This window comes from Streptomyces mesophilus, assembly GCF_040300965.1.
Classification (GTDB): domain Bacteria; phylum Actinomycetota; class Actinomycetes; order Streptomycetales; family Streptomycetaceae; genus Streptomyces; species Streptomyces mesophilus_A.
This window is the reverse complement of the sequence record NZ_JBEPEW010000024.1, coordinates 15637-72244: the sequence shown is the minus strand read 5'-3', so window position 1 is coordinate 72244 and position 56608 is coordinate 15637. Positions and strand designations below refer to the sequence as shown.

Sequence of the window (56608 nt, the reverse complement as noted above, 5' to 3'; positions counted from 1 at the left end):
CCATTTAGAAGACCGGCGAATCCCCCTTGTCCGGAACCGCCCACACCTCTACGCTGTATTTTGTGCCGACAATGAACAAACTCACGTCCGGATCTGCCGACACCACCAAGCCATCGGACCTCACGCGCCTGCGCATCGTCCTGACCGTCTTCTTCGCCCTCGACGGATTCATCTTCGCGGGCTGGGTCGTACGCATCCCTGCGATCAAGGAGCAGACCGGCGCCTCGTCGAGCGCGCTCGGACTCGCGCTGCTCGGTGTGTCGGTCGGCGCCGTCATCACGATGGTGTTCACGGGCCGGCTCTGCCGCCGCTACGGCAGCCATCCGGTGACGGTCGTCTGCGCGGTGCTGCTCTCGCTGAGCGTCGCACTGCCGCCGCTGACGCACTCGGTGGCGGCGCTGGCCGCGGTGCTGCTGGTCTTCGGTGCGGCGTACGGAGGCATCAACGTCGCCTTCAACAGCGCGGCCGTCGACCTCGTGGCCGCCATGCGGCGCCCGATCATGCCCAGCTTCCACGCGGCGTTCAGCCTGGGCGGCATGGTCGGCGCCGGAGTCGGCGGGCTGATCGCCGGCTCCCTCTCCCCCACCCGCCACCTGCTCGGCCTCACCCTGATCGGCCTGCTCGTCACGGCCATCGCGGGGCCCGCCCTCCTGCGGCTGTCACCCCCGGCGGCCCCAACTGATCAACCGGACAAGGGCAACGCCCCGCGCCGCCTCGACGCCCGCACCCGCCGACTCGTCCTGATCTTCGGCTTCATCGCCCTGTGCACCGCATTCGGCGAAGGGGCACTCGCCGACTGGGGCGCCCTCCACCTCGAACAGGACCTCAACGCCCACCCCGGAATGGCAGCCGCCGGCTACTCCCTCTTCGCCGGCGCCATGACGCTCGGCCGCCTCAGCGGAACCACCCTCCTCGAACGCCTCGGCCAGACCCGGGTGATCGTCGTGGGCGGGGCCACCGCCGCCGCCGGCATGCTCCTGGGCGCCCTCGCCCCCACCACCTGGCTCGCCCTCATCGGCTTCGCCATCACCGGCATCGGCCTCGCCAACCTCTTCCCCGTCGCAGTCGAACGCGCCGGCGCAGCAGCCGGCCCCAACGGCGTCGCCACCGCCTCCACCCTCGGCTACGGCGGCATGCTCCTCGGACCGCCCGCCATCGGGTTCATGGCGGACTGGTTCACGCTGCCGATCGCGCTGACCAGCGTCGCCGCCCTTGCCGGCGTCGCCGCAGTCATCGGCTACACGACTCGGCGGTGATTGCACGGAAAGCAACAACGCTTGAGGTGTGTCCCGCAAATGGTCTACGAGTCACTAGTCGGGACGCTCCTCGTCCGCTCGACGCCCGCCATCCGATGCGGATCCCGTCGCCGTCCTGACACGGCGGCCCTGAAGTGGCAGTTCAGCCTTCCCAGGACCACTCGGTAATCTCCGGCAGGTCCACGCCATGCACACGGATCCACTCACGATGGCGCAGCCGGGCATCCTCCATCTTCTGCCGTACGGATGCCGCGCGCACCGCCAGTCCGGGGACGCGGTCGATGACGTCCATGACCAGGCGGAAGCGGTCGAGGTCGTTGCCGACGACCATGTCGAACGGTGTGGTCGTCGTCCCGATCTCCTTGTAGCCGCGCACATGGAGGTTCTTGTGACCCGAGCGCCGGTAGGCGAGGCGGTGGATGAGCCACGGGTAGCCGTGATAGGCGAAGATCACCGGCTTGTCCCCGGTGAACAGGCCGTCGTATTCGAAGTCGCTCATGCCGTGCGGATGTTCCTCGCTGGGCAGCAACCGGGCGATGTCGACCACGTTCACCACGCGGACGGCCAGGTCCGGCAAGTGGCGGCGTAGGAGCTGCGCCGCGGCGAGCACCTCCTGGGTGGGCACGTCACCGGCGCAGGCCAGCACGACATCCGGTTCGCGGCCGTTCTCCGTGCCGGCCCACTCCCAGATCCCCGCGCCACGCGCGCAATGCACCTTCGCCTGCTCCATCGGCAGCCAGTCGAAGCAGGGCTGCTTCCCGGCCACGATCACGTTCACGTAGTCCCTGCTGCGCAGTGCGTGATCGGCGACCGAGAGCAAGGTGTTGGCGTCCGGCGGCAGGTAGACCCGGACGGCCTCCGGGCTCTTGTTCATGATGTGGTCGATGAACCCGGGGTCCTGGTGGGAGAAGCCGTTGTGGTCCTGGCGCCATACATGTGAGGTGAGCAGGTAGTTGAGGGACGCGATCGGGGCGCGCCAGGGCAGGCGGCGCGTGACGCGAAGCCACTTGATGTGCTGGTTGACCATCGAGTCGACGATGTGCACGAACGCCTCGTAGCAGGAGAACAGCCCGTGCCGTCCGGTCAGCAGATAGCCCTCCAGCCAGCCCTGGCAGGTGTGTTCGGACAGGATCTCCATGACGCGGCCGTGCCGGTCCAGGTGCTCGTCCACCGGGAGGGTCTGTGCCTGCCATGCCTTGCCGCTGGCGCCGAAGACGGCCTGAAGCCGGTTGGAGGCCGTCTCGTCCGGTCCCACCAGACGGAAGTCGCGCCGCTCGCGCGTGGCGTGCATGACGTGCTCCAGCAGATCGCCGAGCACACGGGTCGGCTCGTGCAGCGTCGCACCGGGCTTGTCCACGGGCACGGCGAAGCGCTCCAGCGGAGGGAGCGGCAGTTCGCGGACCAGCAATCCGCCGTTGGCGTGCGGGGTGGCGCCCAAGCGGCGGGCACCGCCGGGGACGCAGGCCAGCACACGTTCGCGGGGCCTGCCGTCCTCGTCGAACAGTTCCTCGGGTTTGTACGAGCGCAGCCATGTCTCCAACTGCCTCAGGTGCTCTGGGTTGTCCCGCACGCCGGACAAGGGCACTTGGTGGGAGCGCCAGGTCCCCTCCACGGGCAGCCCGTCCACCTCTGCCGGTCCGGTCCAGCCCTTCGGGGTGCGGAGCACGATCATCGGCCAGGGTGCCCGCTCGGACACACCGTCCTCCCTCGCGCCGCGTTGCCGGGCGGCGATGAGATCCAGTGCTTCGTCCATCGCGGCGGCCATGGCCCGGTGCACCGTCAGGGGCTCGTCGCCGCTGACGTAGATCGGTTGGTGGCCGTATCCCTTGAGCAGGGCGTCGAGTTCGGCCTCGGGCAGGCGGGACAGGACCGTGGGGTTGGCGATCTTGTAGCCGTTGAGGTGCAGGATCGGCAGGACCGCGCCGTCGTGCACGGGGTCGAGGAACTTCGTGGAGTGCCACGAGGCGGCCAGCGGTCCGGTCTCCGCCTCGCCGTCGCCGATCACGCAGGCGACGAGGAGCTCCGGGTTGTCGAAGGCGGCTCCGTAGGCGTGGGACAGCGCGTAGCCCAGTTCGCCACCCTCGTGGATCGAGCCGGGGGTCTCGGGTGCCACGTGGCTGGGCACACCCCCGGGGAAGGAGAACTGGCAAAACAGCCTCTCCATGCCGGCGGCGTCCCGGGAGATGTCGGGATAGGTCTCGCTGTAGGTGCCCTCCAGCCAGGAGTTGGCAAGGACCGCGGGGCCGCCGTGGCCCGGTCCCCAGATGCACAGGGCGTCCTGGCGGCGTGCCTTGACGACGCGGTTGAGGTGCGTGTGGACCAGGTTGAGCCCGGGCGAAGTGCCCCAGTGGCCGAGCAGCCGCGGTTTGACGTGCTCGGCGCGCAGCGGCTCGGACAGCAGCGGGTTCGCCATGAGGTAGATCTGGCCGACGGCAAGGTAGTTCGCGGCGCGCCAGTGAGCGTCCAGCGTCCCCAGCTCTTCATCGGTGAGCGGCGCGGACGGCTGCGGAGTGTCGACGGACATCGGTGTTCCCTTCGGTCGGGTCGGTCCGAGGTGCATGCGGGTCCGTACGTACTTCCCACACTTCCCGACCCATCCGGCAGCCGACAGGGCCGACTGGGCCATCCGTAGGCCACGTCGGCCCGCCTTCATGTCGTCGGCACCAACACCACGGGGCAGTGTGCGTGTTGGAGCAGGGCGTGTCCGACGGAGCCGATCTGCGGACCGAGCCGACGGGAACGCCGCCGCATTCCGATGACCACAACATCGGCATCGCGACTGCCTGAGAGCAAGGCGTCGGCGGGGCGCGTGCGAACCGTCTGACAGTCCACCTCCACTCCGGGGAACTGCTCCCTCAGTTGAGCCGTACCGAACTGCGGCACAGCGGCCTCCGTCGGCTCCGTCCGCACCTGGCGCGCCTGTCCGGCACTGGTTGTGGCCAGCAGCGGTGGCAGTTCAGGCGTGGTGTGGCGGTGTATCGGCACGTGCAGGATGCGCAACCGGGCCCCGCGTCGTGCAGCCTCCTGGAAGGCAAACCTGGCCGCGGGCGCGTCAGCCTGGTCCTCGAGCCCGAGCAGGACGGAACCACCCTGGCCTTCCGGGTGTGCCCCACGGACAACCAGCAGAGGACCGCGCACGCTCGCGGTCAGGCGCCAACTCACCGATCCGGCGAGCAAACCGCTGACAGCACCGAACCCGCGGGTGCCCACCACGGTCAATACCGCGGTCCAGCTCTCGCGTGCCAGCACCTTGACGGCACCGCCTTCCACGCCCTTGAGCACCATCGGCAGACGGGGATGACGCGCGCGAACCCGGGAGGCGGCCGAAGCCAGCACCGGTTCCGCCTCGGCGAGATCGGCGACGGCACAGACGATTCGTAACTCTGCGCCTCGCCGCACCGCTTCCTCAGCGGCCCTGTCCAAGGCTCTTACAGCGACCAGTGAGCCGTCCACTCCGATCAGTACCTGATGGTGAGGCATCGTCTTCCTCTTCTCGTCCATGCACACGGGTTGCGCCTCGCAGGGGGGTCGCGCTGTAGGCGACTCGCTGACGTGACCGCTGGGCGCACCTTCAAGCGCGGCTCCATGGCAGATGCTCGTCGTCCTCGCGCGGCACGAGCAGGGGCCGACGGGACCTGTTGTCACGCCGAACGGCCCTACGCCATCGGGGCGTCCGGAGCCGGTCCAAGCGCGACGAGATGGAGCGGGACAGGCGGGCGGCGCAAAGCGCTCAGGCGCTGAGGCCCACCCCGTGCATGGGTCCCCCGCCCACCAGCTCCCGACCGCTGACCACTTCGGGCTCGATGCGTATGAAGACTTCCTGCGCACAGGGAACCCAAGAAACCGGCATGTTGCGGACCAGGCGCTCGTGCTCTTCTGGATCCCTCATGACAGCGGCAGTGCCCGTGACGACAACGCTCCAGCCGGCGTGCCGGACCGTATCGAACTGATCGGTCTCGAAGGCAACCACGGCCCCGTTGACCGCGCGCACAAGGTCCGAGCTCGCCGAGGTACGCAGCACCACCGCCCCGTCGGCATCCAGACCGAAATTGACCGGCAGCACAGCAGGCAGGGCATACCGCGTATAGACGATGCGACCAACCGGCACCGTGGCCATCAGCCGTAAGCACTCCCGCAGCCCTAGTTCGCGGAATCCATCATTGGCGTACATGGGCCGGCCCCTCCTTCGCCCGGTGCGGAGGGACAGCCGTCCCCCACCCTCACCTTGAGTCGGTCGATGACCGCGAATCAGGGGCCAAAGGGCCCCGGCGCATCGGAGAGCGGCCCCGCTCCCAGTCCACTCGGGCAAGGCTCGCCGTCGACTGCCGGCGGGGAAGCTTCACCCACCGAGTCCGGCCGAATGATCCGGCACATACGTCTGCAGGTCACGCGGCGGCCGCTCGTACCCCGTGGCGGCCGGCCGTCGCGGCAGCTCCGTCGCCGGGCGCGGGGTCACCTGGTACGGCACGCTCGCCAGCAGGTGGGCGATCATGTTGATCCGGGCCCGGCGCTTGTCGTCGCTCTCGACGACGTACCAAGGCGCCTCGGCGATGTCGGTGTGCACCAGCATCTCGTCCTTGGCCCGGGAGTACGCCTCCCACCGGGTGTACGACTCCAGGTCCATCGGAGACAGTTTCCAGCGCCGGGTGGGGTCCGTCATCCGCTTTCGGAAGCGTTCCTCCTGTACGGCGTCGCTCACCGAGAACCAGTACTTGCGCAGCAGGATCCCGTCCTCGATGAGCATCCGCTCGAAGATCGGACACTGATGCAGAAAGCGCTGGTGCTCCTCCTTGGTGCAGAAGCCCATGACGTGCTCGACGCCGGCCCGGTTGTACCAGCTGCGGTCGAACAGCACGATCTCGCCGGCGGCGGGCAGCTGCTCGACGTAGCGCTGGAAGTACCACTGCGTTCGCTCGCGTTCGGTGGGCTTCGACAGCGCGACGATCCGGGCGATGCGGGGGTTGAGGTGCTCGGCGACGCGCTTGATCGTGCCGCCCTTGCCCGCCGCGTCCCGGCCCTCGAAGACGACGACCAAGCGGATTCCCTCGGCCTGTACCCAATCCTGCAGGTCCACCAGTTGGATCTGCAGCCGCAGCAACTCCCGTTCGTACACGGCACGGGACAACGTCGAGACACCCGACGTCCGGACCTTCTTACCTGCCATCGCACGTCTCCCTGATGCGCGCGACTCCTCGCAGCGCCACGCCCAAGTACCGCACTACTAGCCCCATTTCGAAACACGGGTGCGCCCCGCACCGTCGACGCTACGGGACGCGAGTCACCGAGTCAGCGGGCTTCACCTACCGAGAGCGCGGTTCGCCTAGAGCCGCCCTGCCCGCTTCGAGCCGGGCCGCCGGGATCCGGAACGGCGAGCAGGAGACGTAGTCGAGGCCTGCCCGGTGGAAGAAGTGGATGGAGTCCGGGTCGCCACCGTGTTCGCCGCATACTCCGAGCGCCAGACGGGAGTTGGCCGCGCGGCCTTCCTCGACCGCCAGGGTGATCAGACGGCCGACACCCTCTTCGTCGAGTGACTCGAACGGCGAGATCGCGAAGATGCCCTTGTCCAGATAGGCAGGGAAGAACGAGGCTTCGGCGTCGTCGCGGGACAGGCCCCAGGTCGTCTGGGTGAGGTCGTTGGTGCCGAACGAGAAGAAGTCCGCGGCGCGGGCGATACGGCCCGCGGTCAGGGCTGCGCGCGGCAGTTCGATCATCGTGCCGATGGGGCACGTGACTTCGGTGCCGGTCCGAGCGAACACCTCGCTCAGGACGCTCTCCGCCTCTGTACGGACCAGGCGGAGTTCTTCCACGGTGCCGACGAGCGGGATCATGATCTCGGCACGGGGGTCGCCGCCGTCCCGGATACGGTCCGCGACGGCTTCCGCGATGGCGCGCACCTGCATGGCGACCAGGCCGGGTACGGCGAGGCCGAGCCGCACCCCGCGCAGTCCCAGCATGGGGTTGCGCTCGTGCAGACGCTCCACGGCAGCGAGCAGGTGGACGTCACGGGGGTCGGGGTCGGCCGATGTGGCGATACGGACGGCCAATCCGGTGCGGTCCGGCAGGAACTCGTGCAGCGGCGGGTCAAGGAGCCTGATGGTGACGGGCAGTCCGTCCATGGCGGCGAGGATCCCGGTGAAGTCCGCGCGCTGCAGCGGCAGCAGGGCGGCGAGCGCCTGCTCGCGTGCCGTGCCGTCGACCGCCAGGATCATGGCCTCGACCAGGTGTTTGCGCTCACCGAGGAACATGTGCTCCGTTCGGCACAGGCCGATTCCCTGGGCGCCGAACCGGCGGGCGCAGGCCGCGTCTTCGGGGGTGTCCGCGTTCGCCCGTACTTCGAGTCGGCGTACCGCGTCGGCATGCGACAGCGCCCGGTCCACGGCGACGCTCAAGGGGTCCGACTGTTCGCCGCTCTCCAGGGACTGCCGTACGGCGGAGTCGGTGAGCGGAAGCGCGCCGAGATGGACGGTGCCGCTGGTGCCGTCGACGGAGATGACGTCACCCTCGCGGACCACCACCCCCTCCGGCGTGGTGAGCCGGCGCGCGGTGGGGTCGACGGTGAGGGATTCGGCGCCGCAGACGCACACCTTGCCCATGCCGCGGGCGACGACCGCGGCATGGCTGGTCTTGCCGCCGCGGCTGGTGAGCACTGCCTCGGCGGCGATCATGCCGGGCAGATCGTCCGGGGTGGTTTCGCGGCGTACGAGCACGGTCCGCTCGCCGGCGGCCGCCCTGCGTACGGCTTCGGCGGAGTCGAAGACGACCGCGCCCACGGCGGCGCCGGGCGACGCGGCGATGCCGCGGGCCAGCGGGACGTCCGAGGGGCGGGTGGCGAAGCGGGGGAACATGAGCCGGGCCAGCTGATCGCCGTCGACCCGGGAGAGAGCCGCCCTGCGTCCGATGACACCTTCCTCGAGGAGGTCGGAGGCGATACGGAAGGCAGCCTCGGCGGTGCGCTTGCCGACACGGGTCTGCAGGATCCACAGCCGGCCGCGCTCGATGGTGAACTCCACGTCGCACAGGTCCTGGTAGTGCGCTTCCAGCGTGCGCAGGTGCTCGACCAGCGCGAGATACGAGTGCGGGTCGAGGCGCTCGAGCTCCTGCAGGGGCACGGCATTGCGGACGCCTGCCACCACATCCTCCCCCTGGGCGTACGGCAGGTAGTCGCCGTAGATGCCGCGGGCGCCGGTGGCCGGGTCGCGGGTGAACGCCACCCCGGTGCCGGAGTCCGGGCTGAGGTTGCCGAAGACCATGGCCTGGATGTTCACGGCGGTGCCCAGGTCGTCGGCTATGTGCTCGCGCCGGCGATAGACGTGGGCACGTTCGCCATGCCAAGAGGAGAAGACCGCGCGCAGGGCTCTGTGCAGCTGCTCCACCGGGTCCTGTGGGAACTCCTCGCCGGTGGTGCGGTGGATGATCTCCTTGAACTCCGCGGTGAGCAGGGCGAGATCCTGCGCGTCCAGGTCGCGGTCATCGGCGGCGCCGCGCAGGGTCCTGCGCTCTTCGAGCGCGCGCTCGAAGAGGCCGGCGTCCACACCGAGCACGGTGTGTCCGAACATCTGCACAAGGCGCCGGTAGGAGTCCCAGGCGAAGCGCTCCTGTCCGGAGATCTTCGCAAGTCCCTGGACGGAGGCGTCGCTCAGGCCGATGTCGAGAACCGTCTCCATCATCCCGGGCATGGAGTAGCGGCTCCCGGAGCGGACCGAGACGAGGAGCGGGTCGGCCGAGTCGCCGAGCGTGCGGCCTGCCGCGCGTTCCAGAGCGGCCAGCGCACGGGCCACCTCGAAACCCAGCTCGTCGGGTTCCGTGCCGGTCTCCAGAAACACCCGGCAGGCCTTGGTGGTCACGGTGAAGCCGGGTGGCACGGGCAGGCCGAGTCGGGTCATCTCGGCAAGGTTCGCGCCCTTGCCGCCGAGGAGGTCGGCCATCTCACGTCGGCCCTCGGCGAATCCGTACACGTACTGGGTCATCGCAATGCCTCTCCTGCAGTTTCCGGCTGTGGCGTCACGTCGGGCGCGGGGCACGGCACGCGGCAATTCGCGGGCCGCTTCCACCCTCGTGCCGTCGCGCGCCGTTGGCAGGGGGCCGGACGGCCCCATCGGGGTCCGCGCGGCCCCTGTCCGCCCGGCGGCCGGGTATCGACGATGGGACCGGGAGACAACGGCCCCTGGATCCGAGTGGAAAGAGGTGGTCCCGATGCGCCGTTCGGTCATCGCAGGAGTGGACGGCTCTGCCCGCGGCAACGCGGCAGCCGACTGGGCGGCCAGGGAGGCACTGCGACGAGGAGTGGTGCTGCGGGTCGTGTACGCGGCTTCACAGGCCGAGGACAGGGCGGAGGACTTCTGGCCCTACCGTCACGTGCCGATGCCCGAGCGCTCCGTGACAGAACTGACAGCCCGGCACCCGGAATTGGAGATCGAGAGCGTACGCCTGTCCGGCCCCGGGGCCCCCTCACTGCCGGAGTTCGCCGGCACCGCCGAACTGCTCGTGGTCGGCACCCGCGGCTCCGGCGGATTCGCCGGTCTCGCCCTCGGGTCCACAGCCCTGGCCGTCGCACAACAGGCGTCCACGCCCGTGGTCCTGGTCCCGAGCGGCCTCGCCTGTGGGCAGCAGAGGCCTCGTCCCGACAAGGTCAGCCTCGGTGTCGACGCCCGTGAACCGGACGACGCGGCCTGCGACTTCGCCTTCGACGAGGCGCAGCAGCGCGGCGTCCGGCTGCACGCGATCCATGCCTGGGCCCTGCCGTCGGCCGCCGCTCCCTGGATGCCGTACCCGCCGCCGTCGAGGGACCGGGCCGAATGGGAGAACCACGAGGTGCAACTGCTCGCCGACGCGCTGCGGCCCTGGCGGGACAAGTACCCCGCGGTGCCCGTCCTGCCGGATGTCGTCCTGCACACGCCCGCACAGGCGCTGGTCAGCGCCTCCCGCTGGGCGGAGCTGATCGTGGTGGGCCGCCGCGGCAACGCCCTCGGCCCCGCAGTGGACGCGCTGGTGCGGCACACCAAGTGCCCGGTGGCCGTGGTGCCTTCCTGAGCACGCGGCCACGTGCGCGAGGGCCGGTCGGTCCCGCATCTGGGCTGCTCGGACACCAGGAGGACCCACACGGACCAGGTGGCAAAGACCGCGTCGACGGCAGGCTCGTATCAAGGCATCGCGTTCACCCAAGGAGGCAGCCGTCATGACCACGCTCGTTCTGGTAGCCGCAGCCGTGCTCGGCGCCGTTCTCATCTTCGGGGCGACGGCGGCCGTCGTGGGCTGGGCCCTGCTGATCGCCGGGGTCTTCGGCCTCATGGCCTCCATCGACCGTCAGCGCCGCTACCACTGAGCCCGCCCTACGGAACGACCCACAGAGGAAGGGGTACGCCATGATCGGCGAAACCGTCGAGAACCCCCGTCTGGAACACGAGCCCGGCCACCCGGCCCGGCTCACCGCCACGCTCGATCACCCGCTGTCCCGGTGGCTGTGGCTGGTGAAGTGGCTGCTCGCGGTGCCGCACGTCGTCGTCCTGGCGTTCCTGTGGGTGGCGTTCGTCGCGCTGAGCGTGGTGGCGTTCTTCGCCGTGCTCTTCACCGGGCGCTATCCGCGTGTCCTGTTCGACTTCAACGTCGGTGTTCTGCGCTGGAGTTGGCGGGTCTCCTATTACGCCTACGGAGCCCTCGCCACCGATCGCTATCCGCCGTTCACCCTGGCTGACGTACCGGACTATCCGGCTCACTGGGAGCTGGAGTATCCCGAGCGCCTTTCGCGCGGAAACGTCCTGGTGAAGTGGTGGCTGCTCGCCGTCCCGCACTATCTGGTGCTCGGCTTCCTACTCGGCGGCGTCCGCGTCCCCTGGGCCGCTGGCGGGCTCATCGGCCTGCTCGTGCTGTTCGCCGGAGTCTCGCTCGCCTTCACCGGACGCTATCCGAACGGCCTGTTCGACCTCGTGACGGGCTTGAACCGATGGGTCCTTCGGGTGGCCGCCTACGCCGCGCTGCTCACGGACGTCTATCCGCCGTTCCGGCTCGTCCAGGGCGGATCCGAATCCGGCCGAGCCGACCTGGGGAAGGAGTTCACGTCATGATCACGGCCCTCTTCGCGGCCTTCCTCATCGCTCACGGCCTGATCCACCTGCCGGTGTGGGCCCCGCCCGGCCCCGCACACGAGGGCAGCAGGCCGCCGTTCGACGCGCGGCACTCCTGGGCGCTCGCGGTCGCGGGGCTGCCGCAGGCTCGGGCGGGACGGGTCTCCATCGGGCTGGCCTCGGTCGCCGCGATGCTGTACGTCATCGCCGGTGCGGCCGCGGCGTCCGGAGCGGCGGACTGGCCGACAGCGGCGGTCAGCGCCGCCGTAGTGGGGCTCGCGCTCAAGATCCTCTGGTTCCACCCCTGGTTGTCCCTGGGCGTACTTTTGGACGCTGGCGTACTGCTCGCGGTGTACGCGTACTGGCCCGCCTCCCTGTACTGAGGCACCTGGCGCCGGAGGGCGCCACACCGCCGAACGGACCGGCGGTACGTGCCATCCGGCCACCCAACGGGCACCACGCGGCACTTGGCCCGCGGGTCGCCTACGGCGTTTGCTTGAGGTGTCCCAGGAGGATGCCATGAGCACCGAGGCCCGCATCACGCCCGAACGCTTCCGCCGACTGCACCGGACGGCCTTCGCCACTCTGTTGTTGCTGCCGCTCGCCCTTACAGGCTGCGCCGGCGGGGGCGAGTCCGCGAACCCGTCGCAGGGAACTCCCGGTTCGGACACGGCCGCCGCAGGCGGCGCCACCGGAAGCACGGCTCCCGGTGCGAGCGCATCCCCGGGGGCGACAACCCCCGGCAACAGCGCTGCTCCTTCGGCACCGCCCTCGTCCGCGCCACCGTCCGCATCGCCGCAGGCCCCGGGCCGGCGCCTGGTCCGTACGGCCGTGTACTTCCTCCACGGCGAGCAGGTGTCGCCCGTGACGCGCACGGTGCGGGCCCCCGCGACCGCCGCCGAAGCGCTGCGGGCCCTCCTGGCCGGGCCCAGCCGGACGGAACGTGCGCAAGGACGTACGACGGCCATACCCTCCGGCACGGTGCTGCGCTCCGTCGCGGTCGAGGGCCGCGTCGCCACCGTGGATCTCTCCAGCCGGTACGACGACGGGGGCGGCAGTCTGTCCATGCGCGCCCGGGTCGCCCAGGTCGTCTTCACCGCCACCGTCCACAAAGTCCGCTTCGAGCTCGACGGCAAGCCGGTGACGACGCTCGGCGGTGAGGGGATCGTCCTCAACCGCCCCGTCTCGCGCGCCGACTTCGAAGATCTGGCGCCTGAGATCCTGGTCGAGTCGCCGATGACAGGTGACACCGTGCGAAGCCCGGTCCGGGTGTGGGGCAGTGCCAACACGTTCGAGGCCACGTTCCGGCTGAAGGTCACGGATGCCGCGGGGCGCAGGGCCGCCGACGTGCTCGTCACCGCGTCCTCGGGCAGCGGTGTGCGCGGAACGTTCGACGTGACCGTCCCGTTCAAGGCCACACGCTCGGGTCCTGGCGTCCTGACCGCGTACTACTACTCGCCCCAAAACGGCCGGGCGGTGGTCGTCGACACCGTGCCGCTGACCGTGCAGAAGTGAGACCGGTTCGCGACACGCATCCCCGGCGCACGGCGGTCGCGCCGGGGATGGTCCATGAGGACGGAGCTCAGTTCTGGCGGGTCAGCAGGAAGTTCGTGACGTCGGCGAGCGTCGTCAGCGCGGGATAGTCTTCCTCGTCGATCCGCACGCCGGTGCGCTCCGAGAGGAGCTCCACCAGGCCGACGAAGTCCAGCGAGTCGAGTTCCAGAGCGTCACGGAACTTGTCGTCCGGCCCGACGTCGGTGAAGTCGGCGTCCGGCACGATCTCGGTGATGGAGTCCTTGACCAGGACCATGGTTTCGGTGCGGTTCATCACAACTCCTCGGGGTGCTGCAGCAGTCGGTCGACGGCGGTCAGGAAGCGGGCTCCGATCGCGCCGTCGGTGGCGCGATGGTCGGCACAGAGGGTGGCCGTGACGACGGGACGCACGCCGAGCAAACCGTCCACGGCCCACGGGCGTTCGACGACGGCGCCGAAACCGACCAGCGCCACTTGCGGCGGATGGATCACGCCGTAGACGGACTCGGTTCCCCGGTCACCCAGGTTGGTCACGGTGAGCGTCGCCCCCGAAACCTCCGATGCCCTGAGCCGCCCCTTGCGGGCGCGCCGCACCAAGTCCTTGAGCCTGTCCATGAGTTCCCCGGGCGGGAGGGTGTCGGCGTTCTTGATCACGGGAGTGAGTAGACCGCCGCCCCGCAGCGATACGGCCACTGCGAGGTGCGCTCCTTCGCCGGGTGCGAAGGAGTCGTTCTGCCAGTACCCGTTGAGTTCCGGGACACGACGGGCCGCGAGGGCCGTGGCCTTGAGCAGCAGGGCCGCCGGGACGAGACGCCGGCTCGGGGAGAGGGCGCGGTTGCGGGTGTGCAGCCACTGCGTGGCCGCGGCCAGGTCGATGGTGGTGGCGAGGTAGTAGTGCGGAATCTCGCGCTTGGAGCGGGCCATGAGCTCGGCGATGGCACGACGCATGGCTGCGGACCGGCGGTCGGCGGACGTGTCGGCGGGCGGCTCTCGGGTCCGGGCCGGGCCAGGGTCGCGAATCCGGTCCGGTGCCGGTTCCTGTACGACGGACACGGGCACCGGAGCTGCGGTCCATGCCGCATGCGCGGCTTTGACGTCGTCGGCACGAACCGCTCCGCTCTCCCCGCTGCCCCGCAACCCGGCGAGATCCAGGTGCAGTTCATCAGCAAGGCGCCGGGCGTACGGAGTGGCCCGCACCCTGACGGCTTTGTCTTGAGGCGGCTGCTCGACCGGTTTGTCTTGAGGCGGCTGCTCGACCGGCCGGGCGTGCTCGATGTCGGCCCGGGTGACACGGCCGCCACGCCCTGTGCCGTGGACCGCCGCAAGGTCGATGCCCCGCTCGGTGGCGAGGTGCCGGACCAGCGGCCCGGCCTCGATGTGCAGCGGGCCTGCGCCCTCGGCGCCCGTGTGCGGCGCGGCCCTGGTTTCGGACGGTCCGGGTACGGGCTGCGGTTCGGCAGCGCTCTGCCACCCGGATACCGAGGCGTTGTGGGGCGACTCGATCTCCGGCATCACCTCGGCCGGAGCTTGCGGCGGCGCGGGATCCGGTGCCGCCGCCCTCACGACCGCCGCGTCACCTGCCCCGATGATCGCTAGGGGCGCACCGACCGGCAACACCGCGCCGGGTTCCGCCAACAACTCGACCACCGTGCCGGATTCGAAGCACTCGATCTCGATATCGGACTTGGCCGTCTCGATGACGGCGATCACCTGGCCCTTGGCCACCGTGTCGCCGGGCGCCACCAGCCACTCGGTGAGCGTTCCCTCGTCCATGTCGGCGCCGAGGGAGGGCATCGTGAACTCACCCATGGCGGCCCACCGCCTCCCGAGCCGCCGCCGCGATCCCGGCCGCCTGCGGCAGAGCCGCTTCCTCGAGTTGACGGGCGTACGGGATAGGCACTTCGGCACTGCACACCCGCCCCACGACCGCGTCGAGTTCGAAGAAGGCCTGCTCGGTGATGCGAGCCGAGATCTCGGCGGCCAGGCTGCCGGTGCGCCAGGCTTCGTCGATGACGACAGCCCGGTGGGTGCGGGCCACGGACGCCATGACGGTCGCGTCGTCCAGAGGCCGCAGCGAGCGCAGATCGATCACCTCGGCGCTGATGCCGTCCTGTTCGGCGAGCAGATCGGCGGCGGCGAGGGTCTTGGGCAGGCTGCCTCCGTACGTGATGAGGGTGACGTCGTCCCCCGAACGCCGGACCGCCGCGGTGGTCAGGTCCGCGGGGGCGCGAGGGGAGGCAAGCTCGCCCGAGAGGTTGTACAGCGAACCGTGCTCGAAGATCACCACGGGGTCGGGATCCGCAAGGGCCGCGGCGAGCATCCCGCGAGCGTCCTCAAGGGTTGCCGGTGCCAGGACACGAATGCCCGGGATGTGCGCGTACCAGCCCTCCAGGCTGTGCGAGTGCTGGGCGGCGAGCTGCCGGCCCGCACCTGTCGTCATACGGATCACGACGGGCACGGAGAGCTGTCCGCCGGTCATGTGGCGCAGGGTGGCGGCGTTGTTGAGGATCTGGTCAAGGGCGAGCAGACTGAAGTTGACCGTCATGATCTCGACGATCGGGCGAAGGCCGGCGATCGCCGCCCCGATGCCCATGCCGGTGAACGCGGACTCGGACAGCGGGGTGTCGCGTATCCGCTCGGGCCCGAACTCCTCGAGCAGACCGAGACTCACGCCGAAGGCGCCGCCGTACTTGCCGACGTCCTCGCCCATCAGGAAGACCCGTTCGTCGGCCGACAGGGCCTCGCGCATCGCCTCGCGCATCGCCTCGCGGTAGGTGGTCTTCTGCGTGGGGCCCGCCTTGGACTCGGTCCTCGGCTTCGTCTTCGCCTTCGTCTTCGTGGGGCTCATGACCGTGCCTCCGCCTTCGTCTTCGTGGGCCTCATGACCGTGCCTCCGCCGGGTCGGTGTGCACATGACGGAGCAGCTGCTCCACGGGCTCTGCGGGCGCGGTCTCGGCAGCCGTTTCCGCGTCGGCGACCTCGGCTTTCGCCTCGCGGTCGAGTGCCTCGAAGGCGGCGTCGTCCAACTCGCCGTCCGCCCGCATCCGTTCGGTGAGCGCCTCGATCGGGTCGTGGGCACGCCACTGGTCGATCTCGGTCCTGTCGCGGTAACGGTCCGGGTCGTACATGGAGTGGGCGCGGTAGCGGAACGTCTTCAGCTCCAGGAAGTGCGGGCCATGGCCTGCGCGGATGCCGTCCACGGCACGGCGGGCGGCCGACTCGACGGCCAGGACGTCCATGCCGTCCACGGCCCAGGCCGGCATCCCGTACGACGCCGCGCGCATCGCCAGATCGGTCTGGGCGTGCTCCACGGCGATCGGGGTCCCCATGGCGTACAGGTTGTTCTCACAGGCGAGCAGGAGCGGAAGGTCCCAGAGGGCGGCGAGGTTGGCGGTCTCGTGGAACTCGCCTTCGGCGAAGGCCCCGTCCCCGAAGTAGCAGCAGACCACGCCCGGTCCGCCGCGCATCTTCTCGGCCAGCGCGATCCCCGCGGCGAGCGGGATGCCGCCGCCGACGATCGCGTTGCCGCCGTAGAAGCGGCGGGCCACGTCGAAGAGGTGCATGGAACCGCCACGGCCACCGCTGCAGCCGGTGGACTTGCCGTACATCTCGGCCATCACCGCGGCGACGGGCACTCCTCGCGCGAGGGCGTGGCCGTGTTCGCGGTACGTCGAGACGACGGCGTCCTCGGAATCGAGCGCCGCCCCCACCCCGGTCGCGACGGCCTCCTCACCGATGTAGAGGTGGACGAACCCTCGGATCTTCGCGGCGCTGTAGAGCTCGACGCAGCGCTCCTCGAAGCGGCGTATCAGCAGCATGGTGGCGAGGAGGTCGCGGCGGTGCTTGGCGGCGGCGTCCACGCCCCCACGGGCCTGGGCACCGGGTACCGCGAGTCCTGCGGTGCTGTCGGCGAGCTGCTTCCTGCGGGCTGCGGTCATGACGTCTTCTCCGGTTCCTGAGGCGTCTCCAGCGTGGAGATGTCCCCTTCGGGGAGGCCCAGTTCACGGGCGCGCAGCAGGCGCCGCATGACCTTGCCACTGCGGGTGTGCGGCAGGTTCTGGTCGAACGCGAGCTCGCGGGGCGCCACAGCGGGTCCCAGGCGCCGGCGGGCGAAGGCCAGCAGCGTGCGGCGCACCTCGTCGCTCGGTTCGGTCCCGGGACTGAGGGAGACATAGGCCTTGACGATGGCGCCCGCGGTGTCGTCGGGGCGGCCTATCACTCCGGCCTCGGCGACCAGGGGGTGTTCGAGCAGGGCGCTCTCCACCTCGAAGGGGCTGATGAGATGGCCCGCGGATTTGATCACGTCGTCGGCACGGCCGACGAACCAGAAGTAGCCGTCGGCGTCGCGGCGCACCACATCACCGGTCAGGTACCAGCCGTCGGCGAAAGCGGCCGCGTAGCGGTCCTTGGCGTGCAGATAGCCGCGGAACATGGAGGGCCAGCCCGGCCGCAGCGCCAACTCGCCTTCCTCATCGGGCCCTTCGAGCACGCGCAAGGGATCACGGAGTGCGCGCCCGTCGGCCCCGCGAGCCAGTACGGCCACCTCGACTCCGGGCAAGGGGCGCCCCATGGAGCCGGGCTTCACCGGACAGGCCGCGAAGTTGGCGATCATGATGCAGCCCGTCTCGGTCTGCCACCAGTTGTCGTGGATGGGCAGACCGAGTACGTCCTGTCCCCAGACCACCGCCTCCGGGTTGAGCGGCTCCCCGACGGAAGCGATGAACCGCAGCGCCGAAAGGTCGTAGGAGCGCGGCAGGTCGTACGACCCCTCACGGGGCGTGGCGCGCATCAGCATGCGTACGGCCGTGGGGGCGGTGTACCAGACGGTGACCCGCTGCTCGGCGAGAATCCGGTACCAGCGCCTCGTGTCGAAGTCGCCCTCGTCCACGACCACGGTCACGCCGTGGGTGAGCGGAGCGATGATCCCGTACGACATGCCGGTGACCCAGCCGGGGTCGGCCGTGCACCAGTACACGTCCTCGGGGTGCAGATCGAGGGCGTAGGCAGCGGTGACGTGGTGGGCGACCACGGCATCGTGGACATGGACCGCGCCTTTGGGCACGTCGGTCGTACCGCTCGTGAAGTGCAGCAACGCCATCTCATCGGGGTCGGTGTGCAGCGGCGTGAACTTCTCGGACGCGTCGGCCATCAGTTCGTCGAAGGACTCCGTACCCGGCAGCGCGCCGCTCCGCTCTCCGACGATCAGTACGTGTTCCAGCTCGGGCAGGCGTTCACGGGCGGGCGCGACCTTGCGCCGGTACAGCGCCTCCGTGGTGACCAGGACCCGGGCGTTGCCGAGCCCCATCCGCTGGGCGACCGGGTCAGGGCCGAAGGCGGAGAACAGCGGGCACAGCACGCTCGTGTTCTTGAGCGTGCCGAGCACGGCCGTGAACAGTTCCGGGCAGCGGCCGAGCAGCGTGAAGACCCGGTCGCCGCACCCAACTCCGAGGGTGCGCAGCACCTGTGCGAACCGGTTCGTGAGCAAGGCGAGTTGGAGGTACGACACGGACTCGACCGAGCCGTCACGGCGCACGCAGCGCAGGGCGGTGTGACGGCCGCGCCCCTCGGTGACGTGGCGGTCGACGGCCTCGTACGCGATATTGAGCCCGCCGCCGGGCAGGCCCGACATGTGTGCGCGCGCACGATCCCAGGTGAACTCCGCGCGTGCCTGGGCGTAGTCGGTGAGCCGGGGAGTGACGCCCGTCCCTGTCGGCTTGGTGATGACCTCTCGAGCCATGGCGTTGCCCTCCTCGCACGGTATGCCTGTGCTCCCACCGTTCTGCGAAGAACCAATGCCGCTAAGGGGCCGAAGGTCCCTTGCTCGGACCGACCGGACCCGCGTCCTGCTCGCGCAGGGCCGCGGTGGCGCGGCGGTAGGCGGCCTCGTCGATCTCGCCCCGGGCGAACCGCTGAGCAAGGATCTCCAGCGGTGTCGGCGGCGCCGGGCTGTGCCCGGTCGTCCCTGCTGCGGGGTGCCCCGTCCATCGCAGGACGGCGACGACCACAGCGGCCACCAGGACGAGCAGCAACAGGCTGCTCAAGCCAGCGAACAGCCAGCCCCAACCGTTCATCGCATGGCCGGACGTTCCCGGCCCGTGCCCCCACCTTGTCGACCACACGGTGCTCGCCCCCAATTCTCGGCTGTGCCCGGCGCACTCTGTGCCGTCATCTCCACCGAACACCCCTCGCCCCGGCCCGGCCCCGGGCCGCACTTCCCTTGCCGGGAGCCGAACGGGCTCAATACGTCACCGTGTACGGCGCAAGGACACGTGGGCAGGGGCCGCGCGTCCTCGGCAAGGGCCCAGGCAGCCCCTGTCACCACCAGTCCGGCGGCGACACGATGTCATCGAAGACGAGCAGGAGACCCGTCTCGCGAGCGAGAGGGGAAAGCGACATGAAGTGCTACGACTGCGCACAGGCCGGCGAGGCCGTGGACGCGGTCATCGTGTGCCGACACTGCGGCTGCGCGGTGTGCACCGGCCACGCCCACGTCACGACCGAGGAGACCCATCGCGTCGTCGGCACCGGAGTGTCCTACGGGCCGCACAAGGCGCGCCACGCCACATGCACCGTGTGCCACCGGGGCGAGATGTTCGAGCCCTCGATGGCGGGGCGCCGGTCCGCCTGAACCAGAGTCGTTCACAGGTCACTTCGGACGCTTCGGTAAGAGACCGGTTCCCGGGTGGGACTCGCCCCCACCCGGGAACCGGTCTCTTACGTACGGTGGAACCCGCCACGCTCCGAGGCAGCGCCTGGGACTCTGGGCTCGCCGTCAGGTTTGATGCCCGGCGTGTACCGCCCGACGGTCGCGACGCGTATCCCCGGTTCCGTGGTGCCGACTCGGACTCGGCCGCGTTCCCTCGGGCCGTCCCTGCCGGCTCCTTCGCGGTCCGTGGCCACCGCCACCGCCACGGTGCTGGTGCACCCGGTCGTAAAGCCACTCGGCCGCCGCGGTGGCCACGAACACGACCACCATCGCGACAGCGAGCGACGTGAAGAACATCTGCCAGAAATCCGCGTCCAATGTTGTCCTCACGGCCCTCACCCGCTTCCTCGACTCGCCCGGTTCATCCTCTGCCTCCAGCCAACACCCGATGCACCGTCGGCACCCCGGGCCACCCAGCTCCCTCCACGAGCCGAACGGGCAGTCGGTCAGGGCCTCTTGGGCCATCGACCCGAACGGAGTGACAGTCACCCGGCCCCCGAGTGGGGCCCAACGGCCCCTGCCTCGTGGCGGTGTTCCTCGCCCATGCTGAAGCCCTGCCCGAACCAGGCGGCGCACGCCGGCCGCCGAGGTGAGAGGAGGGACCCATGCACCCCCTGGCCCTGGACGCCGCCACACTGACGGCCCTGGTGTCCGCCGCCACGGCGGCACCCTCCATGCACAACACCCAGCCCTGGCGCTTCCGTCTCGACCCCGGCACGGTCACGGTGGAGATCCATGCCGCCGCGGAGCGGAGCCTGCCGTTCGAGGATCCGCAGGGGCGGGCGCTGCATGTCGCCGCGGGAGCCGCCGTGTTCAATCTGCGCCTGGCCGTCGCCCACTTCGGCTGGGATCCCGTGGTGCGTCCGTTACCGGACCCCCGTCTCCCGAGCCTGCTGGCCACTGTGCGACTTGCGCCACGGGCGCGCGCCGAACAGGCGATTCGCAGTGATCTGTACGACGCGATCTGGCACCGGCACAGCAGCCGGCTTCCGTTCGGCGACCGTCCGGTCGAGCCCGGTCTTCGGCTCGAACTCTCCGAAGCCGCCCATGCGGAGGGTGGGGTACTCGACTGGCCCGAGCCCCACGAGAGCGCACGACTGCTGGCCGTCACCGCCGAGGCCGAGCAACGCAACCGTCTCGATCCGGATCGCGGCACCGAGAGCCGTCGTTGGCTCGATCGCGAAGGAGGCACGGGCATACCTCAGGCGGCACTGGGGCCGCAGGACGCCTTCGAACAGCTGCCGCTCAGGGACTTCTCCGCGCGACGCCACGTGGAACAGCTCCCGTCCCAGGCGTTCGAGCGCTTTCCCACTCTCGCCACCCTGATGACCGAGCACGACCGTCGCACCGACTGGCTGCGGACGGGGCAGGCGTTGCAGCACGTGCTCCTGGTCGCCACCGCGCACAAGCTGCGCGCGTCCCTGCTGCACCAGGCCATGGAATGGCAGGACCTGCGCAGCCGTCTGCGTACGCCACACGCACCCTCCGGCCATGTCCAGATGCTGATCCGTCTCGGCTATGGACCCGAGGGGCCAGCCACGCCCCGCCGTGCGCCGCAGGAATTCCTGGACACCGGTGATGACTCCGGTACGGAGGGCGCGTGAGCACCGCCGGAAGGACCGGCGCATCCGATGACGTGTCGATGCCGGCACTGCGCGGCATCCGTGCCGTGGTCTTCGACACCGACGGCGTGATCACCGATTCGGCCCGGGTGCATGCGGCAGCGTGGAAGGCCGCCTTCGACCTCTTCCTGCGCGAGCACCCGCCTCAGGATCCGGCCCAGCGGCGGCCGTTCGACGTGCGCGATGACTATCTGCGCCATGTCGACGGAAGGTCCCGGACCGACGGGGCCGCGGCGTTCCTGGCCTCTCGCGGAGTCGAACCCTCCCCGGAACTCGTCGATGCGGTCGCCGCGGACAAGGAGCGGCGCTATACCGAGCAGTTGCGCACACACGGAATCGACGCCTACCCGGGCACGGTTCGCCTGCTGCGCCCGCTGCACCGACTGGGTGTTCCACTGGCGGCGGCCTCCGCCTCCCGCCACGCCCGTGAACTCCTCACCGGCGCCGGCGTCTTGCACATGTTCGACACCCTGGTCGACGGCAGCGAGGCGGCACGCCTCGCACTGCACGGCAAGCCTGCGCCAGACCTGTTCCTGGAGGCCGTCGGCCGGCTCGGCGTGCCGGCCGGGCAGTCGGCCGTCGTCGAGGACGCCCTTGCCGGAGTCGAGGCCGGCCGGCGCGGCGGCTTCCGCCTCGTCATCGGCGTGGACCGCACCGGTGAACCGGGCACCCGGCAGGCGCTGTTGGACCACGGAGCCCACATCGTCGTACGCGACCTCGCCGAACTGCTCGAGGAAGGACCATCGGTGTGACGGACTGGACCTGGAGCTACGAGGGATACGACCCGGCGCAGGAGAGGCTCAGGGAATCTCTGTGCACGCTCGGCAACGGCTACTTCGCCACGCGCGGAGCCGCCCCGGAGTGCGCGCCCGACGCGGTGCACTACCCGGGCACGTACGCCGCGGGCTGTTACGACAGGCTCACGTCGCACATCGCCGGCCGCGAGGTGGAGAACGAGGACCTGGTGAATCTGCCGAACTGGCTGCCGCTGCGGTTCCGAGCACACGGTCCGTCCGACGGTGCGGAGCCCGGCCCCTGGCTCACCCCCGACTGCGAGGCCCTCACCGGCTACCGGCAGATCCTCCGGCTGAGCTCCGGCCTCCTCGAGCGCCAATTGTGGTACGCCACACCTGCCGGGGGCACCCTGCACGTGCGGCAGTTGCGCCTCGTCCACATGGGAGACCCCCATCTGGCAGCCCTGCGCACCGAATTCACGGTCGAGGGCGACACCTGCCTCGTCGAGGTCGAGGCAGCGCTCGACGGGTCCGTCTCCAACTGCGGCGTGCCGCGCTACCGCGAGCTCAACGGCAACCACCTCACTCACGTCCACACCGGTGACTGCGCTCCGGACACCGTGTGGCTGCGCTGCCGCACCACCACCTCCGACATCCGGATCGGCATGGCCTCCCGTATCGAGGCGAACGCGCCGCTGCACGCCGCACACGGCGACCGGCGCGCCACCCAGCGCATGTCCTTCACTCTGAACGCCGACGAGACCGTCACGGTGGACAAGACCGTCGCTCTGCACACCTCCCGGGATCCGGCCATCAGCGACCCCCTGCACGCGGCGATCGACCGGCTCGCCCGTGCGCCCGGATTCGACGACCTCCTCGAAGCGCACCTCACGGCCTGGGACCAGCTCTGGCGCAGGACCGACCTCGACGTACCGGGGCAGGCGGGGCGGATCCTGCGCCTGCACCTGTTCCATGTCCTGCAGACCCTGTCTCCGCACACCGCCGGACTCGACGTGGGCGTTCCGGCACGCGGGCTGCACGGCGAGGCGTATCGCGGTCATGTCTTCTGGGACGAGCTCTTCGTGCTGCCGTATCTGAACCTGCATCTGCCCGAGGTGTCCCGCGCCCTGCTCACCTACCGCCACCGGCGCCTGGAACGTGCCGTGTTCGCGGCCCGGGACATCGGGCGGGCCGGCGCCTGCTATCCGTGGCAGAGCGGCAGCGACGGCCGCGAGGAGACACAGCAGTTGCATCTCAACCCGCACTCAGGACGCTGGCTGCCCGACCACTCGCACCTGCAGCACCACGTCGGGTCGGCGGTGGCGTACAACGTATGGCAGTACTGCGAAGCCAGCGGCGACACGGAGTTCCTGCATACCAAGGGCGCGGAGATGCTGTTGCAGATCGCTCGGTTCTGGGCGGGCTCCGCGACGTACGACGAAGGGCTCGGCAGGCACCGGATCCGCGGTGTGGTCGGTCCCGACGAGTACCACGACGCCTATCCCGGCGCCGCCGAGCCAGGCCTGGACGACAACGCTTACACGAACGTGACGGCCGCATGGGTGCTGGCCCGCACGCTGGAAGTAGTACGCGGCTTACCGGAACCGCGTCGTCGGGAACTGTTCGAGCGGACCGGCCTCGACGGCGGTGAGCTCGAGCTGTGGGAGGACGTCTCGCGCACTCTGTACGTTCCGTTCCACTCCGGTGTCATCAGCCAGTTCGAGGGCTATGGGGAGCTCGAGGAGCTGGACTGGGCCGGCTACCGCGAGCGGTACGGCAGCATCCGGCGACTGGACCGGATCCTGGAGGCCGAGGGCGACACGGTCAACCGCTACCAGGCTTCCAAACAGGCCGACGCGCTGATGCTCGGATACCTCTTCTCCCCCGTCGAACTGCGCGCTCTCTTCGATCGGTTGGGCCACCGGCTCGACGACGAGACCTGGCGCCGCACTGTCGACTACTACCTGCGCCGCACCAGTCACGGCTCCACACTCAGCGGCTTGGTCCACGGGCTGGTGCTGGCCCGCGTGCGGCGCGCGGATGCGTGGACGTTCTGCCAGGAGGCCCTGGAGGGAGACATCGCCGACCTGCAGGGCGGCACGACCGGCGAGGGCATCCACCTCGGCGCCATGGCCGGCACGCTCGATCTCGTCCAGCGCGGCCTCACCGGAATCGAGGCGCGCGGCAACGCGCTCCGGTTCGACCCCGTGCCGCTGCCCGAACTCTCGTCATACGGTTTCCGCCTGCGCTATCGAGGCCACTGGGGTGTGGACGTGCGGCTGCGTCCGGGAGAGCTGGAAGTCACCGTCCCCGCCTCCGACCGGCTGCCGATCGACATCCAACTGCCTGACCGGAGCGTGTCCGTGAAGCCTGGGGAGTCCTGCCGGCTGTACCTGCGGTGACCACGCGCGAAGGCCGCCTGCGCGGCCGGTCTCCCCCACCGGTCGCACAGGCGGTGTGCGGTGCGAGCGCTTCGACGCGCTCAGCCGTGCCGCACGGGAATCGTCCGGGTCCCCGCCTTGACCTCGGGAACCGGGATCTTGACGGTCAGTACGCCGTCCTTGTAGTCCGCGGTGGCGTCGTCGCCGCGTGCGCCGGCGGGCAGCCGCACGGAGCGGGCGAAGGTTCCGTAGCGGAATTCGGTGTGGTGCTTCGCGGTGGTTTCCGTGGCGCGCTCGGCCCGCAGCGTCAGCATGCCTTCGGTGATGGTGAGTTCGACGTCCTTGGACGGGTCGATCCCGGGCAGCTCGGCGCGCAGCACATAGGTGTTGTCCGTCAGGGCTTCCTCGACGCGGATGCCGTGCAAGCCGGGGACTCCGTGCAGGCCCGGTACACCCGTCTCGATCCAGCCGAACAGATCGGGCAGTACCGGCGGCCAGCCTGGCAGCCTTTCGATCATGCCGCTCATCTCGCCCTCCCTCATATGCGGTTGTTCCTACTTCATGTGGGGTTGTTCTTCCTTCTCTTCCAGGTTCTCGCCGGTCGTGCCTCCGGGCGAGTGCCGACCGGCCCCTGTCCGGGGCCGGTCGGCCCCGGACAGAGAAGCCCCGGATGACCTCACGCCCGGGATGTCAGACGTGGGGTACGACGGCCACCGGACACCTCGCATGGTGAACAGCCGCGTGGGCGACCGGCCCGGTGTACGGCCCGATGCCCGGATGCGCGCGCAGTCGCCGTCCGACGACGAGCAGCTCGGCGGACTCGGCCGCCTGAAGTACCAGACCGGCCCGCCTGCCGTGGCCGACGCTCGGCACCACCGTCACCTCGGGGTACTTGTCGCGCCAGGGTCGCAGCACCGCGGCCAGGAAAGCGCTCCACTCGGCCTCCGTCTGCGGGGCTTTCCGGCGTGAGGTACCGCTGGGATCCAATGTCGTCCCCGACACCTCGTTCCAGGCATGTACCGCGCGCAGGCGGGCGGCCCGTGGCCGCGCCGCCTCGAAGGCGAACTCGATCACCTCGTCGCACGGAGCCGCGATGTCGAGCGCGACCACGACTTCGCGCGGAGCGGACTGCCCCTGTGCCGCACCGGCCGGGCCCTCAGCGGGCCCGTCCCCGGCATCCAGTTGGGGACGTACGAGCACCACCGGGCGCTCCGCATGGGCCACGGCGGCGAGAGCAACCGAGCCGGCGAAGAAGCCGGTCAGGCCGCTCAGCCCACGGGAACCGAGCACCAGGAACTCCGACGTGTCGGCCATCCTGACGAGCTCGGCCGAAGGGGCGCCCTCCAGTTGCACGTCTGTCATCGGCAGATGGGGACATACGGCATGGATCCGGTCTTCCGCCGCCCGTAGGATCGTCCGGCTCATGTGTCGCCCGGCCGCGCTTGCGGCCTCGGACGATGGCACGTACCGGCTCGGTTGCCGTACGTGGACGAGCCTCAGTGGCACGTGCCGCAACTCGGCTTCGCGCGCGGCCCATTCGGCTGCGGCGAGACTCTCGGTTGTTCCGTCCACCCCGACGACTATCGCTCGTTCCATGGTCAGCACCTCCTGAGGTCGCTGTCCGGACCAGGGTTCCGCCAGGCGACCTCAAGCGGCAGGGGCTGCATGGTCCACATCCGGTCCGAATGGCCCGGGACGCCTCCACTTGAGCGGAGCGTCAGGGCGAGTGCGGAACGACTGCCACGGGACACGCGGAGTGCTGGAGCAGAGCTTCTATGCGCCTGCCCAGACTGAGTTCCGTGCGGCCGTAGTGACGTTTCGCACCGATGACCAAGAGGTCCGCCGTGGTCGAGCGAGTGCGCAGCACCGTGTCGACCCGGCCCTCCACGGCAGCACGGCACACGACGGCCTTCGGGTGGTCCGCCGCCGGCCCGCGCAGAGCGTCCTCGAGAAGTTGCACGGCGCGATCACGTTGGTGCACGGGCGGGTCACCGACGATGAGCGGATGGGCCCGCAGCTCGTGGGCGGGTGCGCGCCAGGCGCGTACTGCTTCCAGAACCGCGTTCCTCACCTCTGCGGCACCGAACGCGAACTCGACGACAGGCCTGGCCACGGGAGCCGCGCCCAGCCCGAGGACTACGCGTCGATGCCGAGCGCTCAAGGCCGTTGCGTCACCGCGCACGACGATCAGCGGGCATGCCGCGCGGGCGGCCAGGGACCGGTTGATGCCGCGGCCCAGCCTCACGAAGGTGTCACGGCCCCGGCAGCCGGTGATCAGGGCGGCCGCGTGCCGTGCCTCGTCCAAGAGCGTTTCGACCGCGTCGCCGCCGACCGCCTCGGTGGATATCTTCGCCTCGGTCCCCGCGCCCTGCGCTCGTCGGGCTGCACGCTCCAGAATGCGTCGGGCAGCATCACGATCCGGCGGGGTCGCGCTCCCTAGCCCTGCGGCTCCCTTCCCGGGCCGCGCCCGGACATCGGCGTACACGATCCGCAGCGGCAGACCGCGAAGGCCGGCCTCCGACACGGCCCAGTCGACCGCACGCAGACCGGCGTCCGATCCATCCACCCCTACCACGATGGGAAGTTCCATCGGCAAGTCTCCTTCGTCTGTACGGGACACCCGTCGGCGTCAGGACGTCAGACCGGCTCGGACGTGGTGAGCTCCTGACCGATCCCGTCGGCCCAGGCCTCGATCTGCGGCCAGTCCCTCAGGTCGCCGTAACGCAGCCCCATCAGGCGGAACACCAACCGCCCGGTGAGCGGCAGGTGACCGGGCCGGATCACTCCGGACAGGAGGCGGTGATCACGGTGCGGAATGTGCTCGGGCAGACTGGCGAGGATGACCGGCTCCTCCGCGCGGGCCAAAGGCTTCCAGGGGCCGCGCAAGGCGTCCGGCATTCCCACGCTGAACAGCCATACCGGGCAGAAGCGCAGGAGATCGGCGTGAGCGCGCAGGAAGTCGCCGGCCTGCGGCAGCCATGCCTGCCCGTGCACGGCGCTGCCGAGAACGAAGGCGTCATAGGCGTCGGCGTCGTCGACCTCGCACATCGGCCGGGCCTCTGCCTTCAGCCCTGCCGTACAAAGGCGCTCGGCGATGCATCCGGCGATGTCCCGGGTCGATCCGTGTGCGGTGGCGTATCCCACCAGAACATTCATGGCCCACCTCCGTGGGGTCCTCGACGCGGGTCTGCCACGGCCGTGTGCAGGGCAGCTGTCGGTCGCGATCAGTCATGGGCGATGACGGCGACCGGGCACCGGACATGGCGGATGGCCAGGTGCGTAATGCGTCCGGTGTGAGTGCCGAGAGCGCTCCGGCGAACCCGCCGGCCCACGACCAGCAGTCCGGCCTCACGAGCAGCACTCAGCACGGCCTGGCCCGGGCGCGCATGATCGGTACAGCCCGCCACCCTCACCGTGGGGTACTTCTCCCGCCAGGGTTCGAGCGCCGAGTCCAATGCCCACACGGCTTCGCGCTGTGGCAACTCCGCTCGCCTGCGGCTTCCGTCACCGTGCCCGGGCGGAAGGTGCCAGGCGTACAGCGCGCGCAACAAGGCCCCCCTGGCACGGGCCGCCTCGAAGGCGAACTCGAGCAGCGGGTCGGGGGTGCCCCCGAGGTCGAGGGCGACCAGCACCTCCCGGTACGGGGTGCGCCGCGAGGCGCTGCCCGCGACATCCGGAACGTGCCCGTCCGTCTCTTCGGCGCCGGCACGCACCAGCACCACCGGCCGTCGCACCTGCGCCACGGACGCCAAGGCGACGGAGCCGGCGAGCATGCCGCCGACGCCGCCGAGGCCTTGGTTGCCCAAGGCCAGCAACTCGGCGGACATGGCTGCTTCCACCAGAGCGGGGACGGGCGGCTTCCGGAGCTGCTCGGCACTGATGTACAACTGCGGATACCGCTCGCCCAACCGGTCCTGCGCGCCGCGCAGGATTCTCCGCGCCCAGTACTGCGGCACCCTGAGCTCAGGAAGCGTCACGGGTTCGTCATCAGCGGGCAGGCCCTCCCAGGCGTGCACGAGACGCAACGGCAATCCTCGGCGCAGCGCTTCCCTGGCCGCCCAGTCCGCCGCGGCCATGCTTTCCGGCGAGCCGTCGAGACCCACGGTGATCGGCCTGGTCATCGTCCCCACCCCCTTCTGCGCACAGCGTCCTGCGCGGAGCGGAAGATTCGCAGGGGCCAACCGGTCCGAATGCGGGACCGGTTGGGGGGATCTCGGTCACGCCGGGGCACTGAGGGCGAGCCACGGCAGGTCGCTCGCTTTCGCGTCCTGAGGCAGCTCCGGCACGGTGATGACCGGGCACATCGCGTTCCGCTCGCAAGCGCGGGTGACCGCCGCGGAGGGAGCCACGGTCGCGTCCTGGCGGGTTCTTCTCCCCAGGGCTAGCAGCAAGGCGTGGCGGGCGTGATGCAGCAGTACGGCAGCGGGCGGCCCCTGGTCGAGAACGGACACGACCACCGCTGCGGGGTCGAGTTGATGGAGCTGGGCGACCGTTTCCTCGAGCGTGCGCAGTGCCCAGTGGCGGTCCTGCTCCACAGTGGGCGCGTCGGCCGCCGGCGCGTACGGCGCCCGGTACAGCCCGCTGGGCAGCCAGGCATGGACCGCGACCACTGGGGCATCGAACAGCCGCGCCTTGGCGGCGGACCAGCGCAGTGCAGCCAAGGCCGCCGCCGACCCGTCGACGCCGACGATCAGCGCTCCGTGAGAGGGCACCTCCATCACGTACCTCACCTCCTTCGGCCTGGTCTCACTTCAACTCGACGCTGACGGCGGGAGGTTCACGTAGCGAGTTGTGGACGGTGCAGTGACTCACAACGGCGCGCAGTCCTTCCCTCCGGGTCGCGTCCAGCACCCCGGGCGTCTGCACCTGCATCCGTATCGCAGCGACCCTCGCGGGCCGGTCCTCGGCCATCTCGAAGTGGGCGCGCACTCGCAGTTGGTCGTACGGAAGGTGATGGCGCTGCAGGAATCGGCCCGCGTAGTAGGCGACGCACGCGGCGAGTGAGGCGACGAACAGCTCCACCGGAGTGGGCCCGCCATCGTCCCCACCGCTCTCCGGTGGCTGGTCGACGATGAGTTCGTGGCCGCGTACGCGTACGGCGTACGACTGGCCCGCGACGTAGGTGACGGCTATCGCTCCGACCTCTCCCGACGGTGCGAAGGTCGAGCGCGTCGGCCGCACGGCGCGCGCGTCGTTCTTCCGGTTCATGGCCTCTCCTGTCCTGAACCTCAGGTTGTTCGTGACGTCCGGGGTCTGTTCACGGGTCAGCCGTGGCCCGTTGCCCTCAGCCAGGTGAGGTCCGGACGCTCTACCGCGCGCAGTTCCGTCTGCGGTCGGTGCCTTCCATCGTGCCGTCGGAACACCGGGCGAGACCGGGCCCAAGGGTCCATACCCGGGGACGACCGGCCCCTGGCCCGCGCTCGCGGGCGGGCGGACGCTGACAAGGACCTGGATTCACTCGAGGATCGGGGGCGCCATGACCACCTGTAGCGCCGTGCCGCGCCGTGCGGTGGACCATCTGCTCCGCGCCGCGGTCGCCGCGCCGTCCCTGCACAACTCCCAGCCCTGGCTGTTCACCTGCGCGGCCGACGACGTCGTGCTGTCCGCGGATGTCACCCGGCTTCTCCCCGTCACCGATCCCACAGGGCGCGAGGCCCTGATCAGTTGCGGCGCCGCCCTGTTCAATCTGCGGGCCGCCATGCGGCATCTCGGATTCCGCCCGGTCGTACGCTCGCACCCCGAACTCCACCGGCACCCACGGCTCGCCCAGGTGAGCTGGGGAGCCTACGCGCCCTCCACGCCCGACGAGGAACTGCTGCACCGGGCCATCCGGATACGGCACACCCACCGCGGTCCGTTCCAGTCGGACCAGGTGCCGCCGGAGCTGATCGCAGCGCTGCAGGAGCAGGCACGGATCGAAGGAGCCGAGCTCATCACCCTGCCCGACGCCCGCGAACAGCGGGACCTCGCCGAACTGATCAGGGAGGCCGAGGCCGCCCAGCGCTGCAGCCCGCCTCATCTCGCCGAACTTTCCCACTGGAGCCGGCCGTTCGGCAGCGGACGCGAGGACGGCATCCCCGCCGACTCATGTCCCTTCCACCCGGACTCGACACTCTTCGCAGGACGCGACTTCACCGGCCTGACCCGTGCACGTCCCACCGCCGGGCCCGGCATGTCCTGGCCGAGCCGTACCGGGCTCGTCGCTCTGCTCAGCACCCCGCGTGACACACCTCAGGACTGGCTGCGCGCCGGACAGGCGCTGCAACGTGTCCTGTTGTACGCCGCAAGCCGGCAGGTGATGGCCGGCTTCCACACCCAGCCGCTCGAAGTGCCCTACCTGCGCGCCGAAGTGCGCGCCTTGGTGCCCTCACGGCAGTTCCCGCAGATGATTCTGCGACTCGGCTACACCCGTTGGCGGCTCGCCACGTACCGGCGGCCGGTCGCGCAGGTGCTGAGGTCCCGCCCCCAGGCCGACCCCTCGCACAGGGCCACCCCCGACGACCGGGTGCAGGACGCTCGGTCCCGGAGCAAGGCCGAACGGCCCCTGCCCACCAGCCGCCACGGCGCATGAAGGTGGTCGGCATGACGGAGCGCACACGGATCGCGGCCATCGGCGTCGGCAACGAGTTCCGACGGGACGACGCGGTGGGCTGGGCGACGATCGCCCGGCTGCGGGAACGGGCCGAGTCCCGCCCTCTGCCGCCCGGCACCGTGCTCGCCACCTGCGACGGCGACCCGGTCCGGCTGATCAGCTTATGGGAAGGCGTGGACCTCGCCGTGATCGTCGACGCCGCGCACACCCACCCCGGGTCTCCCGGCCGCGTGCACCGCATCGCCATGGAGGCGGACCTCCTGGAGAAGCCGCGGGCGACGAGTTCGCATGGGCTCGGCCTCGGAGAAGCCGTCGAACTCGCTCGGGTCCTGGGCCGACTGCCCGGCCAGATCGTGGTGTACGCGATCGAGGGCGCCGATCATTCCCTGGGCACGGGCATGTCCCCCGCCGTCGAGGCCGCCGTCGAACCCGTGACGCGGTCCATCGAGGACGAGATCACCCGGCACCGCGACACCTCAGCGCGGGGATGAGCCCATGGACGACTCGCGCAGCCCTGCACTCCACCGCTTCTTGGTGTACGGCACAGTGCAAGGTGTCGGTTTCAGGCCCTTCGCCCACCGGCTTGCCACCCGCCTCGGGCTCACCGGGTGGGTGGCCAACAGGAACGGACACGTCGAAGGCGAAGTGGCGGGACCACCCGCCGCCGTGCGGGAGTTCGTGACGAGGCTGCGCTCCGACGCACCACCGCTGGCGACCGTGCGGGCCGTGGAACTCTCCCCCGCCCTCACGGGAAGCACAGCGCGGTTCCACGGCTTCACGGTCCGTTCGAGCACATCCGAGGCGTCGGCCGGCGCCCTGCCGCGCGAAGTACCGCCGGACGCGGCAATATGCGACGCCTGCCTGACCGAACTGTTCGACCCCGGCGACCGCCGCCACCGCTATCCGTTCATCAACTGCACCGACTGCGGACCGCGGGCCACGATCATCGAAGGGCTGCCCTACGACCGGGTGCGCACCACCATGCGCCGCTTTCCGCTGTGCGGGGACTGCGCCGTCGAGTACTCCGATCCGGGCGATCGTCGCTTCCATGCCGAACCGGTCGCCTGCCCCTCTTGCGGGCCACGTCTCGACTGGAACGGGCTGCGCGGAGAACGTGCCCTCAAGGCGGCCGTCGCGTGCGTCGACCGCGGCGGGATCGTGGCGCTGAAGGGACTCGGCGGCTACCAACTCGTCTGCGACGCGACCGATCCGGACGCGATCCGCGCTCTGCGCGCACGCAAGCGCCGGCCGGCCAAGCCGTTCGCCGTGATGGTCCGGGATCTGACCATGCTCAGCCGGATCGCCACCCCGAACACGACCGAGTCCCGACTGCTCACCTCCCCCGCGCGTCCCGTGGTGCTGCTCAAGACCCTCAGGCGCATCAGGACTTCATGGTCTGCGGGCCGGGTCGGCATCGCCCCAGGCGTGCATCCGGGAACCGACCGTATCGGCCTGTTCCTGCCGACCACGGGACTGCACCATCTCCTTCTGCGGGAACTCGGCCGCCCGCTCGTCGCCACCAGCGGCAACCTGGCCGACGAGCCGATCGCGAAGGACGATGACGAGGCCCGGCGCTCCCTGGCAGGCGTGGCCGACGGATTCCTCGGCCACGACCGCCCCGTCCATACCCGCTACGACGACTCCGTGGTCCAGGCAGTGGGGCGTGTACGCCTTACCGTTCGCCGGGCACGCGGTCTCGCCCCGGCGCCGCTGCCCCTGCCCGTCCCCGCCCCGGTCCCGCTCGTCGGCGCAGGCGCGCAGCTCAAGCACACCGTCGCGCTCGCCCACGGCGGGTCGGCCCATCTCGGGCCGCACACCGGCGACTTGGCGGACCCGGCGACGTATGACGCCTTCCTGGAGTCATACGCCAGGCTGCGCATCCTCACCGGCGTCGAACCTCAGGTGGTGGCGCACGACCTGCACCCTGGCTACCTCTCGACCCAGTGGGCGCTGTCCCAGCCCTTGCGGCACATCCCGGTCCAGCACCACCACGCGCACCTGGCCGCCTGCGCCGCCGAACACGGTCTGCGAGGCCCGTTCCTGGGCGTCGCCTATGACGGGCTCGGCCTCGGGGACGACGGCACGCTGTGGGGCGGCGAGGTCATGGTGGCCGACCTGGCCGGGTACCGGCGTGTGGGCCGCTTCGCCACCGCGCCGCTGCCGGGTGGGGAGGCCGCCGTCCTGCACCCGTACCGGATGGCCCTCGGCCACCTCTTCGGCGCCGAGGTGCTCGGCACCGCCCGCCCCTCGTCCGCGCTCATCGCAAAGTTCACCCGCCGGCTCGATCCGGGGACGGTCACAGCGGTGCGCGCCATGGTGGCCCGGGAACTGAACTGCCCGCGCGCCTCCAGCGCGGGCCGCCTCTTCGACACCGTGGCCGCGTTGCTCGGCCTGTGCTCCACGGTGAGTTACGAGGGCGAGGCGGCCGTCGCCCTGGAGACCGCCGCGGGCACCGAGCATGCTGCGCCGCTCGCCCACCGGCTGGTACGAGCGGACGGTCTGTGGGTGTACGACACGACCGTCACCCTCGTCGATCTGCTCGACCGGCTCTGCGCTCACGAGCCCGTGGCACAGCTCGCGGCCGCCTTCCACCTGACCGTGGCCGCCGCAACGGCCGAACTCGTCGCGAGAGCTGTCGACAGTGGCGCACCGCGCACCGTGTGCCTGGCAGGGGGCTGCTTCGTGAACCGGCGCCTGCTCGTCGAGACGCGGCGCCGACTGCGCGCCCAAGGGCTGCGCGTCCTCGTCGGAACCGAAGTACCGGTCGGGGACGGCGGCATCAGCTACGGCCAGAGCGCTGTGGCGGCGGCCCGTATCGCCAAGGAGAGGTGAGCGCCATGTGTCTCGGCATCCCCGGCAGAGTCCTGGAGATCCACGACGACGCAGGCCTGCGCATGGCCACCGTGGACTTCGGTGGCGTACGGCGCGAAGCCTGCCTCAACTACACACCCGAGGCCGGCGTCGGCGCGTACGTGATCATCCACGTCGGGTTCGCCATCAGCGTCGTCGACGAGGGCGAAGCGCAGCGCACCCTGGCTGTTCTGCGGGCCATGGCCGACGCGGTCGAGGGGGAGCTGGGCGAACCGCTGCCCTGAGGCCGCCAAGACAGGCGAAAAGGGCCGGTCGGCCCCGCGCTCCACCCCGGACGGCCTCTGCTCCAACCGTCCCTGGCGCCGGATGCTGACAGCGTCCCCGCACGCCTCGTGCATCCACGACGAGAGAGCAAGGTCCGTCATGACGCAGAGCACACCACCGCGAGGCGCGCCGCAGTCCGGCGTCCACGCCCTTCTGTCGGACGGCACGACGGTTCGGATCCGTGCGGTAGTTCCCGAGGATCGCGCCGAAGTGCTGCGCCTGTACGAGGAGATGTCGCTCGAGAACTTGAGGCTGCGGTTCTTCGGGGCGAGCCGGCACTCCGCGAGCCTGGCCGTGGACCGCATGTGCGGCCCCGATCAGCCGGGCGGTCGGCCACGGCCCGGCTACCGTGCCCTGCTCGCCGAGCACGGCACCCACGTCGTCGGTCTCGCCGAGTACGAACGCACCGATGAGCTGGGAACAGCCGAGATCGCGCTCGCGGTCGACGACCTCTGGCACCACCGCGGTGTGGGCACACTGCTCCTCGAGCACCTGGTCTCCACAGCCCGGGCCGACGGAATCACCGCGTTCGCGGCCGACGCCCTGTCCGAGAACCACGACATGCTCAAGGTATTCGCCGATCTCGGGCTGCACACCGCACGCCGCTTCGACGGCCCCGAGGTGCACTGCACCGTTCAACTGGCCGAAACCGAGGACTACCTGGCGTTCGTCGAGCAGCGCGGCCGGACCGCCGATGCGATGAGCCTGCGCCCCCTGCTCCAGCCGCGATCAGTGGTGGTCGTGGGGTCCGGACGCAAGCCCGGATCGGTGGGACGCGCGATCCTGTACAACCTGCGCACCACCCGCTTCACCGGCCGTCTGTACGCCGTGAACCCGCATGCCGACGCCATCATGGGAGTCCCCGCTCATCCGGCGGTCGGCGCGCTGCCCGTGGTGCCGGACCTGGCAGTCCTTGCCGTCCCCGCCGCGGAAATCCCCTCCGTCGCCGAGGAGTGCGGCAAATTCGGGGTGCGCGCTCTGCTAGTGGTCACCTCCGGGCTCGACGCCCAACAGGCCGAAGCGCTGCTCACCGCCTGCCGCACCCACGACATGCGCCTGGTCGGCCCCAATTGCCTGGGCCTCGCCAACACCGAGCCGGAACTGCGGCTGAACGCCACGTTCGCCGCCGCCCACCCTCGGACCGGGACCGCCGGAGTTGCCGTCCAGTCCGGTGGCGTCGGCATCGCCCTGCTCTCCGGCCTCGACCGGCTCGGCATCGGCGTCTCCAGCTTCGTCTCACTCGGCGACAAGTACGACGTGAGCGGGAACGACCTGCTGCAGTGGTGGGAGGGTGACGGACGCACCGAACTGGCGCTCCTCCACCTGGAGTCGTTCGGCAACCCGCGTGCCTTCTCGCGCACCGCCCGCCGTGTCACCCGACGGCTGCCGATCCTGACGGTGGACGCGGGCCGCACCGAGACCGGTCGGCGCGCGGCCGCCTCACACACTGCCGCGGCGGCCACCTCGACGATGACCCGGCAGGCTCTGTTCACCCAGGCCGGCATCACCGCCACCCGCTCCGTACCGGAACTCCTGGCCACAGCAGCGCTGTTGACCAGTCAGCCCTTGCCCGCGGGCAGCCGGATCGCGGTGCTCACCAACGCGGGAGGCGCCGGAGTCCTTGCCGCCGACGCCTGCGCGGAGGCCGGCCTGACTCTGCCGCAGCTCGGCCCCGAGCTGATCGAAGATCTGCTCGCCGTTCTACCCGCGGGCGCCAAAGCGACGAATCCGGTCGACACCACGGCCGCCGTGTCCGAGGAACAATTGGGCGCCTGCATCGACCGGTTGACGCAGAGCCCGAGCGTGGACGCGGTCCTGGTGGCCTTGGTGCCCACCGCGGTCGCTTCGGCGACCGGCGACGACCTGCCCCGCGCCTTGACCCGCCCGGCGAAGTCGGGCCGTACCGGGACCGTCGTCGCCGTCCTCCTCGACCAGGAGCGGCCGATACGGCTGCTCCCCGCCGGCGACGCCTTCGTCCCGGCGTACGCGGATCCGCAGACGGCAGCCGGCGCTCTCGCCCACGCGGTGACGCGCTCTCGCTGGCTGGCCCGACCGTTGGGCACGGTCCCGGATCTGGAGGGCGTGGACACATCGCGAGCACATGCCCTCACCCGGTCCTACCTGGAGGACCATCCGGAGGGCGGCTGGCTCGACCCGCAGGGCACCGCCGAGCTCCTCGACTGCTACGGCATCGAGCAGTTGCCGTGGGCATGGGCCCGGACCGAGGACGAGGCCGTGCTCGCCGCGGACCGCCTCAAGGGCCCAGACGGCCTGACCGTTCTCAAGGCCCACTGGCCCGGCCTGATGCACAAGATGCAAGAGGGTGCCATCCACCTCGATCTGCGAGGAGACACCCAAGTGCGTGCTGCTTACCGGGACTTCGAGACACGCTTCGACGGGCTGCTGACCGGAGTCGTCGTCCAGCCCCTCGCAGCCCGCGGCATCGAACTGTTCGCCGGAGTGGCGCAGGACGAGATCTTCGGCCCGCTGGTCCTGTTCGGCCTCGGCGGCACCTCCACGGACGTCCTCGCCGATCACGCGGCCCGGCTGGCTCCGCTCACCGACCACGACGTACACGACCTGATCACCGCCCCGCGCTGCGCGCCCCTGCTCTTCGGGCAGGGCGGCGCCGGTCCCGTGGACCTGGAAGGCCTCGAGCAACTGCTGCTGCGCCTCTCCCGGATGGCGAGCGACCTGCCGCAACTCGCGGAAGCCGATCTCAATCCCGTCCTTGCGCTGCCCGGCGGGATCACCGCACTCGACGTGCGGATCAGGCTCCTTCCACGCAAGGCACACGACCCCTACCTGCGTCGGCTCCGCTGAGCCGGCACCCCGAGGAGGCGCACGATCATGAAGCACAGCAAAGTCGGTTCGGTCATGACCGCCGAAGTCGTACGAGTCGGGTACGGGACGCCGTTTAAGGAGGTCGCCGGCCTGCTCCACCAGCACCGCATCAGCGGACTGCCGGTGGTGGACACCGATGAGAAGGTCGTCGGCGTCATCTCGGAGACGGACCTGCTGGCCCGCCAGGCCGAGGCCGAGGACCCCTACGCACCGCCGCGCCGCTTCCATCTGCCGCGTGTGCAGGCCTCCGCGCGCAGGCGTCAGGCCAAGGCCAAGGCCCGTACCGCGGGCCAGTTGATGTCGCGGCCGGCGATCACTGTGCACGCCGACGCCACCATCGCCCAGGCCGCCCGCACCATGGCCGTGCACGGCGTCGAGCGGCTGCCGGTCGTGGACGACGAGGCCCGGCTCGTCGGCATCGTCACCCGCCGCGACCTGCTGCAGATCTTCCTGCGCTCCGATCGGGAGATTCACCGGGAGGTCGTCGAGGAGGTCTTGGTCCGAGCCCTGTGGCTGTCCCCGCGCGCCGTGGATGTATCCGTCCACGACGGTGTCGTGACCTTGGCCGGGCGGTTGGAGCGCCGTAGTGAGCTGCCGGTTGCCGTGCACATGGCCCAGCAGGTCGACGGTGTCGTGGCGGTCGTCGACAAGCTCGACTTCCGCTTCGACGACTCCCGACTGGAGCACGGCGGCGACCATGCGATGCACGGCGTCGCCGACGACTGGCTGCGCAAGCTGTGAGGAGCCCGTGATGTCCGGATCCATTCTGGTCGCGTACGGATCGAAGTACGGGTCGACCGCTGAGATCGCCGAGACCATCGGCGAGGTACTGCGCAAGCACGGCCACTCGGTGGAGGTGCGGACGGCAGGTGACGTCAGGGACGTCAGCAGTTTCGACGCCGTCGTGCTCGGTGGTGCGCTGTACGCGGGCCGCTGGCACCGCGGGGCGCGGCGCTTCGCACGCCGCCACCGCAAAGCGCTGGCCGTGCGGCCCCTGTGGCTGTTCAGCAGCGGTCCGCTCGACACCTCGGCCACCGAGCGCGAGGTACCTGTCGCCCCCGGAGTCCAGCGGGTCACCCGCAAGCTCGACGCCCGTGAGCACGTCACCTTCGGCGGCCGTCTCGACGAGAACGCCGACGGCCGCATGGCGCGCATGATCGTCAAGTCCGGCAAGGGGGGCGACTTCCGCGACTTCGGCGTGATCAGCGCATGGGCCGAGAAGATCGCCCGCGATCCCGTACTGGGCAGCCGGCCGTGAAAGGTGTACTGGGCTGGTGGCGCCGGCGGCAGAATCCGCTTTGCCGGGGCTCCGACCGGCTCGAGGCATGGGCGGCTCTGCTCCTGGCGGCCGTACTGCTCCTCGGAGTCCCGACGGTGGGCATCGCCGCCGGACTGGCCTCTTGGGAGGATGGACGTGCCCGGGCCGAAGCCCGGGCACGCACCCTCCACCAAGTCCCCGCCGAAACTCTGCGCGACGCACCACCGGCCGTGCGCGGCAGCGACGTGAGCACACCGACCCACAGGATCCCGGTGCGCTGGACGGATCCCGACGGCACACGGCACACGGACCGGGCCAAGGTGCCGGCCGGCACAGAGCAGGGCACCTCGGTGTCCGTCTGGCTCGATCACAACGGCGAGGTCGCCAAAGCACCGCCGACCACCGATGCGGTCACGCTCGACGCCGTCTCCACAGGCACAGGAGCCGCGCTCGGAGCCGCTGTATCCGCCCTCGCCCTGTGGTGGGCACACCGTCGGGTCTCCCTACGCCGCCGGCTGGCCGAATGGGAGCGCGCCTGGGAGCAGGTCGGCCCCGAGTGGGGCAGCCAGAAGAGCTGACCGGGCCGGATGACGGACCGAACGGCCCCTGCAACTCAGCCCGTTGGCGCGGGACGCTGAGCGCGACACGGACAGTCAGGAGGATCCCGACATGACCGGTACCCCCGCCGCCGCGATCATCGACCGCGCCGGACTGGACGCCTTGATCCGGACGCTGACGGAGCAAGGCCGCACCGTCATCGGCCCCACGGTCCGCGACGGCGCGGTCGTCCTCGCCGAACTGTCCGGCGGAGATGAACTCCCGTACGGCTGGGGCGCCGAACTCGAAGCCGGGCGCTATCGACTGGTGCCCCGCGCCGACGGCGCGGCGTTCGCGCACACGGCGGGACCGCACTCCTGGAAGGCGTACCTCCACCCGGAGCGCGAGAAGGTGTGGCAGGCGGACCGGACCTCGGATGGCGAGATTCGCTACGAGACGTCCCGCACCGAGCAGCCGTCGTACGCCTTCTTGGGTGTGCGCCCCTGCGATCTGCGGGCCATCGCCCTCCAGGGCCGTGTGCTGACCGGCGGCCGGTTCCAGGACGCCGGCTATCAGGAGCGCCGGAGGGGTGCGCTCCTGATAGCCGCTGAGTGCACCGAGCCCGGCGCCACCTGCTTCTGTGTCTCCACGGGCGGCGGGCCCGCCGCCGACGCCGGATTCGATCTCGCGCTGACCGAGGTCGTCTCGGATGAGGGACACCGCTTCTTCGTGCGCGTCGGCACCGAGGAGGGCGCAAGGTTGCTCGCCTCCATCCCGCACGGTCCGGCCGATGCCGCCACGGAGAAGACGGCCCACGGCGCCGTAGAGGCGGCACGCGACCGGATGGGCCGGGCCATTCCACCGGTCGACTTGCGGGCACTGATGGGCGCAAGCGTCGACTCCACGCACTGGGACGACATCGCATCCCGCTGCCTGGGCTGCGCCAACTGCACCTTGGTGTGCCCCACGTGCTTCTGCACGACCACCGAGGAGGTCACCGACCTCACGGGGGACCACACCGAGCGGTGGCAACGCTGGGACTCCTGCTTCGACCTGGACTTCTCCTACGTGCACGGCGGCCCGGTGCGCTCCTCCACCAAGAGCCGTTACCGGCAGTGGCTCACCCACAAACTCTCCACCTGGCACGAACAGTTCGACAGCGGTGGCTGCGTCGGCTGCGGACGGTGCGTCGCCTGGTGCCCGGCCGGCATCGACATCACCGAGGAAGTCGCCGCGTTCGCCACGCAGCAGACGGCAACCACCGCACATACCGATCAGGAGGCAGCGCGATGAACATCACCCGTACCCCGACTCTGGCACAGGCGTTGTCCGCCGAGCACCGCGACCGGCTGATGCATATCGGGCGCGAGGTCAACATCCCGGCGGGAACGCGTCTGTTCAAGGAGGGCGGGCACGCCGACCGCTTCTGGATCGTCCGGTCCGGCACCGTCGCCTTGGATATCTACGTCCCGGGCCGCAAGGCCCCGGTGATCGAGCGGCTCGGCTTTGGCGAGCTGGTCGGCTGGTCCTGGCTGTTCCCGCCGTATGTGTGGCAGCTGGGTGCCGAGGCGGCGTCTCCGGTGCGCGCCTATGAGTTCGACGCCCTCACGGTACGGCTGATGTGCGAGGACGACCCCGAGCTCGGCCGGATGGTGGCGCTCTGGGTCAGCCGCGTACTGGCGCATCGGTTGCAGTCCGCCCGGATCCGGCTGCTCGACCTGTACGCCCCGCACGGAAGCGGGAGCACTCTGTGAATGCCCCCGCCGAGGCGCCGGACGTCCGGATGTCGCCGAACGGCCACCTGCTACCCGTGCCCTACCGCGTGGTCGACCGTCGGCTCGAAGCCCCCGGCACAGTCACTCTCGACCTTGAACCCGTACGCAAGGCACTGCCCCTCTTCGAGCCGGGCCAGTTCGCCATGGTGCACTCATTCGGCCGAGGTGAGATCCCCGTGTCGGTGAGCGACATCGGCACGTCCGGGCGCCTCTCCCACACCATCCGTAGCGTGGGAGCGGTCTCGGACGGTCTCTGCGAGGCCGAATCAGGTCAAGTCCTGGGCCTGCGAGGCCCGTTCGGGACCGGCTGGCAACTGCCGAAGGCGCGAGGTCACGACCTGGTGATCGTCGCCGGCGGTATCGGGCTCGCCCCGCTCAGCCCGCTGATCCGCGCCGCGGTCGCCGAACCGGAGACGTACGGACACGTCAGCGTACTGATCGGCACCCGGACTCCCGCCGACTTGATCGCCAAGCAGGAGATTCCGCGATGGCCCACCGCGTACACCGGGGTCACCGTCGACCGCGGCGACGACGACTGGCACGGCGAGATGGGCCTGGTGACCCATCTCCTCGACCGGGCGTCCTTCGAGCCGGACCGTACGACGGCATTCGTGTGCGGCCCCGAGCCGATGATCCGCGCCACCGCCCGTGACCTCGTCGAACGCGGTGTACCCGCCGGGCGTGTGCGGGTCTCCTTGGAGCGGAACATGCGCTGCGCCACGGGCCATTGCGGACACTGCCAGCTGGGTGGGCTGCTGCTGTGCCGGGACGGCCCGGTCGTCCGCTGGGACCAGGCGGAACCCCTCTTGTCCATCCGCGAGTTGTGAGGAGGAAGGACCATGACCGCTCCGACGCTCGCCGTGTTCAAGTTGGCGTCCTGCGACGGCTGTCAGCTGACGCTCCTGGACTGTGAGGACGAGCTCCTGGGTCTCGCCGGGCAGGTGGAGATCGCGCACTTCCTGGAGGCGTCCAGTGCGGTGCGCCCCGGACCGTATGACCTGGCGCTCGTCGAAGGCTCGGTGACGACGACACGGGACGCCGAGCGCGTGCGGGAGATCCGGTCCGCGTCCAAGCACCTGGTGACCATCGGAGCCTGCGCGACCGCGGGCGGCATCCAGGCCCTGCGCAACTTCGCCGACGTCGCGGAATACCGGCGCACGGTCTACGCCCGGCCCGACTACATCGAGACGCTCGCGAGCTCCACCCCCGTATCGGCGCATGTGAGCGTCGACTTCGAGCTGCGCGGGTGCCCCATCGACAAGGGCCAGCTCCTCGAAGTCCTCACCGCGTTCCTGAGCGGCCGCAAGCCCGACATTCCCGACCAGAGCGTGTGCTTCGCCTGCAAGCGGCGCGGCCTGGTCTGCGTGACCGTGGCCCGTGGCACGCCCTGCCTCGGTCCGGTCACCCATGCGGGCTGCGGGGCGCTCTGCCCCGCTTTCGGACGGGGCTGCTACGGCTGCTTCGGACCCAAACAGGACGCGGCCCTGCCGGTACTCGTGCCGCTGCTGCGGCGTGACGGTCTCGACGAGCGGGCGACCACCCGCTTGCTGCGCACCTTCAACGCCGCCGCCTTCGACAAGGCCTACCCCGCCGGCTCCGACCAGGAGGGCGCGCCATGACCCATCAGGGTTCCCGCGTGCTGTACGTCGGCGCGCTCTCCAGGGTCGAAGGCGAAGGCGCCCTGCACCTGCGCGTCCACGACGGCACCGTCACCGAAGCAACCCTCGACATCTACGAACCCCCGCGCTTCTTCGAGGCGTTCCTGCGGGGACGCGCCCACACCGAGCCGCCCGACATCACAGCGCGGGTCTGCGGCATCTGCCCCGTCGCCTATCAGCTGAGCGCCTGCGCCGCGATCGAGGACGCCTGCGGAGCCCATGTCGACCGCTCCATACGTGAGTTGCGCAGGCTCCTGTACTGCGGAGAGTGGATCGAGAGCCATGCGCTGCACATCCACCTGCTGCACGCCCCCGATTTCCTCGGGTGCTCCGGCGCCATCGACCTGGCCCGCACCCACCGCGCCGAAGTGGAACGCGGGCTGCGTCTGAAGCAGGCCGGGAACGCCCTGCTCGAACTCCTCGGCGGCCGGGCCATCCACCCCGTGAACGTACGTCTCGGCGGCTTCCATCGCGCCCCCACCCGCGCCGAACTGCGCCCGCTGGCCGAGCAGTTGCGCCGCGCACAGGACGACGCCTGGGCCACTGTGCTCTGGGCGGCGGGCTTCGACTTCCCCGAAGCGCACACAGACGCCGACTTTCTCGCGCTGGCCGCCCCGGGCACGTACGCCATCGAGAGCGGCGCCCCGGCGGTGCTCACCTCGGCCGGCTCGCTCACCGGCTTTCCGGTGGACGACTTCACGCAGCGCGTCCGCGAGGAGCAGGTCCCGCACTCGACGGCGCTGCACTCTCGGCTCGACGGCCGTCGTCATCTCACCGGCCCCCTCGCCCGGTTCGCGATCAGCGGCCGGTGGCTTTCGCGCACGGCCGCACAGGCGGCCCGCGAGGCCGGACTCGGGAACCCTTACGAAGGCGCGGTGTGCCGCAATCCGTTCCGCTCCGTCCTGGTACGGGCCGTCGAGATGCTGTACGCGATCGAGGAGGCGCTGCGCATCATCGACACCTACGAGCCGCCGTCACGCCCGTACACGGAGGTGCCGCCCGCCGCGGGTACCGGACACGGCGCGACCGAGGCACCCCGCGGCCTGCTCTACCACCGCTACAGCCTGGACGCCGAGGGCACGGTCACCGATGCCCTCCTGGTGCCGCCCACCGCGCAGAACCAGGGTGCCATCGAGGACGACCTGCGCCGCACCGCCCAGGCCGCCTTGCGGCGGCGGGACATCGGTGACGCCGAGCTGACGGATCTGTGCGAGCGCGTGATCCGCAACCACGACCCCTGTATCTCCTGCTCGGCCCACTTCCTCGACCTCACCGTCGTCCGTACCGGCGCACACGCCGACCGCACCTCCGGAGGCCACGATGCCTGATTCCCCGTACAAGGTCAGCGACGTGATGACGCACACCGTCGTCGCCATCGGCCGCGACGCCCCCTTCAAAGAGGTCGTCGAACTGATGCAGCAGTGGAAGGTCAGCTCCCTGCCCGTACTCGAAGGCGAGGGCCGGGTTGTCGGGGTGGTCTCCGAGGCGGATCTGCTGCCGAAGGAGGAGTTCCGCGACGACGACCCCACCAGGTACGACGTGCTGCGCCGCCTGTCCGACCTCGCCAAGGCCGGTGCTGTCAGCGCCGGCGAGATGATGAGCACCCCCGCCGTCACGGTGCACCCTGACGCAACCGTCGCGGAAGCCGCCCGGATCATGGCGCAGCGGCGCATCAAGCACCTGCCGGTCGTGGACCGCTCCGACCTGCTGCAGGGGATCGTCAGCCGTAGCGATCTGCTGAAGGTGTTCCTGCGGGCGGACGAGGAGATCGCCGACGAGATCCGGCGTACGGTCCTGGCCCCGCTCTCCGTTGCCGCCGCGCTGTCCTCGGACGTGACCGGCGGTGTCGTGACCTTGCGCGGGCCGCTGCGCGACACAGCTCTGGTCCCTGTCCTCGCACGGGCCGTCCGGGCGGTCGAGGGCGTCATCGACATCCGGATCGACATCAACTCCGCGCAGGAGTCCGGTACATCAGCATGAAGGCGCCGTCATGAAGTACCTGGACGAATACCGCGACCCCGCCCTCGCCCGCCGGCTCCTCGACGAGCTCGAGCGGACCGCGACCCGGCCCTGGCGGATCATGGAGGTGTGCGGCGGCCAGACGCACACCCTGGTCCGCCAGGGCATCGACGAGCTGCTGCCCGCCGGCATCCGCATGATCCACGGCCCCGGCTGCCCGGTCTGCGTCACTCCGCTGGAGACCCTCGACCGTGCACTGTCCATCGCCGCCCAGCCGGGTGTGCTGTTCGCCAGCTTCGGCGACATGCTGCGCGTGCCGGGCAGTTCCGGGGATCTCCTGTCACTGCGGGCCCGCGGGGCGGATGTACGGGTGGTGTATGCGCCCACCGATGCCGTGCGCCTGGCAGTCGATCACCCCGACCGGCAAGTGGTGTTCCTCGCCGTCGGATTCGAGACCACCGCACCCGCCAACGCGATGGCCGTACTGCACGCAGCACGCCTCGGACTCGCCAATTTCTCGATGCTGGTCAGCCACGTCCTCGTACCGCCCGCAATGGTCACCCTGCTCGAGTCGCCCGACTGCGAGGTCGAGGCGTTCCTCGCTGCGGGCCACGTGTGTGCGGTGATGGGCTGGCAGGAGTACGAGCCGATCGCCGCCCGCTACCACGTGCCGGTCGTGGTCACCGGCTTCGAGCCGCTCGATCTCCTCGAAGGCATCCTCATGGCGGTTCGCCAACTGGAAGCGGACCGGGCCGACGTCGAGAACCAGTACGTGCGCGCCGTACGCCATACGGGCAACACCGAGGCACAGGCGGTCCTGCGCCGTGTGTTCCGGGTGACCGACCGGGCGTGGCGAGGGATCGGAACGCTGCCGTCGAGCGGCCTCGAACTCGCCGAGGAGTTCGGCGCGTTCGATGCCTCGCGTCGCTTCGGAGTCACCGACGTGCATGCGGTGGAGGACCCCGACTGCATCGCGGGCTCGATCCTCACCGGCGCCAGGCTGCCTACCGAATGCTCCGCGTACGGGGTCCGCTGTACGCCACGTACACCTCTGGGGGCACCCATGGTGTCGACGGAGGGCACGTGCGCGGCGTACTACTCGGCCGGCAGAAGCGCGGCGACAGGCAGCGGCGCGACCTCCACCCCACCCACGAGGAGGCCGACGTGACCGACATGACACCGCGATGCCCGCTCCCCCACGACGAGGGAGAGCGCCTGCTGCTCGGACACGGAGCAGGCGGGCGGCTCACGGGCGAACTGCTCGACCAGCTCGTGCTGCCCGCACTCGGCGGCGCCCCTGACGGCCCGCTCGAGGACGCGGCACTAGTCCCCTCGCTGCCCGAACTCGTCGTCTCCACCGACTCGTTCGTGGTCAGCCCTCGCTTCTTCCCCGGTGGGGACATCGGCTCTCTCGCCGTCCACGGGACGGTCAACGATCTGGCCATGCGGGGCGCCATGCCGCTGGCCCTGTCGCTCGCGGTGATCGCGGAAGAGGGGCTGCCCTTGGAGGAGTTGCGTACCTTGCTGTCCTCAGCAGGCAAGGCCGCACTCGATGTTCCCGTACCGGTGGTCACCGGGGACACAAAGGTCGTCGACCGGGGTGCCGCGGACGGACTCTTCCTGACGACCACGGGCATCGGACGCCGCATGACAGGCCTCACCCCTTCCGCCGCCCGCGCCCTTCCCGGTGATGCCGTCCTGCTCTCGGGCCCCATCGGTCTGCACGGAATGGCGGTCCTTTCCACGCGCGAGAACCTGGGCTTCGCGTCGGAGATCGTGTCGGACAGCCGGTGCCTGCACCGCCTCGTCGCGGCTCTGTCACCCCTCGGGCCGGCCCTGCACACGCTGCGCGACCCCACTCGGGGCGGGCTCGCGGCCGCCCTCAACGAGATCGCTCGCGACGCCCGCGTGGCGATCGAGATCGAGGAGCGAACCCTGCCCGTACCCGAACCGGTCGCCGCGGCCTGCGACCTGCTCGGCCTCGACCCCCTCACCGTCGCCAACGAGGGTTGCCTGGTGGCCTTCGTCCCCGCCGACCGGACGGATGAGGCACTGTCCGCCCTGCGGAGCCTGCCGGAGGGAGCTGCGGCGCTGCGCATCGGAACCGTCCGCGAGGGCCCCGCCGCACGGGTATCGCTGCGCACCCTCGTGGGCGCGAAGCGCATCGTCGACATGCCCCTGGGGGAACAGCTCCCGCGCATCTGCTGACACCAACTGAGCGGCTCGCCAAGCCATATGGGCCGTTCGGCCCCTTACCAACAGGCGTCACAAGCACCGACGATCGAGAGGCCACAGAGCAACACCGACGGGCTGCCGCTCTAGACCCTGCCTCCAGACCCTGCCAGGAGTCACCATGACCACACCTACAGCACGGACGCCCATCAGGGTTCTCCTCCTCGACGACCACGAGGTCGTCCGCCGCGGCCTGAGCGACTTGCTCGGCGGCGAGGAGGACATCGAAGTCGTCGGCGAGGCCGCCACCGCGGAACAGGCCCTGGTCCGCGGTCCCGCGCTGCGCCCCGATGTGGCAGTCCTCGATGTCCGGCTGCCCGACGGTGACGGCATCACGGTCTGCCGCGAACTGCGCTCCCACATGCCGGACTTGGCGTGCCTGATGCTCACGTCGTTCGACGACGAGGACGCCCTGCTCGACGCCATCATGGCGGGCGCGGCCGGCTACGTGCTCAAGCAGATCAAGGGCTCCGACCTCATCAGCGCCGTACGTACGGTCGCCTCCGGACAGTCACTCCTCGACCCGGCGACCACGGCGCGGCTGATGCGCAGCCTGCGCGGCCCCGACACCCCCGAGCCGGCCGAGGACGCCCGGCTGGCCGGTCTCACCGAGCGTGAACGCGCCATCCTGGCGCTGATCGGGCAAGGCATGACCAATCGGCAGATCGGCAAGGAGCTCTATCTCTCCGAGAAGACGGTCAAGAATCAGATATCCCGGCTGCTTGCCAAACTGGGCGTGGAACGCCGCATCCAGGCAGCGGTTATCGCCGCACAAAAGTCACCAGAAGAGCATTTACCGGCCAAGTCTTGAGCCACCCGGCTTGCCCCCTCCTCGACGGCACTCCCCTCGGCGACCCACCCCGACTACGTTGGGCTCGCATGCCTGGGCCATATTCGCTCTGGGGAGGCGCTGATGGGTGAGGACCGCGCACAGGAACCACAACAGCTGACACGCTTACGACTCGACGATCTGCTCGAAGAGCTGCAGGTCCGCATCGGCGCGGTGCGCGGCACCCGCGACCGACTGCACAGCCTGTTGGAGGCAGTGCTCTCGGTGGGCCGTGAGCTGGAACTGGCACAGGTGCTGCGCCGGGTCGTCGAGACCGCGGTGGCGCTGGTCGATGCCGAGTACGGGGCGCTCGGAGTGATCGGGCGGGGCCAGCTGCTCGACGAGTTCCTACCGGTGGGGATCAGCGATGAACTCCGTGCAGAGATCGGCAACTTGCCGACGGGCCACGGCCTGCTCGGCGAACTGATCCGCAACCCGGAACCACTGCGCCTGGCCCAACTCTCCGAACACCCCGCATCGTCCGGGTTTCCACCGCACCATCCGCCGATGAACTCCTTTCTGGGGGTGCCGATTCGGGTCCGGGACAGAGTGTTCGGCAACCTGTACCTGACGGAGAAGCGCGGCGGGGGCCAGTTCGATGCCGAGGACCAGGCAGTCCTCTCGACTCTCGCGGTCGCAGCGGGGGTCGCCATCGAGAACGCGCGGCTCTATGCAGAGGCGCGGCTGCGGCAGCGATGGCTGGAGGCCAGCGCCGAAGTCACCAGTGAGCTGCTGTCCGGGGCACCCGAGTCCCGCGTGCTGGAGCTGATGGTGGAACGAGCCCGTCAGTTGACCTCGGCCGAACTGGGCATCGTTCAACTCGTCCAGCCGACCGGTGACTTGAAACCCGTGCTGGCCCTGGGCCAAGACGCCAAGGTCCATGGGGGCGTGGTGCCGAGACAGGGAACGATCGCGGGTGCGGCGCTGGATACAGGAGCGCTCGTGACAACCGCAGAAGTGGACAAGGACCCCCGGGTGACCTTCCGGCCCGAGCGCTGGGCCGGGATAGGCCCGGTCGTGGCGGTGCCGATGAGTACAGGGGATGCCGTACGAGGTGTTCTGCTGCTGGGCCGCACGGTCGGGCGCCCGCCGTTCGGCCCGGTCGAAACAGCACCGCTGACCGGTTTCGCCGGCCAGGCAGCGCTGGCGCTGGAGCTTGCCGACCGGCGGCGCGACGCCGAACAGGTCAGCCTCCTTGCCGACCGCGACCGCATCGCCCGCGACCTGCACGATCTGGCGATCCAGCGACTGTTCGCCACGGGGATGACGCTGCAGAGCGCACAACGGTTCGTGGAGCATCCCGAAGCGGTCGAACGTGTGCAGCGTGCCGTCGACGACCTGGACACCACCATCAAGATCATCCGTTCGACCATCTTCGGCCTGCGCGAACACGAAGCTCCGGGCACTGCCCCCGGCCTGAGGGTTCGCGTGGTGCGCGCCGTCGAGGAGGCCGTACCTGTCCTCGGATTCACACCGGCGCTGCGGATGGAAGGGCTGCTCGAGACGGACGTGCCGCGTACGGTGGCCGACGATGTGGTGGCCGTGGTGGTGGAGGCCCTGTCCAACATCACCCGGCACGCCCGCGCCTCACGGACCGAGGTCTCTGTCGCCGTACGCAAGGGGCAGCTCGTACTGACGGTCGAGGACGACGGGGTGGGCACTCAGCCCGGCACAGACCGGCGCAGCGGGCTCCGCAACCTCGCCGAGCGAGCGGAGAAGCTCTCGGGCGAACTCATCGTCGGCAGCGGGGCGGAGGGTGGCACCCGGTTGGAGTGGCGGGTGCCACTGTCGGGAACGGACTCGCCATAGGCCCGCTCCCCCGTTCACCCGCCGCCCTCGGGACTCTGCACGGTGACGCTCGCCCCGGGTCCGGCTTCCCTCTGCGAATAGGGCCGTTCGGCCCTCGGCCCGGACCCGCTCCGCCCCTGCCGGTCGCTCACCTGCGGTGCCAGCGTGCGTAGCGGAGCACAGCCACTTCCGGCAGTGCCCGAAGGGAGCTGAAGACAATGGAGCGCGCACTGGTAGTGGGAGTGGACGGGTCGGACTCCAGTCTCCGTGCGTTGGACTGGGCCGTGGACGAGGCGCTGCGGCGCGGCTGCGAGCTGCGCATCGTGCATGGGTCGAGCTGGGAGTGGTACGAGGGGCACGAGCCGTCCTTCGCGATCAACCGCACGTCGGTTCGGACGTACGCGGACCACATCGCGGCCCAGGCGGTGGAGCGGGCCCAGAACCGCACGTCCGCAGTGAAGGTAGTGGGTCAGGTCCTGCCGGCCGATCCGGCAGCCGCGCTGATCCACGAGAGCCGCGAGGCCAGTGCGGTGATCGTCGGCAATCGAGGACGAAGCGAACTGACCGGACTCCTCCTCGGCTCGGTGAGCCTGGTGGTAGCCGCACAGGCAGAGTGCCCCGTGATCGTAGTACGGGGAGAAGAGCGGAACCTGACCGACGGCTTCAGGCGCGTAGCAGTCGCAGTCGACACCGCCAAAGATGCCGCGCCCGCCCTGGAGTTCGCCTTCCGCGCCGCCCAGCGCCGTGACGCCGCGGTCCATGCCGTGCACGCCTGGCGCTGCCCGGCGCACGACCTCCCCGACTACCCGCGCGCAGAAGACGCCACAGACATGCATCGCGACCTGGCCGAGGCCGAGTTGGCCCAAGCACTGCGGGGGCAGCTACGGGTGCACAGTGACCTCACCGTGCACCGCGAGGTCGTCGAGGGTCGGCCGCGCACCGCACTCCTCGATGCCGCGAAGAGTGCCGACCTGCTCGTGGTCGGCGCCCGCCGCCGCAAGGGGCACGTGGGCATGCAGCTCGGCCCGGTGAACCATGCCGTGCTGCACCACGCGGCCTGCCCGGTCGCCGTCGTACCGCACAGCTGAACGGCGTCGCCGCGGGTGGACGGTCCGGTCGTGGTGACCGTCCACCCTCGGCGACGCATCTCGTCGTTGAGCTCCTCGGGCGGACGCCGACCGGAGCGCCAGGGCACCCGACGGGCCCTCGGCCCAACTTTCCTTCGAAGTTGGGCCGTTCGGCCCCATGGGCGTGCCCCATCGGCATCCGGCGCCGCTCCCGCAAGCCGACCAGAGTGAGTGGTGTCAGAGACCGCCGGAACATCCCTGAAGGGATCACCATCATGGCCGTGCACGAGCACCCGCACCGTCGCCCGGGCTTCCACCTGCCCTCGCTGCGCAGGACCCGGACCGCCACCACATCCGAGTCCGCCGTGTCGGCCGACACCGACACGCACACCGCTCGGGCCTACGCCTTCGCTAGCCTGCGCCTGATCACCGGGTTCACCTTCCTGTGGGCGTTCCTCGACAAGACCTTCGGGTTCGGTTACGCCACTCCGTCCGGCAAGGGCTGGATCGACGGCGGCTCGCCCACCCTGGGCTTCCTCAGCGGCGTGTCCGCCGGACCGATGGAGTCCACCTTCCACGACTGGGCCGGCGCCGGCTGGGCGAACTGGCTGTTCATGCTCGGTCTGCTCGGCATCGGCGTCGCGCTGATCGCCGGGGTGGCGCTGCGGTTCGCCGCGCTCGCCGGGACCGTGCTGATGGCGCTGATGTGGATCGCCGAATGGCCGCCCGCCAAGCACCTGTCCGACGGCTCCCCGAGCATGTCCACCAACCCGCTCGTCGAGTACCACGTCATCTACGCCGTCGTCCTGATCGCCCTGGCCGCCGCATCCGCCGGCCACACCTGGGGCCTCGGCAAGACCTGGGCCAAGCTCCCGTTCGTCAGCCGAAACGGCTGGCTGCGCTGACCGCGGGAGGGGTGGCGGGACCCGGAAGGGCTCCGCCACCCCATGCCGTCCGCAGAAATCCCGTGCGCCGGGACCGATCGGCCCCGCGCCTCGCACCCCGTCAAATCGAAGCTGGAATCGGGTCACCCGATCTTGGAGGTGGAGTTCATGAACCGCACCATCACCGTGGGCCTCGACGGCTCACCCGAGAGCCAGGCCGCAGCCGAATGGGCCGCGCGAGAGGCCGCACTCCGTCAACTGCCCTTGAAGGTGGTGCATGTCTGGGAGCCGGTGCCCGCTCCCATTGCGCAGGCCCCGCTGCTCGGCCGCGAGACGCAGCAGCACTGGAGCGAACGCATCCCTCGCGAAGCAGCCGAAGGGCTGCGTCTGCGCCACCCCGGAATCGAGGTGACCACACAGCAGGTCTCGGGCCGTCCCAGCGAGATCCTGCTGGGGCTGCCGGAGCGGGACACCGAGCTCCTCGTTCTGGGTTCCCGTGGCCTGAGCGGAATCGGCGGCTACCTGGTCGGCTCCGTCGGCTCGGCCGTCGTGGCCCGCACCACGCTGCCCGTGGTCCTGGTCCGCGCCGGCGAACAGGCCACCGATGAACACGAGATGGACCCCGTTGGCATTCCGTCCGCCGCCGGCCCGTTCAAGCCCGTCGTTCTCGGCCTGGACACGGAGCACCCCGACGATTCGGTCATCGCGTTCGCCTTCGAAGCGGCCCTGCGCCGACAGACCTCACTGCGCGTCCTGCACGGCTGGAACCCACCCTCCTACTACGCCTACGGCCTCACCGCAGACCTGGAGTTCCACGCCGAACTCGCCCGCCACCACGCTGCCGCCATGGCGGATGTCCTCAGGCCGTGGCGCAAGAAGTTCCCCACCATCGAGGTCGTCGAGGAATCCCGATTCGGCCAGGCGGCCATCCCTCTCGTCGACGCCTCCCGAAAGGCATCCCTCGTGGTCGTGGGCCGCCGCATCCGCCGCAACCCGCTCGGCGCCCATATCGGCCCCGTCACCCATGCCGTGCTGCACCACGCGACCGCGCCCGTCGCCGTCATAGCCCACGCATAGACACGCATAGACACGCACATCCCTTCACAGAAAGGCGAGTTGCTCATGTCACTCCGCATAGGCATCAACGGCTTCGGCCGGATCGGCCGCGTCTATCTGCGCGCAGCCCTCGAACGCGGCCTCGGAACTCAGGTCGTGGCCGTCAACGACATGGTCCCGCCGGCGACCCTTGCGCATCTCCTCGCGTACGACTCGACATACGGCCGGCTCAGGCGCGAGGTGACGCACGACGACTCCTCGCTCACGGTCGACGGACACCGCATCGCTGTGATCTGCGAGCGCGATCCGGCGGCGCTGGACTGGGCGGGCCACCAAGTCGACCTGGTCATCGAGTCCACCGGCCGCTTCCGCGACCGGGACGCCGCCGCGCTGCACATCAAGGCCGGAGCGCGCAAGGTACTGCTCTCCTCACCCGGCAAGGGTGTGGACGCGACCGTGGTCATGGGCGTCAACGAGGACACGTACGACGCCGGTCGACACCACGTCATCTCGGCAGCTTCCTGCACGACCAACTGCGTGGTGCCCATGGTGAAGGTGCTGCACGAGCGCTTCGGCATCGAGCGCGGTCTGATGACCACCATCCACGGCTACACCAACGACCAGGCCCTGCTCGACGGCCCGCACAAGGACCTGCGCCGGGCCCGCGCGGCAGCACTCAGCATCATCCCGACCAGCACCGGCGCGGCACGCGCCGTCGGCCTTGTCATGCCCGAACTCGACGGCGTGCTCGACGGATCGGCCGTGAGGGTGCCGGTGGAGGACGGGTCCCTGACCGACCTGACCGTGGTCCTCAACAGGGAAGTGACCGCTCGGGAAATCAACGCCGCATTCCACGAGGCTGCCGGAGGCCGTCTCGACGGCATCCTGAGCATCGCCAAGGCACCGATCGTCTCCCGCGACGTCATCGGCGACGCGTCCTCCTGCGTCTTCGACCCAGCTCTCACGCAGGCGCACGGGAACCTGGCCAAGGTGTTCGGCTGGTACGACAACGAATGGGGCTACGCAAACCGACTCCTGGATCTGACCGGGTACGTCGCCGCCCAGATGTAGCCGTGTATGGGCGCTCCCATGTCTCTGCGTGGGCCGAGCTCGCCACACGCCCAGAGGCCCCGCATTCCACATCGGCAGCGCAGCCCCCTTGTCCGGGCACGCCGCCCGACAGGGCCACTCGGCCCTCAGCACTGCCCTATCGGCCCCTCGCGGGCTTACCCCAGGCGCAAGACCTTGGAACGTACGAGATGCCGGGCGCGACTCCCGCTGCGCCCACCTCGTACACCGCCTGTGCGGCCGCCCGGGGAGCCGGCCGCACAGGCAGCCCGCACCGATCTCCCGCGACTTGCTTGAAGTGAGGCCCTCATGAAGGCGCTCGTCTACCACGGCCCCGGCAAACGCTCCTGGGACGAGGTCCCCGACCCCAAGATCCAGGACCCCGGCGACGCGGTCATCCGCGTCGACGCCGTCACCATCTGCGGCACCGACCTCCACATCCTCAAAGGCGACGTGCCCACCGTCGAACCCGGCCGCATCCTCGGCCACGAAGCCGTCGGCACGGTCCAGGAAACCGGCCCGTCCGTCACCACCGTCCGCCCCGGCGACCGCGTCCTGATCTCCTGCATCACGGCCTGCGGACGCTGCCGCTTCTGCCGCGAGGCCGCCTACGGCCAGTGCCTGGGAGGCGGCGGCTGGATACTCGGCCACCGCATCGACGGCGTCCAGGCCGAATACGTCCGCGTCCCGTTCGCCGACACCTCCACGCACCTCCTGCCCGACCAGGTGACCAACGAGCAGGCACTGATGCTCGCCGACATCCTGCCCACCTCCTACGAGGTCGGGATCCTCAACAGCCGTGTCACGCCAGGTGACGTCGTGGCAGTCATCGGCGCAGGCCCCATCGGCCTCGCCGCGATCCTCACCGCCCGCCTCTTCAGTCCCAGCCGGATCATCGCCATCGACCCGGCACCGGCCCGCCGCGAAGCCGCCCTGCAGCACGGCGCCCACCTGGCACTGGACCCCGGCGAGGACATCACGGCCCGCATCACCGAACTCACCGACGGCCTCGGCGCGGACGTCGCGATCGAGGCGGTCGGCATTCCCGCCACCTTCGAAATGTGCACGCGCATAGTCCGACCCGGCGGCCGCGTCGCCAACGTCGGCGTCCACGGCAGCCCCGCCACGCTGCACCTCGAAGAGCTCTGGATCAAGAACATCACCATCACCACGGGCCTGGTCGACACCCACTCCACACCGACCCTGCTGCGCATGCTCGCAGCCGGCCAACTCGACGTGAGCAGCTTTGCCACGCACCGCTTCGAACTGCAGGACATGCAGAAGGCGTACGACGTCTTCGAACGGCCGTCGGAGACCGGAGCACTCAAGGTCGCACTCTCAGCGGACTGATTCCTAACCTGCCGCACAATCCAGGCTCACTCCCTGGCCCTGCTGCCGACGATCGCTGCGACCGCCCGGCGACGGCGGACCTCGGGCGCCATGCCACCCTCGCGCTGAACTTCACTGATCAGCGCGGGTGTTCGGGCAGGGTCAGACCGTCAGCCTGTGATGTCGGGCCGGGCCGCTGCGATGACGCCGTGCACCACGCGTGTGACGCGCTCGGCTGCCTGCTGCGGATCGGGCTGTCCGGCGTCCAGCCAGCCGATGACAGCTTCGGTGGTGACCGCGGGAATCACATGGGCCGCCCAGTCCAGCCATGGTCCCGGAGGCAGTTGCTGAGCGAGGTTGCGCTGGGCGACTTCCTTGGACGCGGTCGTCAACGTGTCGACCAGATCACGGAATTCCGGCTCACGGGCGGCGTGCCGGAACAGCAGGCGGAAGCCGTCCGGATCCGCGGAGGCCGCGCGCACCAGGGCGGGGATGGCGTCCTCGCCGAAGTGGTCGGTGCCCACCTGCTCGGCGACGCGGGTGCACGCGCGGTCCAGGATGGCCCGGTACAGGTCGGCCTTCGACTCGAAGTGCCGGTACAGCAGCACCTTGGTGATGCCGGCTGCCTCGGCGACATCGTCCAGTGCGGTGCCTGCGAAGCCCGAGCCCGAGAACGCCCCCGTGGCCGCGTCCAGGATCTGCTCGCGTCGGTCGGCCCGGCGCATCCTGCGGACGGGTTCGGGATCCGCCCCTTGTGCTGCCCGCTTGCTCGCCACTCGGCTTCCCCTCTCCGACCACCGTTGTTTATCTCTCAGTATACATGTAGCGTTGTTTATGCTGGAGTTAACAATGCGGGATCCGGGAGGCGTCATGCCCGTGCAACTGCCGTTCGAGCAATCTCATCCCCTTCAAGTGCCGCCGCTGCAGCAGCGTTTGCAGCGCGAAGGGCCTGTGCACCGGGTCCGTACTGCGACCGGTGACCCAGCGTGGCTCGTCACCGGCTACGACGATGTACGCAGCCTGCTGGGCGACGACCGTCTCGGCCGCGCCCACCCGAACCCCGACCTCGCGGCCCGCACCAATCGCTCCGCCCTGTTCGGCGGCCCCATGGGCAACTTGGCCACCGAGCGCGCCGACCACAGCCGCATGCGCAGCCTGCTGCAACCACACTTCACCCCCGCCCGCATGCGCGCCTTCCGCCCCCGCATCGAGAACCTGACGGCCCAGCTCCTGGACGACCTCGCCCGCCAGGGCCCGCCCTCCGACCTGCACACGACCCTCGCGCTGCCACTCCCCATCCTCGTCATCTGCGAACTGCTCGGCGTGCCCTACGAGGACCGCGACCGGTTCCGCAGCTGGACCCAGGCCGCCGCCGACATCCACGACCAGGAGCGCAGCGAGCAGGGACTGGGTGAACTCTTCGTCTACGGCTTGGAGTTGGTGGCCGCCAAACGACGCGCACCCGGCGACGACGTCATCAGCCGGCTCTGCCGGACCGAGGGCGTCGGGGACGAAGAAGCCGCCATGCTCGCCATGGCCCTGCTCTTCGCCGGCCACGAGACCACCGTGGTCCAGCTCGGCCTGGGCGCCCTGCTCCTGCTCACCGAACCCGACCGATGGGCAAGGCTGCACAAGAACCCGGACCTGTTGCCCGGCGCCGTGGAGGAAATGCTGCGCCTGCCCGGCAAAGCCACCGGCGGCATACCCCGCTACGCCCGCACCCGCTTCGTACTGCACGACGTCACCATCGAGGCCGGCGACCTGGTCCTCCTGGACAGCGCAGCCGCCAACCACGACCCCGTCGCCTTCCCCCATCCCGAGCGCTTCGACCCCCAGCGCCGCAACGTGAGCCACCTCACCTTCGGCCACGGGATCCGCTACTGCATCGGCGCACCCCTGGCACGGCTGGAACTGCAGACCGCATTCGCTCAACTCACCGACCGTTTCCCCGCCATGGCACTCGCCGTCCCCCTCGAAGGACTCCGCCTGCGGACCGATGTCCTCACCGGCGGCCTGACCGAACTACCCGTGAGGTGGTGACCCGATGACCCGCCCCATCTTCGCCCGCTACTACCCCCGCATCGCAGGCCCTGCCATGGACAAGGCAGGCGTCAGCACCCACCGCCGACGTCTTGTCCGCGGTGCGCTCCGCTTGGTGCTCCAGTGCGGCCGCGGGCCATGATGCGGTTAGCAGAGGTTGAGCGGGATCAACGTCGCCTTCAACAGCGCGGCCGTCGACCTCGTGGCCGCCATGCGGCGCCCGATCATGCCCAGCTTCCACGCGGCGTTCAGCCTGGGCGGCAT

General features: G+C 70.2%; 53 protein-coding genes. 34 read left to right on the top strand and 19 right to left on the bottom strand.

The genetic code is table 11. The annotated features are described in order from the left end of the window. Positions 1 to 71 precede the first annotated feature (71 nt). The gene (locus ABT367_RS12200; protein ID WP_352252268.1) at positions 72 to 1256 is read left to right on the top strand and encodes an MFS transporter; all 1185 of its coding nucleotides are present in this window, start codon (positions 72 to 74) and stop codon (positions 1254 to 1256) included. Between the two features lie 142 nt (positions 1257 to 1398). On the opposite strand, the gene ABT367_RS12195 is transcribed toward ABT367_RS12200, so the two are convergent. The 5 genes from ABT367_RS12195 to ppdK form a co-directional block, all read right to left on the bottom strand. Continuing rightward, positions 1399 to 3780: a phosphoketolase family protein gene (locus ABT367_RS12195; RefSeq protein WP_352252245.1), complete on the bottom strand. Its 2382-nt coding sequence runs from the start codon at positions 3778 to 3780 to the stop codon at positions 1399 to 1401. Positions 3781 to 3905: 125 nt separating this feature from the next. After that, positions 3906 to 4757, bottom strand: coding sequence for a universal stress protein (locus tag ABT367_RS12190; RefSeq protein ID WP_352252243.1), 852 nt, complete (start codon positions 4755 to 4757; stop codon positions 3906 to 3908). 229 nt (positions 4758 to 4986) lie between these two features. Then, a complete protein-coding gene (locus ABT367_RS12185; protein ID WP_352252241.1) occupies positions 4987 to 5427 on the bottom strand; it encodes a pyridoxamine 5'-phosphate oxidase family protein in 441 nt (146 codons plus the stop codon). A gap of 168 nt (positions 5428 to 5595) precedes the next feature. Beyond that, complete coding sequence (ppk2, locus tag ABT367_RS12180; RefSeq protein WP_352252240.1) at positions 5596 to 6420, bottom strand: polyphosphate kinase 2; 825 nt, start codon at positions 6418 to 6420, stop codon at positions 5596 to 5598. Positions 6421 to 6556: 136 nt separating this feature from the next. Continuing rightward, the gene (ppdK, locus tag ABT367_RS12175) at positions 6557 to 9223 is read right to left on the bottom strand and encodes a pyruvate, phosphate dikinase (protein ID WP_352252238.1); all 2667 of its coding nucleotides are present in this window, start codon (positions 9221 to 9223) and stop codon (positions 6557 to 6559) included. Between the two features lie 226 nt (positions 9224 to 9449). Between ppdK and ABT367_RS12170 the strand changes: the two genes are divergently transcribed. From ABT367_RS12170 to ABT367_RS12150, 5 genes are all read left to right on the top strand, one after another. Further along, positions 9450 to 10286 (top strand): universal stress protein, encoded by an 837-nt coding sequence (locus tag ABT367_RS12170; protein ID WP_352252236.1) that lies wholly within the window; start codon positions 9450 to 9452, stop codon positions 10284 to 10286. Positions 10287 to 10431: 145 nt separating this feature from the next. Then, positions 10432 to 10578, top strand: coding sequence for a hypothetical protein (locus ABT367_RS12165; RefSeq protein ID WP_352252234.1), 147 nt, complete (start codon positions 10432 to 10434; stop codon positions 10576 to 10578). Between the two features lie 40 nt (positions 10579 to 10618). Further along, on the top strand, positions 10619 to 11317 hold the full coding sequence (locus tag ABT367_RS12160) for a DUF4389 domain-containing protein (RefSeq protein WP_352252232.1): 699 nt from the start codon (positions 10619 to 10621) through the stop codon (positions 11315 to 11317). Beyond that, positions 11314 to 11700 carry a hypothetical protein gene (locus tag ABT367_RS12155; protein ID WP_352252230.1) on the top strand — a complete coding sequence of 129 codons (387 nt, stop codon included), beginning with the start codon at positions 11314 to 11316 and terminating at the stop codon, positions 11698 to 11700. The genes ABT367_RS12160 and ABT367_RS12155 overlap by 4 nt, the downstream gene beginning before the upstream one ends. A 136-nt stretch (positions 11701 to 11836) precedes the next feature. Beyond that, positions 11837 to 12832, top strand: coding sequence for a Gmad2 immunoglobulin-like domain-containing protein (locus ABT367_RS12150; protein ID WP_352252228.1), 996 nt, complete (start codon positions 11837 to 11839; stop codon positions 12830 to 12832). 67 nt (positions 12833 to 12899) lie between these two features. On the opposite strand, the gene ABT367_RS12145 is transcribed toward ABT367_RS12150, so the two are convergent. From ABT367_RS12145 to ABT367_RS12120, 6 genes are all read right to left on the bottom strand, one after another. Then, a complete protein-coding gene (locus ABT367_RS12145) occupies positions 12900 to 13145 on the bottom strand; it encodes an acyl carrier protein (RefSeq protein WP_352252226.1) in 246 nt (81 codons plus the stop codon). Continuing rightward, on the bottom strand, positions 13145 to 14659 hold the full coding sequence (locus ABT367_RS12140) for a 2-oxo acid dehydrogenase subunit E2 (protein ID WP_352252224.1): 1515 nt from the start codon (positions 14657 to 14659) through the stop codon (positions 13145 to 13147). The genes ABT367_RS12145 and ABT367_RS12140 overlap by 1 nt, the downstream gene beginning before the upstream one ends. Further along, positions 14652 to 15698: an alpha-ketoacid dehydrogenase subunit beta gene (locus tag ABT367_RS12135; RefSeq protein WP_434975450.1), complete on the bottom strand. Its 1047-nt coding sequence runs from the start codon at positions 15696 to 15698 to the stop codon at positions 14652 to 14654. The genes ABT367_RS12140 and ABT367_RS12135 overlap by 8 nt, the downstream gene beginning before the upstream one ends. A gap of 31 nt (positions 15699 to 15729) precedes the next feature. Beyond that, positions 15730 to 16788, bottom strand: coding sequence for a pyruvate dehydrogenase (acetyl-transferring) E1 component subunit alpha (pdhA, locus tag ABT367_RS12130; RefSeq protein WP_352252223.1), 1059 nt, complete (start codon positions 16786 to 16788; stop codon positions 15730 to 15732). Beyond that, positions 16785 to 18587 (bottom strand): acetate--CoA ligase, encoded by a 1803-nt coding sequence (gene acsA, locus ABT367_RS12125; protein WP_352252221.1) that lies wholly within the window; start codon positions 18585 to 18587, stop codon positions 16785 to 16787. Before acsA ends, pdhA begins: the two co-directional genes overlap by 4 nt. Positions 18588 to 18648: 61 nt before the next feature. Continuing rightward, positions 18649 to 18891, bottom strand: a complete 243-nt coding sequence (locus ABT367_RS12120) for an SHOCT domain-containing protein (protein ID WP_352252220.1) — start codon at positions 18889 to 18891, stop codon at positions 18649 to 18651. Positions 18892 to 19244: 353 nt separating this feature from the next. Between ABT367_RS12120 and ABT367_RS12115 the strand changes: the two genes are divergently transcribed. The 4 genes from ABT367_RS12115 to ABT367_RS12100 all read left to right on the top strand — a co-directional run bounded on the left by ABT367_RS12115 (position 19245) and on the right by ABT367_RS12100 (position 24314). Then, complete coding sequence (locus ABT367_RS12115) at positions 19245 to 19478, top strand: DUF2180 family protein (RefSeq protein WP_352252219.1); 234 nt, start codon at positions 19245 to 19247, stop codon at positions 19476 to 19478. 683 nt (positions 19479 to 20161) lie between these two features. After that, positions 20162 to 21160 carry an Acg family FMN-binding oxidoreductase gene (locus tag ABT367_RS12110; RefSeq protein WP_352252217.1) on the top strand — a complete coding sequence of 333 codons (999 nt, stop codon included), beginning with the start codon at positions 20162 to 20164 and terminating at the stop codon, positions 21158 to 21160. A gap of 38 nt (positions 21161 to 21198) precedes the next feature. Then, positions 21199 to 21930: an HAD family hydrolase gene (locus tag ABT367_RS12105; RefSeq protein WP_352252264.1), complete on the top strand. Its 732-nt coding sequence runs from the start codon at positions 21199 to 21201 to the stop codon at positions 21928 to 21930. Continuing rightward, positions 21927 to 24314: a glycoside hydrolase family 65 protein gene (locus ABT367_RS12100; protein WP_352252215.1), complete on the top strand. Its 2388-nt coding sequence runs from the start codon at positions 21927 to 21929 to the stop codon at positions 24312 to 24314. Before ABT367_RS12105 ends, ABT367_RS12100 begins: the two co-directional genes overlap by 4 nt. A gap of 80 nt (positions 24315 to 24394) precedes the next feature. Here the strand turns inward: ABT367_RS12100 and ABT367_RS12095 are convergent, their stop codons facing one another. From ABT367_RS12095 to ABT367_RS12065, 7 genes are all read right to left on the bottom strand, one after another. Further along, positions 24395 to 24820: an Hsp20/alpha crystallin family protein gene (locus ABT367_RS12095; RefSeq protein ID WP_352252213.1), complete on the bottom strand. Its 426-nt coding sequence runs from the start codon at positions 24818 to 24820 to the stop codon at positions 24395 to 24397. Positions 24821 to 24983: 163 nt separating this feature from the next. Beyond that, a complete protein-coding gene (locus ABT367_RS12090; RefSeq protein ID WP_352252211.1) occupies positions 24984 to 25889 on the bottom strand; it encodes a universal stress protein in 906 nt (301 codons plus the stop codon). Positions 25890 to 26010: 121 nt separating this feature from the next. After that, entirely contained in the window at positions 26011 to 26883 is an 873-nt protein-coding gene (locus tag ABT367_RS12085) for a universal stress protein (protein WP_352252209.1), read from the bottom strand. 47 nt (positions 26884 to 26930) lie between these two features. Next, entirely contained in the window at positions 26931 to 27449 is a 519-nt protein-coding gene (locus ABT367_RS12080) for a flavodoxin domain-containing protein (RefSeq protein ID WP_352252207.1), read from the bottom strand. Positions 27450 to 27517: 68 nt separating this feature from the next. Beyond that, a complete protein-coding gene (locus tag ABT367_RS12075; protein WP_352252205.1) occupies positions 27518 to 28414 on the bottom strand; it encodes a universal stress protein in 897 nt (298 codons plus the stop codon). 96 nt (positions 28415 to 28510) lie between these two features. Further along, positions 28511 to 29011, bottom strand: a complete 501-nt coding sequence (locus tag ABT367_RS12070; RefSeq protein WP_352252203.1) for a universal stress protein — start codon at positions 29009 to 29011, stop codon at positions 28511 to 28513. Between the two features lie 28 nt (positions 29012 to 29039). Then, positions 29040 to 29501 carry an OsmC family protein gene (locus tag ABT367_RS12065; RefSeq protein ID WP_352252201.1) on the bottom strand — a complete coding sequence of 154 codons (462 nt, stop codon included), beginning with the start codon at positions 29499 to 29501 and terminating at the stop codon, positions 29040 to 29042. Between the two features lie 268 nt (positions 29502 to 29769). Here ABT367_RS12065 and ABT367_RS12060 point away from each other — a divergent pair, with 268 nt between their 5' ends. From ABT367_RS12060 to ABT367_RS11950, 23 genes are all read left to right on the top strand, one after another. After that, on the top strand, positions 29770 to 30864 hold the full coding sequence (locus tag ABT367_RS12060; protein ID WP_352252199.1) for an Acg family FMN-binding oxidoreductase: 1095 nt from the start codon (positions 29770 to 29772) through the stop codon (positions 30862 to 30864). 11 nt (positions 30865 to 30875) lie between these two features. Next, positions 30876 to 31376, top strand: a complete 501-nt coding sequence (locus ABT367_RS12055; RefSeq protein WP_352252197.1) for a hydrogenase maturation protease — start codon at positions 30876 to 30878, stop codon at positions 31374 to 31376. A 4-nt stretch (positions 31377 to 31380) separates the two neighbouring features. Then, the gene (hypF, locus tag ABT367_RS12050; protein WP_352252195.1) at positions 31381 to 33717 is read left to right on the top strand and encodes a carbamoyltransferase HypF; all 2337 of its coding nucleotides are present in this window, start codon (positions 31381 to 31383) and stop codon (positions 33715 to 33717) included. A gap of 5 nt (positions 33718 to 33722) precedes the next feature. Further along, entirely contained in the window at positions 33723 to 33980 is a 258-nt protein-coding gene (locus tag ABT367_RS12045) for a HypC/HybG/HupF family hydrogenase formation chaperone (protein ID WP_352252262.1), read from the top strand. Positions 33981 to 34119: 139 nt separating this feature from the next. Further along, positions 34120 to 36843, top strand: coding sequence for a bifunctional acetate--CoA ligase family protein/GNAT family N-acetyltransferase (locus ABT367_RS12040; protein ID WP_352252193.1), 2724 nt, complete (start codon positions 34120 to 34122; stop codon positions 36841 to 36843). Between the two features lie 27 nt (positions 36844 to 36870). Further along, complete coding sequence (locus ABT367_RS12035; RefSeq protein WP_352252191.1) at positions 36871 to 37605, top strand: CBS domain-containing protein; 735 nt, start codon at positions 36871 to 36873, stop codon at positions 37603 to 37605. Positions 37606 to 37615: 10 nt separating this feature from the next. Then, a complete protein-coding gene (locus tag ABT367_RS12030; protein ID WP_352252189.1) occupies positions 37616 to 38122 on the top strand; it encodes a flavodoxin domain-containing protein in 507 nt (168 codons plus the stop codon). Continuing rightward, positions 38119 to 38700, top strand: a complete 582-nt coding sequence (locus ABT367_RS12025) for an Rv1733c family protein (protein WP_352252187.1) — start codon at positions 38119 to 38121, stop codon at positions 38698 to 38700. Before ABT367_RS12030 ends, ABT367_RS12025 begins: the two co-directional genes overlap by 4 nt. 91 nt (positions 38701 to 38791) lie before the next feature. Beyond that, positions 38792 to 39952 (top strand): 4Fe-4S dicluster domain-containing protein, encoded by a 1161-nt coding sequence (locus ABT367_RS12020; RefSeq protein WP_352252185.1) that lies wholly within the window; start codon positions 38792 to 38794, stop codon positions 39950 to 39952. Continuing rightward, positions 39949 to 40413 (top strand): cyclic nucleotide-binding domain-containing protein, encoded by a 465-nt coding sequence (locus ABT367_RS12015; protein ID WP_352252183.1) that lies wholly within the window; start codon positions 39949 to 39951, stop codon positions 40411 to 40413. The genes ABT367_RS12020 and ABT367_RS12015 overlap by 4 nt, the downstream gene beginning before the upstream one ends. Positions 40414 to 40442: 29 nt before the next feature. Beyond that, the gene (locus ABT367_RS12010) at positions 40443 to 41261 is read left to right on the top strand and encodes an FAD/NAD(P)-binding protein (protein WP_352252260.1); all 819 of its coding nucleotides are present in this window, start codon (positions 40443 to 40445) and stop codon (positions 41259 to 41261) included. A 12-nt stretch (positions 41262 to 41273) separates the two neighbouring features. After that, a complete protein-coding gene (locus tag ABT367_RS12005; RefSeq protein ID WP_352252181.1) occupies positions 41274 to 42053 on the top strand; it encodes an oxidoreductase in 780 nt (259 codons plus the stop codon). After that, complete coding sequence (locus ABT367_RS12000; protein WP_352252179.1) at positions 42050 to 43420, top strand: Ni/Fe hydrogenase subunit alpha; 1371 nt, start codon at positions 42050 to 42052, stop codon at positions 43418 to 43420. Before ABT367_RS12005 ends, ABT367_RS12000 begins: the two co-directional genes overlap by 4 nt. Continuing rightward, entirely contained in the window at positions 43413 to 44072 is a 660-nt protein-coding gene (locus ABT367_RS11995) for a CBS domain-containing protein (RefSeq protein ID WP_352252177.1), read from the top strand. Before ABT367_RS12000 ends, ABT367_RS11995 begins: the two co-directional genes overlap by 8 nt. Positions 44073 to 44082: 10 nt before the next feature. Next, complete coding sequence (gene hypD, locus ABT367_RS11990) at positions 44083 to 45219, top strand: hydrogenase formation protein HypD (protein ID WP_352252175.1); 1137 nt, start codon at positions 44083 to 44085, stop codon at positions 45217 to 45219. A gap of 5 nt (positions 45220 to 45224) precedes the next feature. Next, a complete protein-coding gene (hypE, locus tag ABT367_RS11985; RefSeq protein ID WP_352252259.1) occupies positions 45225 to 46259 on the top strand; it encodes a hydrogenase expression/formation protein HypE in 1035 nt (344 codons plus the stop codon). A 145-nt stretch (positions 46260 to 46404) separates the two neighbouring features. Further along, a complete protein-coding gene (locus ABT367_RS11980) occupies positions 46405 to 47094 on the top strand; it encodes a response regulator transcription factor (protein ID WP_352252173.1) in 690 nt (229 codons plus the stop codon). A 102-nt stretch (positions 47095 to 47196) separates the two neighbouring features. Further along, positions 47197 to 48921, top strand: a complete 1725-nt coding sequence (locus tag ABT367_RS11975) for a sensor histidine kinase (RefSeq protein WP_352252171.1) — start codon at positions 47197 to 47199, stop codon at positions 48919 to 48921. A gap of 197 nt (positions 48922 to 49118) precedes the next feature. Further along, positions 49119 to 49988, top strand: a complete 870-nt coding sequence (locus ABT367_RS11970) for a universal stress protein (protein WP_352252169.1) — start codon at positions 49119 to 49121, stop codon at positions 49986 to 49988. Between the two features lie 254 nt (positions 49989 to 50242). Then, a complete protein-coding gene (locus ABT367_RS11965; protein ID WP_352252167.1) occupies positions 50243 to 50872 on the top strand; it encodes a hypothetical protein in 630 nt (209 codons plus the stop codon). 147 nt (positions 50873 to 51019) lie between these two features. Beyond that, positions 51020 to 51928 carry a universal stress protein gene (locus tag ABT367_RS11960; RefSeq protein WP_352252165.1) on the top strand — a complete coding sequence of 303 codons (909 nt, stop codon included), beginning with the start codon at positions 51020 to 51022 and terminating at the stop codon, positions 51926 to 51928. 45 nt (positions 51929 to 51973) lie between these two features. Next, complete coding sequence (gene gap / locus ABT367_RS11955) at positions 51974 to 52978, top strand: type I glyceraldehyde-3-phosphate dehydrogenase (RefSeq protein ID WP_352252163.1); 1005 nt, start codon at positions 51974 to 51976, stop codon at positions 52976 to 52978. Positions 52979 to 53284: 306 nt separating this feature from the next. After that, complete coding sequence (locus ABT367_RS11950; protein WP_352252161.1) at positions 53285 to 54325, top strand: zinc-dependent alcohol dehydrogenase family protein; 1041 nt, start codon at positions 53285 to 53287, stop codon at positions 54323 to 54325. A 149-nt stretch (positions 54326 to 54474) separates the two neighbouring features. On the opposite strand, the gene ABT367_RS11945 is transcribed toward ABT367_RS11950, so the two are convergent. Beyond that, positions 54475 to 55080 (bottom strand): TetR/AcrR family transcriptional regulator, encoded by a 606-nt coding sequence (locus ABT367_RS11945; protein WP_352252159.1) that lies wholly within the window; start codon positions 55078 to 55080, stop codon positions 54475 to 54477. 94 nt (positions 55081 to 55174) lie between these two features. On the opposite strand from ABT367_RS11945, the gene ABT367_RS11940 reads away from it, so the two are divergent. Continuing rightward, positions 55175 to 56344: a cytochrome P450 gene (locus ABT367_RS11940; protein ID WP_352252157.1), complete on the top strand. Its 1170-nt coding sequence runs from the start codon at positions 55175 to 55177 to the stop codon at positions 56342 to 56344. Positions 56345 to 56608 lie beyond the last annotated feature (264 nt).

Excerpts from the sequence above, each read along its gene's own strand:
- hypD (WP_352252175.1), top strand. The coding sequence starts at position 44,083 with ATGAAGTACCTGGACGAATACCGCGACCCCGCCCTCGCCCGCCGGCTC.
- ABT367_RS12060 (WP_352252199.1), top strand. The coding sequence starts at position 29,770 with ATGACCACCTGTAGCGCCGTGCCGCGCCGTGCGGTGGACCATCTGCTC.
- ABT367_RS12045 (WP_352252262.1), top strand. The coding sequence starts at position 33,723 with ATGTGTCTCGGCATCCCCGGCAGAGTCCTGGAGATCCACGACGACGCA.
- ABT367_RS12140 (WP_352252224.1), bottom strand. The coding sequence starts at position 14,659 with ATGGGTGAGTTCACGATGCCCTCCCTCGGCGCCGACATGGACGAGGGA.
- ABT367_RS12020 (WP_352252185.1), top strand. The coding sequence starts at position 38,792 with ATGACCGGTACCCCCGCCGCCGCGATCATCGACCGCGCCGGACTGGAC.
- ABT367_RS12030 (WP_352252189.1), top strand. The coding sequence starts at position 37,616 with ATGTCCGGATCCATTCTGGTCGCGTACGGATCGAAGTACGGGTCGACC.
- ABT367_RS11950 (WP_352252161.1), top strand. The coding sequence starts at position 53,285 with ATGAAGGCGCTCGTCTACCACGGCCCCGGCAAACGCTCCTGGGACGAG.
- acsA (WP_352252221.1), bottom strand. The coding sequence starts at position 18,587 with ATGGCTCGAGAGGTCATCACCAAGCCGACAGGGACGGGCGTCACTCCC.
- ABT367_RS12055 (WP_352252197.1), top strand. The coding sequence starts at position 30,876 with ATGACGGAGCGCACACGGATCGCGGCCATCGGCGTCGGCAACGAGTTC.
- ABT367_RS12135 (WP_434975450.1), bottom strand. The coding sequence starts at position 15,698 with ATGAGCCCCACGAAGACGAAGGCGAAGACGAAGCCGAGGACCGAGTCC.
- ABT367_RS12200 (WP_352252268.1), top strand. The coding sequence starts at position 72 with ATGAACAAACTCACGTCCGGATCTGCCGACACCACCAAGCCATCGGAC.
- ABT367_RS12165 (WP_352252234.1), top strand. The coding sequence starts at position 10,432 with ATGACCACGCTCGTTCTGGTAGCCGCAGCCGTGCTCGGCGCCGTTCTC.
- ABT367_RS12095 (WP_352252213.1), bottom strand. The coding sequence starts at position 24,820 with ATGAGCGGCATGATCGAAAGGCTGCCAGGCTGGCCGCCGGTACTGCCC.
- ABT367_RS12110 (WP_352252217.1), top strand. The coding sequence starts at position 20,162 with ATGCACCCCCTGGCCCTGGACGCCGCCACACTGACGGCCCTGGTGTCC.
- ABT367_RS12070 (WP_352252203.1), bottom strand. The coding sequence starts at position 29,011 with ATGGAGGTGCCCTCTCACGGAGCGCTGATCGTCGGCGTCGACGGGTCG.
- ABT367_RS12150 (WP_352252228.1), top strand. The coding sequence starts at position 11,837 with ATGAGCACCGAGGCCCGCATCACGCCCGAACGCTTCCGCCGACTGCAC.
- ABT367_RS12195 (WP_352252245.1), bottom strand. The coding sequence starts at position 3,780 with ATGTCCGTCGACACTCCGCAGCCGTCCGCGCCGCTCACCGATGAAGAG.
- ppdK (WP_352252238.1), bottom strand. The coding sequence starts at position 9,223 with ATGACCCAGTACGTGTACGGATTCGCCGAGGGCCGACGTGAGATGGCC.
- gap (WP_352252163.1), top strand. The coding sequence starts at position 51,974 with ATGTCACTCCGCATAGGCATCAACGGCTTCGGCCGGATCGGCCGCGTC.
- pdhA (WP_352252223.1), bottom strand. The coding sequence starts at position 16,788 with ATGACCGCAGCCCGCAGGAAGCAGCTCGCCGACAGCACCGCAGGACTC.
- ABT367_RS11970 (WP_352252169.1), top strand. The coding sequence starts at position 49,119 with ATGGAGCGCGCACTGGTAGTGGGAGTGGACGGGTCGGACTCCAGTCTC.
- ABT367_RS12015 (WP_352252183.1), top strand. The coding sequence starts at position 39,949 with ATGAACATCACCCGTACCCCGACTCTGGCACAGGCGTTGTCCGCCGAG.
- ABT367_RS12105 (WP_352252264.1), top strand. The coding sequence starts at position 21,199 with ATGCCGGCACTGCGCGGCATCCGTGCCGTGGTCTTCGACACCGACGGC.
- hypE (WP_352252259.1), top strand. The coding sequence starts at position 45,225 with ATGACACCGCGATGCCCGCTCCCCCACGACGAGGGAGAGCGCCTGCTG.
- ABT367_RS11960 (WP_352252165.1), top strand. The coding sequence starts at position 51,020 with ATGAACCGCACCATCACCGTGGGCCTCGACGGCTCACCCGAGAGCCAG.
- ABT367_RS12010 (WP_352252260.1), top strand. The coding sequence starts at position 40,443 with ATGTCGCCGAACGGCCACCTGCTACCCGTGCCCTACCGCGTGGTCGAC.
- ABT367_RS12065 (WP_352252201.1), bottom strand. The coding sequence starts at position 29,501 with ATGAACCGGAAGAACGACGCGCGCGCCGTGCGGCCGACGCGCTCGACC.
- ABT367_RS12040 (WP_352252193.1), top strand. The coding sequence starts at position 34,120 with ATGACGCAGAGCACACCACCGCGAGGCGCGCCGCAGTCCGGCGTCCAC.
- ABT367_RS12160 (WP_352252232.1), top strand. The coding sequence starts at position 10,619 with ATGATCGGCGAAACCGTCGAGAACCCCCGTCTGGAACACGAGCCCGGC.
- ABT367_RS11980 (WP_352252173.1), top strand. The coding sequence starts at position 46,405 with ATGACCACACCTACAGCACGGACGCCCATCAGGGTTCTCCTCCTCGAC.
- ABT367_RS12115 (WP_352252219.1), top strand. The coding sequence starts at position 19,245 with ATGAAGTGCTACGACTGCGCACAGGCCGGCGAGGCCGTGGACGCGGTC.
- ABT367_RS11975 (WP_352252171.1), top strand. The coding sequence starts at position 47,197 with ATGGGTGAGGACCGCGCACAGGAACCACAACAGCTGACACGCTTACGA.
- ABT367_RS12170 (WP_352252236.1), top strand. The coding sequence starts at position 9,450 with ATGCGCCGTTCGGTCATCGCAGGAGTGGACGGCTCTGCCCGCGGCAAC.
- ABT367_RS12075 (WP_352252205.1), bottom strand. The coding sequence starts at position 28,414 with ATGACCAGGCCGATCACCGTGGGTCTCGACGGCTCGCCGGAAAGCATG.
- ABT367_RS12155 (WP_352252230.1), top strand. The coding sequence starts at position 11,314 with ATGATCACGGCCCTCTTCGCGGCCTTCCTCATCGCTCACGGCCTGATC.
- ABT367_RS12090 (WP_352252211.1), bottom strand. The coding sequence starts at position 25,889 with ATGGAACGAGCGATAGTCGTCGGGGTGGACGGAACAACCGAGAGTCTC.
- ABT367_RS12145 (WP_352252226.1), bottom strand. The coding sequence starts at position 13,145 with ATGAACCGCACCGAAACCATGGTCCTGGTCAAGGACTCCATCACCGAG.
- ABT367_RS12190 (WP_352252243.1), bottom strand. The coding sequence starts at position 4,757 with ATGGACGAGAAGAGGAAGACGATGCCTCACCATCAGGTACTGATCGGA.
- ABT367_RS12185 (WP_352252241.1), bottom strand. The coding sequence starts at position 5,427 with ATGTACGCCAATGATGGATTCCGCGAACTAGGGCTGCGGGAGTGCTTA.
- ABT367_RS11995 (WP_352252177.1), top strand. The coding sequence starts at position 43,413 with ATGCCTGATTCCCCGTACAAGGTCAGCGACGTGATGACGCACACCGTC.
- ABT367_RS11940 (WP_352252157.1), top strand. The coding sequence starts at position 55,175 with ATGCCCGTGCAACTGCCGTTCGAGCAATCTCATCCCCTTCAAGTGCCG.
- ABT367_RS12000 (WP_352252179.1), top strand. The coding sequence starts at position 42,050 with ATGACCCATCAGGGTTCCCGCGTGCTGTACGTCGGCGCGCTCTCCAGG.
- hypF (WP_352252195.1), top strand. The coding sequence starts at position 31,381 with ATGGACGACTCGCGCAGCCCTGCACTCCACCGCTTCTTGGTGTACGGC.
- ABT367_RS12085 (WP_352252209.1), bottom strand. The coding sequence starts at position 26,883 with ATGGAACTTCCCATCGTGGTAGGGGTGGATGGATCGGACGCCGGTCTG.
- ABT367_RS12005 (WP_352252181.1), top strand. The coding sequence starts at position 41,274 with ATGACCGCTCCGACGCTCGCCGTGTTCAAGTTGGCGTCCTGCGACGGC.
- ABT367_RS11965 (WP_352252167.1), top strand. The coding sequence starts at position 50,243 with ATGGCCGTGCACGAGCACCCGCACCGTCGCCCGGGCTTCCACCTGCCC.
- ABT367_RS12035 (WP_352252191.1), top strand. The coding sequence starts at position 36,871 with ATGAAGCACAGCAAAGTCGGTTCGGTCATGACCGCCGAAGTCGTACGA.
- ppk2 (WP_352252240.1), bottom strand. The coding sequence starts at position 6,420 with ATGGCAGGTAAGAAGGTCCGGACGTCGGGTGTCTCGACGTTGTCCCGT.
- ABT367_RS12080 (WP_352252207.1), bottom strand. The coding sequence starts at position 27,449 with ATGAATGTTCTGGTGGGATACGCCACCGCACACGGATCGACCCGGGAC.